The 57671-nt window shown below is 49.1% G+C and carries 53 protein-coding genes, 8 tRNA genes and 1 pseudogene (1 of these 62 only partly in view); 39 read left to right on the top strand and 23 right to left on the bottom strand.

Annotated elements, in window-relative coordinates; genetic code table 11:
* The 4 genes from fghA to pip all read right to left on the bottom strand — a co-directional run.
* On the bottom strand, window positions 1-190 hold the start of the coding sequence (fghA, locus tag HMPREF2661_RS09820) for an S-formylglutathione hydrolase (protein WP_049323422.1). The gene continues 638 nt to the left of window position 1, outside the view; only the first 190 of its 828 coding nucleotides appear in the window; the start codon lies at window positions 188-190; its stop codon lies beyond the left edge, outside the window.
* Between the two features lie 8 nt (window positions 191-198).
* Window positions 199-1308, bottom strand: a complete 1110-nt coding sequence (locus HMPREF2661_RS09815) for an S-(hydroxymethyl)glutathione dehydrogenase/class III alcohol dehydrogenase (protein WP_199900467.1) — start codon at window positions 1306-1308, stop codon at window positions 199-201.
* 127 nt (window positions 1309-1435) lie between these two features.
* Window positions 1436-1627, bottom strand: a complete 192-nt coding sequence (locus HMPREF2661_RS11325) for a hypothetical protein (RefSeq protein ID WP_084824332.1) — start codon at window positions 1625-1627, stop codon at window positions 1436-1438.
* 121 nt (window positions 1628-1748) lie between these two features.
* Window positions 1749-2678, bottom strand: coding sequence for a prolyl aminopeptidase (gene pip / locus HMPREF2661_RS09810; RefSeq protein ID WP_049359796.1), 930 nt, complete (start codon window positions 2676-2678; stop codon window positions 1749-1751).
* Window positions 2679-2803: 125 nt separating this feature from the next.
* Between pip and yciA the strand changes: the two genes are divergently transcribed.
* Both yciA and HMPREF2661_RS09800 read left to right on the top strand, forming a co-directional pair.
* Window positions 2804-3244, top strand: a complete 441-nt coding sequence (yciA, locus tag HMPREF2661_RS09805) for an acyl-CoA thioester hydrolase YciA (RefSeq protein ID WP_049359798.1) — start codon at window positions 2804-2806, stop codon at window positions 3242-3244.
* A gap of 241 nt (window positions 3245-3485) precedes the next feature.
* The gene (locus HMPREF2661_RS09800; protein ID WP_049359800.1) at window positions 3486-4277 is read left to right on the top strand and encodes a formate/nitrite transporter family protein; all 792 of its coding nucleotides are present in this window, start codon (window positions 3486-3488) and stop codon (window positions 4275-4277) included.
* A gap of 403 nt (window positions 4278-4680) precedes the next feature.
* On the opposite strand, the gene HMPREF2661_RS09795 is transcribed toward HMPREF2661_RS09800, so the two are convergent.
* The 6 genes from HMPREF2661_RS09795 to HMPREF2661_RS09770 all read right to left on the bottom strand — a co-directional run bounded on the left by HMPREF2661_RS09795 (window position 4681) and on the right by HMPREF2661_RS09770 (window position 11668).
* Window positions 4681-4757: transfer RNA gene (locus HMPREF2661_RS09795), tRNA-Pro, on the bottom strand.
* 140 nt (window positions 4758-4897) lie between these two features.
* Entirely contained in the window at window positions 4898-6523 is a 1626-nt protein-coding gene (locus HMPREF2661_RS09790; protein ID WP_049323430.1) for an FtsK/SpoIIIE domain-containing protein, read from the bottom strand.
* A gap of 11 nt (window positions 6524-6534) precedes the next feature.
* On the bottom strand, window positions 6535-8580 hold the full coding sequence (locus HMPREF2661_RS09785; protein WP_070823563.1) for an AAA family ATPase: 2046 nt from the start codon (window positions 8578-8580) through the stop codon (window positions 6535-6537).
* Window positions 8581-8582: 2 nt separating this feature from the next.
* Window positions 8583-8804, bottom strand: a complete 222-nt coding sequence (locus HMPREF2661_RS09780) for a DNA modification system-associated small protein (RefSeq protein WP_049323431.1) — start codon at window positions 8802-8804, stop codon at window positions 8583-8585.
* A 58-nt stretch (window positions 8805-8862) separates the two neighbouring features.
* Entirely contained in the window at window positions 8863-9975 is a 1113-nt protein-coding gene (gene dndC, locus HMPREF2661_RS09775; protein ID WP_049323432.1) for a DNA phosphorothioation system sulfurtransferase DndC, read from the bottom strand.
* Window positions 9976-10144: 169 nt separating this feature from the next.
* The gene (locus HMPREF2661_RS09770) at window positions 10145-11668 is read right to left on the bottom strand and encodes a fumarate hydratase (protein ID WP_049323434.1); all 1524 of its coding nucleotides are present in this window, start codon (window positions 11666-11668) and stop codon (window positions 10145-10147) included.
* An 851-nt stretch (window positions 11669-12519) separates the two neighbouring features.
* Here HMPREF2661_RS09770 and HMPREF2661_RS09760 point away from each other — a divergent pair.
* The 5 genes from HMPREF2661_RS09760 to trkA all read left to right on the top strand — a co-directional run bounded on the left by HMPREF2661_RS09760 (window position 12520) and on the right by trkA (window position 19209).
* The gene (locus HMPREF2661_RS09760; RefSeq protein ID WP_003746216.1) at window positions 12520-13158 is read left to right on the top strand and encodes a 2Fe-2S iron-sulfur cluster-binding protein; all 639 of its coding nucleotides are present in this window, start codon (window positions 12520-12522) and stop codon (window positions 13156-13158) included.
* Window positions 13158-14786 carry an FAD-binding protein gene (locus tag HMPREF2661_RS09755; protein WP_049323438.1) on the top strand — a complete coding sequence of 543 codons (1629 nt, stop codon included), beginning with the start codon at window positions 13158-13160 and terminating at the stop codon, window positions 14784-14786. Before HMPREF2661_RS09760 ends, HMPREF2661_RS09755 begins: the two co-directional genes overlap by 1 nt.
* A complete protein-coding gene (locus HMPREF2661_RS09750; RefSeq protein ID WP_036491428.1) occupies window positions 14783-16036 on the top strand; it encodes a complex I 51 kDa subunit family protein in 1254 nt (417 codons plus the stop codon). The genes HMPREF2661_RS09755 and HMPREF2661_RS09750 overlap by 4 nt, the downstream gene beginning before the upstream one ends.
* Before the next feature lie 214 nt (window positions 16037-16250).
* Entirely contained in the window at window positions 16251-17702 is a 1452-nt protein-coding gene (locus tag HMPREF2661_RS09745; RefSeq protein ID WP_036491426.1) for a DASS family sodium-coupled anion symporter, read from the top strand.
* A 94-nt stretch (window positions 17703-17796) separates the two neighbouring features.
* A complete protein-coding gene (gene trkA, locus HMPREF2661_RS09740; protein ID WP_049323440.1) occupies window positions 17797-19209 on the top strand; it encodes a Trk system potassium transporter TrkA in 1413 nt (470 codons plus the stop codon).
* A 76-nt stretch (window positions 19210-19285) separates the two neighbouring features.
* Here the strand turns inward: trkA and lgt are convergent, their stop codons facing one another.
* Together lgt and HMPREF2661_RS09730 are read right to left on the bottom strand one after the other, a co-directional pair.
* On the bottom strand, window positions 19286-20146 hold the full coding sequence (lgt, locus tag HMPREF2661_RS09735; protein ID WP_070823561.1) for a prolipoprotein diacylglyceryl transferase: 861 nt from the start codon (window positions 20144-20146) through the stop codon (window positions 19286-19288).
* Window positions 20147-20220: 74 nt separating this feature from the next.
* Window positions 20221-21351, bottom strand: a complete 1131-nt coding sequence (locus tag HMPREF2661_RS09730) for a M14 family metallopeptidase (RefSeq protein WP_003746205.1) — start codon at window positions 21349-21351, stop codon at window positions 20221-20223.
* A 174-nt stretch (window positions 21352-21525) separates the two neighbouring features.
* Between HMPREF2661_RS09730 and argB the strand changes: the two genes are divergently transcribed.
* From argB to HMPREF2661_RS09705, 5 genes are all read left to right on the top strand, one after another.
* A complete protein-coding gene (gene argB, locus HMPREF2661_RS09725) occupies window positions 21526-22413 on the top strand; it encodes an acetylglutamate kinase (RefSeq protein WP_049323441.1) in 888 nt (295 codons plus the stop codon).
* Window positions 22414-22674: 261 nt separating this feature from the next.
* On the top strand, window positions 22675-23961 hold the full coding sequence (gene eno, locus HMPREF2661_RS09720) for a phosphopyruvate hydratase (RefSeq protein ID WP_070823558.1): 1287 nt from the start codon (window positions 22675-22677) through the stop codon (window positions 23959-23961).
* A 23-nt stretch (window positions 23962-23984) separates the two neighbouring features.
* Complete coding sequence (gene ftsB / locus HMPREF2661_RS09715) at window positions 23985-24260, top strand: cell division protein FtsB (RefSeq protein WP_003679613.1); 276 nt, start codon at window positions 23985-23987, stop codon at window positions 24258-24260.
* A gap of 101 nt (window positions 24261-24361) precedes the next feature.
* Entirely contained in the window at window positions 24362-24853 is a 492-nt protein-coding gene (locus tag HMPREF2661_RS09710; protein WP_070814496.1) for a DUF1841 family protein, read from the top strand.
* 110 nt (window positions 24854-24963) lie between these two features.
* On the top strand, window positions 24964-25671 hold the full coding sequence (locus HMPREF2661_RS09705) for an SIMPL domain-containing protein (protein ID WP_070823555.1): 708 nt from the start codon (window positions 24964-24966) through the stop codon (window positions 25669-25671).
* Between the two features lie 650 nt (window positions 25672-26321).
* Here the strand turns inward: HMPREF2661_RS09705 and ssb are convergent.
* The 3 genes from ssb to HMPREF2661_RS09690 form a co-directional block, all read right to left on the bottom strand.
* On the bottom strand, window positions 26322-26849 hold the full coding sequence (gene ssb, locus HMPREF2661_RS09700; RefSeq protein WP_003746178.1) for a single-stranded DNA-binding protein: 528 nt from the start codon (window positions 26847-26849) through the stop codon (window positions 26322-26324).
* Window position 26850: 1 nt separating this feature from the next.
* A complete protein-coding gene (locus HMPREF2661_RS09695) occupies window positions 26851-28233 on the bottom strand; it encodes an MFS transporter (protein ID WP_070823553.1) in 1383 nt (460 codons plus the stop codon).
* 114 nt (window positions 28234-28347) lie between these two features.
* Window positions 28348-28971 (bottom strand): lytic transglycosylase domain-containing protein, encoded by a 624-nt coding sequence (locus HMPREF2661_RS09690; protein ID WP_049323449.1) that lies wholly within the window; start codon window positions 28969-28971, stop codon window positions 28348-28350.
* A gap of 172 nt (window positions 28972-29143) precedes the next feature.
* Between HMPREF2661_RS09690 and ppx the strand changes: the two genes are divergently transcribed.
* The 4 genes from ppx (at window position 29144) to HMPREF2661_RS09670 (ending at window position 32739) form a co-directional block, all read left to right on the top strand.
* On the top strand, window positions 29144-30652 hold the full coding sequence (gene ppx / locus HMPREF2661_RS09685; protein ID WP_070823552.1) for an exopolyphosphatase: 1509 nt from the start codon (window positions 29144-29146) through the stop codon (window positions 30650-30652).
* Between the two features lie 87 nt (window positions 30653-30739).
* On the top strand, window positions 30740-31111 hold the full coding sequence (gene rbfA / locus HMPREF2661_RS09680) for a 30S ribosome-binding factor RbfA (protein ID WP_070823549.1): 372 nt from the start codon (window positions 30740-30742) through the stop codon (window positions 31109-31111).
* A gap of 64 nt (window positions 31112-31175) precedes the next feature.
* Entirely contained in the window at window positions 31176-32090 is a 915-nt protein-coding gene (truB, locus tag HMPREF2661_RS09675) for a tRNA pseudouridine(55) synthase TruB (RefSeq protein WP_070823547.1), read from the top strand.
* 22 nt (window positions 32091-32112) lie between these two features.
* Window positions 32113-32739 (top strand): NAD(P)H-hydrate epimerase, encoded by a 627-nt coding sequence (locus HMPREF2661_RS09670; RefSeq protein WP_070823544.1) that lies wholly within the window; start codon window positions 32113-32115, stop codon window positions 32737-32739.
* Between the two features lie 49 nt (window positions 32740-32788).
* Here HMPREF2661_RS09670 and HMPREF2661_RS09665 read toward each other — a convergent pair whose 3' ends face one another.
* The gene (locus tag HMPREF2661_RS09665) at window positions 32789-33148 is read right to left on the bottom strand and encodes a CrcB family protein (RefSeq protein WP_003679592.1); all 360 of its coding nucleotides are present in this window, start codon (window positions 33146-33148) and stop codon (window positions 32789-32791) included.
* A gap of 80 nt (window positions 33149-33228) precedes the next feature.
* Window positions 33229-33906, bottom strand: a complete 678-nt coding sequence (locus HMPREF2661_RS09660) for an energy-coupling factor ABC transporter permease (RefSeq protein ID WP_070823542.1) — start codon at window positions 33904-33906, stop codon at window positions 33229-33231.
* A 164-nt stretch (window positions 33907-34070) separates the two neighbouring features.
* Here HMPREF2661_RS09660 and HMPREF2661_RS09655 point away from each other — a divergent pair, with 164 nt between their 5' ends.
* From HMPREF2661_RS09655 to HMPREF2661_RS09640, 4 genes are all read left to right on the top strand, one after another.
* The gene (locus HMPREF2661_RS09655; protein WP_070823539.1) at window positions 34071-37124 is read left to right on the top strand and encodes a DNA translocase FtsK; all 3054 of its coding nucleotides are present in this window, start codon (window positions 34071-34073) and stop codon (window positions 37122-37124) included.
* Between the two features lie 346 nt (window positions 37125-37470).
* Window positions 37471-38169, top strand: coding sequence for an aquaporin Z (gene aqpZ / locus HMPREF2661_RS09650; RefSeq protein ID WP_070823537.1), 699 nt, complete (start codon window positions 37471-37473; stop codon window positions 38167-38169).
* 150 nt (window positions 38170-38319) lie between these two features.
* Window positions 38320-38652 carry a hypothetical protein gene (locus tag HMPREF2661_RS09645; RefSeq protein ID WP_004520787.1) on the top strand — a complete coding sequence of 111 codons (333 nt, stop codon included), beginning with the start codon at window positions 38320-38322 and terminating at the stop codon, window positions 38650-38652.
* A complete protein-coding gene (locus HMPREF2661_RS09640; protein WP_049359811.1) occupies window positions 38640-38912 on the top strand; it encodes an NF038104 family lipoprotein in 273 nt (90 codons plus the stop codon). The genes HMPREF2661_RS09645 and HMPREF2661_RS09640 overlap by 13 nt, the downstream gene beginning before the upstream one ends.
* Before the next feature lie 59 nt (window positions 38913-38971).
* Here the strand turns inward: HMPREF2661_RS09640 and radC are convergent, their stop codons facing one another.
* Window positions 38972-39646 (bottom strand): RadC family protein, encoded by a 675-nt coding sequence (gene radC / locus HMPREF2661_RS09635; RefSeq protein WP_003746150.1) that lies wholly within the window; start codon window positions 39644-39646, stop codon window positions 38972-38974.
* A gap of 475 nt (window positions 39647-40121) precedes the next feature.
* Here radC and potA point away from each other — a divergent pair, with 475 nt between their 5' ends.
* The 6 genes from potA (at window position 40122) to HMPREF2661_RS09605 (ending at window position 46273) form a co-directional block, all read left to right on the top strand.
* Window positions 40122-41246 carry an ABC transporter ATP-binding protein gene (potA, locus tag HMPREF2661_RS09630; RefSeq protein ID WP_070823535.1) on the top strand — a complete coding sequence of 375 codons (1125 nt, stop codon included), beginning with the start codon at window positions 40122-40124 and terminating at the stop codon, window positions 41244-41246.
* 15 nt (window positions 41247-41261) lie between these two features.
* Window positions 41262-42227: an ABC transporter permease subunit gene (locus HMPREF2661_RS09625; protein WP_070823533.1), complete on the top strand. Its 966-nt coding sequence runs from the start codon at window positions 41262-41264 to the stop codon at window positions 42225-42227.
* Window positions 42227-43114 (top strand): ABC transporter permease subunit, encoded by an 888-nt coding sequence (locus HMPREF2661_RS09620; RefSeq protein ID WP_070823532.1) that lies wholly within the window; start codon window positions 42227-42229, stop codon window positions 43112-43114. Before HMPREF2661_RS09625 ends, HMPREF2661_RS09620 begins: the two co-directional genes overlap by 1 nt.
* Window positions 43115-43262: 148 nt before the next feature.
* Window positions 43263-44558 (top strand): NAD(P)/FAD-dependent oxidoreductase, encoded by a 1296-nt coding sequence (locus HMPREF2661_RS09615; protein ID WP_070823530.1) that lies wholly within the window; start codon window positions 43263-43265, stop codon window positions 44556-44558.
* A gap of 108 nt (window positions 44559-44666) precedes the next feature.
* Window positions 44667-45617 carry a thioredoxin-disulfide reductase gene (trxB, locus tag HMPREF2661_RS09610; protein ID WP_049329772.1) on the top strand — a complete coding sequence of 317 codons (951 nt, stop codon included), beginning with the start codon at window positions 44667-44669 and terminating at the stop codon, window positions 45615-45617.
* 170 nt (window positions 45618-45787) lie between these two features.
* A complete protein-coding gene (locus tag HMPREF2661_RS09605) occupies window positions 45788-46273 on the top strand; it encodes a DUF4189 domain-containing protein (RefSeq protein ID WP_070823529.1) in 486 nt (161 codons plus the stop codon).
* Between the two features lie 72 nt (window positions 46274-46345).
* Here HMPREF2661_RS09605 and HMPREF2661_RS09600 read toward each other — a convergent pair whose 3' ends face one another.
* The 4 genes from HMPREF2661_RS09600 to HMPREF2661_RS09585 all read right to left on the bottom strand — a co-directional run bounded on the left by HMPREF2661_RS09600 (window position 46346) and on the right by HMPREF2661_RS09585 (window position 47882).
* Window positions 46346-46786, bottom strand: a complete 441-nt coding sequence (locus tag HMPREF2661_RS09600; protein WP_070823527.1) for a hypothetical protein — start codon at window positions 46784-46786, stop codon at window positions 46346-46348.
* A gap of 70 nt (window positions 46787-46856) precedes the next feature.
* The gene (smpB, locus tag HMPREF2661_RS09595; RefSeq protein ID WP_003679566.1) at window positions 46857-47303 is read right to left on the bottom strand and encodes an SsrA-binding protein SmpB; all 447 of its coding nucleotides are present in this window, start codon (window positions 47301-47303) and stop codon (window positions 46857-46859) included.
* A gap of 84 nt (window positions 47304-47387) precedes the next feature.
* The gene (locus HMPREF2661_RS09590) at window positions 47388-47603 is read right to left on the bottom strand and encodes a branched-chain amino acid ABC transporter (protein WP_070823525.1); all 216 of its coding nucleotides are present in this window, start codon (window positions 47601-47603) and stop codon (window positions 47388-47390) included.
* Window positions 47604-47678: 75 nt separating this feature from the next.
* The gene (locus HMPREF2661_RS09585) at window positions 47679-47882 is read right to left on the bottom strand and encodes a cold-shock protein (RefSeq protein ID WP_002217533.1); all 204 of its coding nucleotides are present in this window, start codon (window positions 47880-47882) and stop codon (window positions 47679-47681) included.
* 257 nt (window positions 47883-48139) lie between these two features.
* On the opposite strand from HMPREF2661_RS09585, the gene clpS reads away from it, so the two are divergent.
* Together clpS and clpA are read left to right on the top strand one after the other, a co-directional pair.
* Window positions 48140-48451, top strand: coding sequence for an ATP-dependent Clp protease adapter ClpS (clpS, locus tag HMPREF2661_RS09580; RefSeq protein ID WP_003679561.1), 312 nt, complete (start codon window positions 48140-48142; stop codon window positions 48449-48451).
* A gap of 3 nt (window positions 48452-48454) precedes the next feature.
* Window positions 48455-50734, top strand: a complete 2280-nt coding sequence (clpA, locus tag HMPREF2661_RS09575; RefSeq protein WP_070823523.1) for an ATP-dependent Clp protease ATP-binding subunit ClpA — start codon at window positions 48455-48457, stop codon at window positions 50732-50734.
* A gap of 66 nt (window positions 50735-50800) precedes the next feature.
* Here the strand turns inward: clpA and tkt are convergent, their stop codons facing one another.
* The gene (gene tkt / locus HMPREF2661_RS09570; RefSeq protein WP_070823520.1) at window positions 50801-52780 is read right to left on the bottom strand and encodes a transketolase; all 1980 of its coding nucleotides are present in this window, start codon (window positions 52778-52780) and stop codon (window positions 50801-50803) included.
* 444 nt (window positions 52781-53224) lie between these two features.
* Here tkt and ccoG point away from each other — a divergent pair, with 444 nt between their 5' ends.
* From ccoG to HMPREF2661_RS09515, 11 genes and pseudogenes are all read left to right on the top strand, one after another.
* Window positions 53225-54709, top strand: a complete 1485-nt coding sequence (gene ccoG / locus HMPREF2661_RS09565) for a cytochrome c oxidase accessory protein CcoG (RefSeq protein ID WP_049323475.1) — start codon at window positions 53225-53227, stop codon at window positions 54707-54709.
* Between the two features lie 3 nt (window positions 54710-54712).
* Window positions 54713-55279, top strand: coding sequence for a FixH family protein (locus HMPREF2661_RS09560; protein WP_003746123.1), 567 nt, complete (start codon window positions 54713-54715; stop codon window positions 55277-55279).
* A gap of 680 nt (window positions 55280-55959) precedes the next feature.
* Window positions 55960-56520, top strand: a complete 561-nt coding sequence (gene pgsA, locus HMPREF2661_RS09550; protein ID WP_003679552.1) for a CDP-diacylglycerol--glycerol-3-phosphate 3-phosphatidyltransferase — start codon at window positions 55960-55962, stop codon at window positions 56518-56520.
* Window positions 56521-56614: 94 nt separating this feature from the next.
* A tRNA-Gly gene (locus tag HMPREF2661_RS09545) sits at window positions 56615-56690 on the top strand.
* Window positions 56691-56714: 24 nt separating this feature from the next.
* Window positions 56715-56790 (top strand) — tRNA-Gly (locus HMPREF2661_RS09540).
* A 21-nt stretch (window positions 56791-56811) separates the two neighbouring features.
* Window positions 56812-56887 (top strand) — tRNA-Gly (locus tag HMPREF2661_RS09535).
* 34 nt (window positions 56888-56921) lie between these two features.
* Window positions 56922-56997: transfer RNA gene (locus HMPREF2661_RS09530), tRNA-Gly, on the top strand.
* A gap of 31 nt (window positions 56998-57028) precedes the next feature.
* A tRNA-Cys gene (locus HMPREF2661_RS09525) sits at window positions 57029-57102 on the top strand.
* 10 nt (window positions 57103-57112) lie between these two features.
* A tRNA-Cys gene (locus HMPREF2661_RS11640) sits at window positions 57113-57190 on the top strand.
* Between the two features lie 21 nt (window positions 57191-57211).
* Window positions 57212-57301, top strand: a tRNA-Leu gene (locus tag HMPREF2661_RS09520).
* Between the two features lie 123 nt (window positions 57302-57424).
* A pseudogene (locus HMPREF2661_RS09515) lies at window positions 57425-57671 on the top strand (transposase); the annotation flags it as partial.

Genomic DNA, 57671 nt, shown 5'->3' with positions numbered 1-57671 from the left:
CTGATTTAGTAATGAAATTTTGTTCCGTACAAGTTAACCCGGAAAGCCAATAAATCACGCCAAGCGGTCGATTTTCCGGATTATTTGGCAAATAGACTGCAAATTTCATTTCGCATTGCAGCGTTTGGGCATGATGTGCCCAAACTTGTTGCGAACCGCCGAAAATTTGATGTTGTTCAATCAGTTTCATCTCGGGCCTTAGTAATGAATAACAGCGCGGATCGATTTACCTTCGTGCATTAAATCAAAGGCTTCATTGATTTGATCGAGTGTCAGTGTGTGGGTTACAAATGGTTCTAACTCGATATCGCCTTTCATTGAATCTTCGACCATTTTCGGAAGTTCAGAGCGGCCTTTCACGCCACCAAATGCCGAGCCTTTCCAAACACGACCTGTTACCAACTGGAACGGACGAGTTGAAATTTCTTGTCCTATACCTGCTACGCCGATGATAATGGATTGTCCCCAACCACGGTGTGCACTTTCTAATGCCTGACGCATTACGTTTACATTGCCGATACATTCAAAGGTGTGGTCAATACCCCATTTATTGATGTCTAACAACACATCTTTGATCGGTTTATCGTAATCGTTCGGGTTTAAACAGTCAGTTGCACCGAAGTGTTTTGCCAACTCGAATTTTGCGGGATTGGTATCAATGGCGATAATGCGACCCGCTTTGGCTTGACGCGCACCTTGCACCACAGCCAAACCAATCGCCCCCAAGCCAAACACCGCCACAGAGTCGCCTTCTTGCACTTTTGCCGTATTATGTACCGCGCCAATACCTGTGGTAACGCCGCAGCCGAGCAAACATACTTGTTCGTGGTTGGCTTCGGGGTTGATTTTCGCCAATGAAACTTCCGCAACAACAGAGTATTCACTGAAAGTCGAACAGCCCATATAGTGATAGATCGGCTGACCTTGATAAGAAAAACGCGTTGTGCCGTCCGGCATTAAGCCTTTACCTTGCGTCTCACGTACCGCAACGCATAAGTTGGTTTTACCTGAACGGCAAAACTCACATTCTCCACATTCAGCGGTGTAAAGAGGAATGACGTGATCACCCGGTTTTACACTTACCACACCTTCGCCCACTGCAACGACCACACCCGCACCTTCGTGTCCAAGCACCGCAGGGAATACGCCTTCAGGATCGCTTCCTGATAACGTAAACGCATCAGTATGGCATACGCCCGTGTGAGTATTGCGGATTAACACCTCGCCTTTACGCGGCATTTCTACATCGATTTCCACAATTTGTAAGGGTTGATTTGGCGCGAATGCTACCGCCGCACGCGATTTGATGGTTGAATTGGTTTGTTTCGTTTCCATTATTTTTGCCTTTTAATTCATTAATAAAGTTATCTAGCCTAAGAAAGATAACCACAGTTTATACTTTGGAACCCACCCTGAAGCAAGCATTTTTGCAATTTTAGCCCCGGCGGTAGCATGATCGGCTGAAGGGCTGGCAGGCAATTTTCTGTACACCAAATACCCGAGCAAACTGCGCCGCTATTTCCCCAACATTGACCAAATGGCTTTGCAAGGTTTGCCAATGTTTGTAAGGCAAGAGATTGCCGAGTTTGTCTTGGGCTGAATGGGCGTAGTAAATGAGGGATTTCATATTGAAATTCTAAAAAATTCAAATTGATATAAATGCAATGATAATATGTTATCAAATTTAATATGTAAATAGAAAAATGCCGTCTGAAACTTTTTCAGACGGCATTGTTATTGATTAACCTTTATAACTTGCTTCTAATATCCTCTACTGCTTTCACTAATGCTTCAGAAAGCGAGGGATCAAAAGAAGAGTGGCCTGCTTGGACAATTCTCAATTCTGTTTCAGGGAAGGCTTGCGAGAGTTCCCACGCGCTTTGCATCGGGGTGCACAGGTCGTAGCGGCCTTGGACGATGATGGTTGGGATATGGCGGATTTTGTCGATGTTTGCCAAGATGGCTTTATCACCCTGTAGCCAGCCTTCGTTCACGAAATAATGGTTTTCCATTCTTGCGATGGCAAGGGAGGCTTGCGGGTCTTCATCCACGTCTTTTGGTTCAAACTGAATAAGGTAGCTTTCCCAATCTGCCCATGATTTGGCTGCTTTGAGGCGCGTGGCTTCATCTTCGCTGAACAGCATTTCATGGTAGGCTTTGATTAGGGTTTTGCGTTTGTTTTCGGCTACGGGAGCAATGAATTTTTGCCATTGAGCCGGATAAATTTGGCTGACGCCGCCTGCTTCGTTCAGCCATGCCATTTCAGACGGCCTGCACAGGAAAATACCGCGCAAAACTAAGCCGCTGACGCGATCGGGATGGGTTTCGGCATAAGTCAGCGACAAGGTGCTGCCCCATGAGCCGCCGAAGACTAACCATTTTTGAATGCCAAGCATTTCGCGTACTTTTTCAATATCGGCAACCAAATCCCATGTGGTGTTGTCTTCGATACACGCATACGGTTTGGAACGTCCGCAGCCGCGTTGGTCGATGATGACGATGCGGAAATGTTCTGGATTGAAAAAGCCGCGGCAGGCCGGTGATGCGCCTGCTCCGGGGCCGCCATGCAGGAAAATCACGGGGTGGCCATCAGGATTGCCTGATTCCTCCCAGTAGATTTCGTGAATGTCGGATACGCGTAAAAGACCGCTATTTCGTGGTTCTTGAATCGGATGCATGAGCTTTCTCCTTTGTCTGATGAATATATTTAATTGTAACACTTTACCTGCTGATTTTTCAGACGGCCTACATAGGTTTAGCGCCACAAATGGCGTAAAATGCCACTTTTTGACAGGATTTTTTTATGACTGACAACAAACAAACCCATGCTGCACCCGAAGGACAACTTTTATTGCGTACGGTAGCCATGCCGCGCGATACCAATCCTAATCAGGACATCTTCGGTGGCTGGATTATGTCGCAAATGGATTTAGGCGGCGGTATTTTGGCGGCAGAAATCGCACAGGGACGAATTGTAACCGTAGCCGTTCAAGAAATGAATTTCATCAGACCGGTAAAGGTCGGCAACGTCGTATGCTGCTATGGTCATTGCGTCCGTGTCGGCAATACTTCTTTGCAACTGAAAATCGAAGTGTGGGTGAAGACTTTGATGAACGATATGGTAACGGAAGACCGCCAACTGGTTACCGAAGCCGTATTCACTTACGTCGCTATCGATGCACAAGGCAATCCGCGCCCTATTCCACGCGAAGGCAATGCAAAGCTGGCTCATTTGTCAGTTTAAGAAACCAAAACCAGGCCGTCTGAAATTTCAATGTTCAGACGGCCTTTTTTTAATATGGAGACAAAATGTAATAATATTTCTTTTGAGCTAAAGCAAGGCGAAGTATCTGTTTTTTAGGTTTAATTCAGGCTGATTGATAAGACAAAGACCGTACACCGGCTCCCTATAACACTACTCTACCGCGACAGTTTGTACCACCTTTAAAACAACGTTTCCTCCTCAACCCACTTTAAGGAACATCATGGCTTCGCGCGATTTATACCCACAGGAAATTTTACAAGTTGTTCTCGACAAAAGCTGCGCCAAAGCACAATCCAGCATCCCCACACTGGCAATTTTGAGCATTTTGGCCGGCGGATACATCGGCTTCGGTTATCTTGCCTATTTAAAAGTAGTCAGCGGCATTCCGCACGAATGGGGCGGTGTCGCGACTTTACTTGGCGCCGCCGTATTCCCCATCGCCTTGATTTGTATCCTGCTTGGCGGCGGCGAGCTGGTAACCAGCAACATGATGATTATGTCTTTAGGCAGGTTGGCCGGACGGATTTCCTCTAAAATGCTGCTGCGAAACTGGGTTATCGTCTGCATGGGCAATTTGGTAGGCACGCTGGCGATGGCATTTTTTCTCGGACACTATGTCGGCATGACCGAAGGCAGCGTGGCAGAAAAAACCATTGCTGTGGCGGAAGCAAAAGTCCATATGGATTTCGGCCGTGCTTTCGTATCGGCAGTCGCATGTAACTGGATGGTCTGCATGGGCGCGTGGCTGCACTTTGCCGCTAAAAACACAACCGGACGAATGCTGGCCATTTGGTTCCCCGTTATGATTTTCGTATTAAACGGCTTCCAACACCTTGTCGCCAATATGTTCGTTATCCCGGCCGGCATTTTGGCAGGCGCAAACATCACATGGGGGCAGTTTTTCTTCAACATGATTCCCGTATTCCTGGGCAATGTCGTCGGTGGCGCATCCTTTGTCGGCGCATCGTATCTTTATACTTATAAAGACACGCTGAAAAATAGTGCCGAATAGACCTGCTTTAGAAACAACAAAACCTGCTTTTTTAAGCAGGTTTTTCGTTATTTTTCAGACGGCCTTTACTACACAAAATCATCATACTGCTCCACAAGGTTGCAAGATTTTTTTCAGCCTAATAGCCTATACCGAAGTGAGCAATCTGAGACCTTTGCAAAAATAGTCTGTTAACGAAATTTGACGCATAAAAATGCGCCAAAAAATTTTCAATTGCCTAAAACCTTCCTAATATTGAACAAAAATTAGAAAAAATCAGAAAAGTTTTGTATTTTGAAAATGAGATTGAGCATAAAATTTTAGTAACCTATGTTATTGCAAAGGTCTCAATCTATATTGAAACTTAAAGAGTAAAAACAAAAAGGACTTAACCGGAAAAACAGGTTAAGTCCTTAAAATCTTTTGGTCGGAGTGAAAGGATTCGAACCTTCGACCCCTTGCACCCCATGCAAGTGCGCTACCAGACTGCGCCACACTCCGACTCGATAAGCCATGAATTTTAGTTTCAAATACTGATTTTGACAAGTGTTTTTTAGAAAGGGAAATTTACTCGTTTGAAAATATTTGAATTATTGTAAGCAAAAAAAGCCGTCTGAAATCGTTCAGACGGCCAGTACAAATTAAACATTGTAGCCGTGTAAAAACTGCACTTTACCATCATTCCATTTAACTAAATGATCGCCACTTCCTGCTAATTTTTCAGCACCCAATCCACTTTCTCCTAGCACTATTTCAGATGCTTTAGCATTAACTACACTAAAAGAAATACGGGTTGGGATATTTGCACGTAACCTCTGCGAGAAACTCTCACTATTTGGAGTTTGAGTAGACAACAACAGAAAAATTCCTGCAGAACGAGCTTTTTCTGCGAGTTGGCAAAGTAAATTCTCCACTTCTTTATTTTTACTCAATAGGTTGGCAACTTCGTCAACTACAACAACAACATAACGCGGCGATACTTGACCTGTCGGCAATTCTGCAATATTTTTTTTGCCCTGCGCTTGCAATAAATCGTTACGCCTTTCAACCTCATCGACCAATTCACGCAACACACTATCCATTTCATTACTGTCTGTAACGATGCTGCCACCGTAAATATTGGAATATGTTTGCATAAAATCTTGATATTCCGTCTTTTTAGGATCGAGGATGGCAACTTGTATCTGTTCCGGAGGGTTGAGTTTTAGCAAGCTGTGTAACAGACTGTGTACAAACACGGATTTGCCTGAGCCTGTTTTCCCTGCGACAAAACTGTGTACAGCAGCAGCAAGATCAGCAAATACGGGGTTGCCTGTTTCATCCACACCAATCAATACTGGTAATTTAAAAGATTTGTTTAAATTCTGATATTGGGATAAAGCCGACTGAAATTCATTTTGGGCAAATTGTTGCCAAGTATGTTCAGGACGAAGTAATTTAATCTGCCAAGCATGTGGCAAGCCTGAATGTTGTTCCGTACGAACCTCACTACTATCAGCCTTAATCCCCATTGCAGAACAAAATTTGTCGTGCAACTTATCCCAATCTACATAGTCTGCAAATTGGATAAGATAACTGTCATATCGAACGCCTGTACCCAAAAATGCAACACTCTTTACACCTTTACCAATACTCTGTAAAGCAGCAACAATTTTTCCCCCTGTTTCTTGGTTAATAGAGGGAGCATCTTCCAAATCTATACCGCTTAAATTATTATTTTTATCTTGTACGCCGTATGAATATGTTGAACTATTTCCAATACCGGCATTTTTCACAGCAAGTTCTACCAATTCGTTTAAAAATGCTTTCCGTGCTTCTAAGTCGGTTTCCTGGCATTCTTTGTTCTTACGCCACCGTTTTTCTAATTCGACCGCACCCGTATGCCAAAGTGTATGAATCAAAGTATATAAATCATCTTTGGTAACTTTTTTTTCGGGATTCAACTTAAACAGAGTTTCGCTGAGTAATACAAGCCAAAGCCTCGCGTAATCTTGAAAACAGGTTTGGAAAGACGGGATTTCCGTCCCTCCTGAAGAGCTTGGTGCGGGAATCAGTTTTTCAGGATTTTCTGTCAGCTTTTTGGCAAAGCAATAACCAATACATAACATTGCCCAATCGAAATTATTATCAAGAACTGGCAATGCGCCTGCATCACTTAATCGCTGGCGGATTTCTTTGGCTTCCTTACTTGAAATAATCCGCTTTTCACTCATCAGCGTATGGAAAAAATCAGTATCCCATTGTTCCTGATTATTTAATTGATACATTTCCCCCTCCTTTATTCAAAATAAACATCCGCACTAATCGTCGAACGCGCACCCGCACTATCCAATGATTCTGCTTTAACTAAATAAGTACGGCTGATATATGGCTCGAGACGGTTATATACTTCGGGTGTAATTTCAGTATCTTGAGATAGCAAAATGACCTGCTGTTCTAATCCGCTCCAATGCTTGAACAAGCCTTCTCGGTGTCCTTCATCCAAGCGTGCCAGTGGGGTGTCGATGATAAACGGTGCACGGTAACGGGTAACTTCTGCCATTGCGGATACTAAGGACATAATCAAAATCTGCATTTGCCCTGCTGATAAGTCAACACGTGATTCGTAACCGTCTTTGCCAAACAAACCCATTCTGCCATTGGTCTCGATACGAATTCGGTCAATACGGTCGTCATGTGCAATTTCCCGGTTTATCCGTGTTGCTGCATCACCAACTTCTTTGACTTTCTGTTTCATAAGTTCTTCAGTCAGACGGATGATAACTTTTTCAACTTCTCCAGCACGCTTAGACTTCAATAAGCGAGGATTGCTGTCACTAATTTTATCTTGCAGAGTTTTGACTTCGTTTTCTAGTCTTTGTCTGATTTTTTCCTGATTGGTGACATTACCGTTTAGATAACCTATCTGACTTTGTGCATTATCTGCTTCTTGATTGGCGATTTTCAACTGTTCGACCAGTTCGTCGTTATTAGTCCCTTTCAATAGTTCAAGTTCAGCTTGAACTTTTTTTCTTTCGTTTTCTTTTCTTTCCATTTCTTCCAACAAATTGCCGATTTGAGTTTGCGGCATACCACCCAATCTGCCAATTTCGTTTTGGATTTCGGCATGGGCGTTTACAGAAAGATAGTTATGGCGTATGGTGTCGGCACAGTTTTTCGGAAGCGGGTAGAACAGTTTTTCCCAGCAGTCTTCAACCGCTTCTTTCAATAATGGTTCACTAAAAATGGTTTTTGCTAACGGACCGATGGCTTGTTTAACTTTATCGCTTTCAACAAATGTTTCCCAAAAATCGTTTACCTTATCCTTGGTTTGATTTTTTGCCGCCTCATGATTCAAGCGGTTGTTCTCCAGTTCCAATACGACTTGTAAGGTTTTGAGCTGTTCACGCGGTAAAAAGGCAAGCGGCATGGCCTTGACGGCATCTTTGACTTTTTTATCAAACTCTGCCATCTCTTTTTCCAGTGCAGCACGTCTATCAAGCAAATCTTGAGAAGTACGAATGTCGCTGCCGCCACCTAATTGCAACATCAGACGGTCGCGCTCTGCTGCCCAATATTCCCATTTTTCTTTGACCGCAGACAATTCTTCATTCATAATGGATAGGGTATTCTCTGCCGTTTTTAATGAATTTTCGGCATTATCCAAATCCTGTCTCATTTTCAGCGAAGTATTCTCGGAAATGCAGGCATTTTTGTATTTCTTCAGGCTCTCTTGCAGGCTAACTAATAAGGTAACGCCCAGCAAACCTTTCAATGCGGAGTTCAGCCATAGACCTGTTCCACTTTGCTGCGCCGTCTGAACAATTTTTTCACCATCAAAAAAGAAAAATGGTGCGTAATCGATAGGTAAAGCGTAGGCGTTTAGATACTGCCCAATTTCTTCGCTGTCAATATGTTTACTGACTCCGTCAACAAGCAGTTCACATCGAGATTCACTGTCAGCAGGCCTTAATTTTTTCTCGTGATCAAAAGACCAATTACGTCGGATTTTAAAACCATATTGTTTCCCCTGATAATTTTGGCGGATTTCAATTTCCAAACTCATGGAATACTGCCCATATCGAGTTTCGGCTTTATGATGTAAAGCAGATTTCAAAAAATCTGCATAATTATTTTCACTACTGTTCAAACCTGCACGTTGCAAGTGTTTGACTGCATCTTTGTCGTAAAGGCACAAATATACAGCTTCTAACAATGTCGTTTTACCATGCCCGTTTTGAGCACCAACCAATACAATATTTTTGCTATCTTCAGGTTCAGGGAAACTGAAAAAAGCATTATCATACGATTTAAAATTTTTAAGTCGGATGGAGTGAATCCACATCGTTATTTCCTCCAATAACGACTGTTGTTAAATACGCTGTCGAAAGTTTCAGTCATACCAGATTTCCGCTGTTTGAATTGACTTTCACGCTCCCATGCAACCAACTCAGCCAAAGCATTGACAGAGACGCCATGTTCTTCGGCAATTCGTTCCATTAAATGAAATGCTGACTCATCGCTCCAAAGCAACAAATCACTAACCTGTTCTCGTGTTTTAGAAGACATTTTCGTTCCTTAGATAGCTTGTTTAAATTAAATATTTGTTTTTAAATAACCTTATTTTTTAACTATGAAGCGCAATTAGGTCATCGGCCCAAATTTGTTTGATCAAATCAATTTCTTCCTGAGTAATCAATTCATTGCCATATTCCACCTGAACTTCCAAAAGCCTATTTAAAATCATCCGTCGCGCTTCCACAGTAAATGGACCTGGAATATGCTTGCCGCTTTTAATAGTCAAAGTTCCATTACGGCGTTCGACTTGGCGGTATTCGGGCTTATTTCTAATGTCAACTAGCCAATCGCGAAAGTCTAAAAGAGGCTGAAACTCGGTTTTACCAACGTCAACAAATCCCTGCAAGCTTTTGTCTTTATTAACAACCGTACAGGTCCAACAGCCAAAGCGACTGGAATTAGTGCCACAACCAGGTGCTTCTTCTTGAGTGAGAACAATAGGACATTCTCCGCCTGCCGCTTCGCGGTACAATCGTATCAAATCATTGTGTGTACCACCCCAAGGTGGACTGTTGGAGGATAAAAATTCCCACACGTCGTCCGTAATAACATTCATGATCGGGCGATAAACAAAAGCATTTGCAAGGCTACTATGTGGGGTTAGATTAGAACCTGCAATATTTTGATAGCTTTCGATACTGGCTTTACGAGTGGATGATTCATCTTTACGCACACCTAAAAGGATAATTGCAGCACCGTTTTCATCAACAGTAGTTTTGATAAACCTGCTAGTAGGTTCAATTTTCAAACGATCAGTACACCAACGCATACTACGGTTAGGTGAAGGATAGCCTTTGCCAATTAGTAAAGTCCAAAAAGTTTTATCTAAATCTGGCTTGGTAACTGTACCCTCAACAGGTAATTTGAGAATCTTTGCTGCATTAAGTATTTTTTTCAGTGAACTGTGCATATGGGATGCGACAAGCGGGCTTTCAACCAAAGTGTCATTGGATACGAAATAGATTTTGCGATTGCGTAGAGAAGGCGGTAATTCCAATAATGCTTCAAACACAAGATGGGCAACCAAAGTGCTATCTTTTCCGCCGGAGAAGGTCACTATCCATGGGTAGGATTGAGACTGATTAAGGTATTCTTCAATAATATTATTCTTGATGGTCTGAAAATCTACAGACTCAACAACTATAGGAACCACAACAGACATGATTTTCTCAAATTTAACAACTGCTATTAATATGTAAATTGACAGTCTAATTTTAACCTACTATATATGCAGATATATATAGTCAATTATTTTCCCAAATATTAAATAAGAAATTAAATCAGAGGCCGTCTGAAATCGTTCAGACGGCCTTTGATTATGCAGTCAAATATCAAGCTTCAACCGGGATAATACCGATTTTGGCCTGCCATTGTTTTGGTGCAATGGCGTGAACCGATTCACCGTTGCTGTCCACTGCAACGGTTACCGGCATGTCTTTGACTTCAAATTCGTAAATCGCTTCCATGCCCAATTCTGGGAACGCCAAAACTTTAGATGCTTTAATGGCTTTGGCAACCAAATATGCCGCGCCGCCGACAGCCATCAGGTAAACGGCTTTGTTATCGGCAATGGCTTGGCAAGTTGCTGCACCGCGTTCGGATTTGCCGATCATACCCAAGAGGCCGGTTTGTTCCAGCATTTGACGGGTAAATTTATCCATACGGGTGGAAGTAGTCGGACCTGCCGGGCCAACAACTTCGTCGCGGACTGGATCAACCGGGCCAACGTAGTAAATCAGTTTGTTGGTGAAATCTACCGGCAACTCTTCGCCTTTATTGAGCATGTCAACCAGACGTTTGTGCGCGGCATCGCGGCCGGTGAGGATTTTGCCGTTCAGCAACAATACGTCGCCGGTTTTCCATGTAGCCACTTCTTCTTTGGTCAGATTGTTGACGTCGACACGTTTGCCGTTGTCAGGACTGTAAGTCAGATCCGGCCAGTCTTCCAAAGACGGGGCTTCCAGTTTGGCCGGGCCTGAGCCGTCCAATTCAAATTCGATGTGGCGGGTAGCCGCGCAGTTTGGAATCATGGCAATCGGTTTGGAAGCCGCGTGGGTTGGGTAGTCAAGGATTTTGACATCCAACACGGTGCTCAAGCCGCCCAGACCTTGTGCGCCGATGCCCAAGGCATTTACTTTTTTGTAGAGTTCCAAGCGCAGGGCTTCGGTGGTAGACAATTCTGCACCGGAATCGGCTTTTTCTTTGAGCTCCTGAATATCGATATGGCTCATCAGACTTTCTTTGGCCATCAACACTGCTTTTTCAGGCGTACCGCCGATGCCGATACCCAAGATGCCCGGAGGACACCAGCCTGCACCCATTTGAGGAACGGTTTTCAATACCCAATCAACGATACTGTCTGATGGGTTGAGCATGGCCACTTTGGTTTTATTTTCAGAACCACCGCCTTTGGCCGCGCAAGTAACCTCGACTTTGTCACCTTTCACGATTTCCATGTGTACAACGGCGGGGGTGTTGTCTTTGGTATTTTGACGTTTGCCAGCCGGGTCGGCCAATACGGAGGCGCGCAGTTTGTTGTCAGGATAGGTATATGCACGGCGTACGCCTTCGTTGACCATTTCCTGTACGCTCATCTCGGCATCCCACTGTACATCCATGCCCACTTTCAAGAATACGGTCGCAATACCGGTATCCTGACAAATCGGACGATGGCCTTCGGCACACATACGGCTATTGACCAAAATCTGCGCCATCGCATCTTTGGCGGCAGGGTTCTCTTCTTTTTGGTAAGCCTTGTATAAAGCCTGAATGTAATCTTTAGGATGGTAGTAGCTGATGAATTGGAAAGCGTCGAAAATACTTTGGATAAAGTCTTCTTGCTTGATGACGGTCATGATTGTGTTCCTTTTCGGGGGTCATGGTAGGAAGGGTTTGTTTATTTTTTAAGAGACCGATTTTTCAGACGGCCTTCAATAGCGTAATAGTGCTTTCAAATGAATAATCCAGACAATATCATTTTCATACTTCATTGATTTAATTAGAATTTAATAACATATTAAATCACTTGGTTATTGATAATCCATATCTAATGGCAATTCACTTACATAGAAATAAAACTACATTATTATTAAACGATAACCTTATTGCCAGGCCGTCTGAAATATTTGCCCTGCACATCTGATTAAAAAATTTAGTAGCCTGTATTTAAAAGAGAACCATCCCCATTTCAGACGGCCATTTTATTTTTTAATACGATACACAATTGTAAAATTTATGTCATTCCCTCCCTCAACCTTCTTGACGGATGTCAAACTTATTTAATTTTCTGAAATTTTATAACAGCCTTTTCGTTTGTTTACAAAATTAATATTATCTAATATATACAATAAGTTATATATTAAACCTTAAGATATAATAATGATTTCTACTAGCAAATATTAGATTATTTTTGCAAATATACTGAAAAGGTAATTTTCTTTTACCTTTAAAATCAAATATAAATAATTAATTTGCCTAAATAATAGGCATATTTTGTTTACAATCTTCTCCTTAAGCAATACCAATTCCTCCCTATCATCAAATTCAACAAATTCTGATACACTTCGCCTTATATAGATAAACATTGATTTTAAAAGAATTTCCGAGTAAATCACTTGGATATTTTCCTCATACGTAATAAATGTAATAAAAATACAATTAACCAAATTATCCACTATTCCAACTTCCAATTTCACAGGAACAAATCATGAGTGAAAATTTGTTAACCCTGACCATAGACGGCCACGAAGTCAAAGCTTCCGCCGATTCGTCAATCATCCAAGCCTATGCACGTTCAGGCAATGCGATTACTGCCAACGTCGGCTGCATGGGTCAAGGCGTATGCGGTTCCTGCCGCTGTATGATTCGTAAAGAAGGCGAGCGCGAAGTAACTACTGCACTGGCGTGTGAAACCAAAGTCGAAGAAGGGATGCAGGTCAGCTTCTTGGACTACTTTATTCCGGAGCATATCCAATATTACGACGTAAGCGAGATTGGCGACGGCTGGAACTGGTTGGACGATACCGCCAAAGCCTTCCCCGAAGCGCAAAACTGTCGTCATTGCGGCGGCTGCAACCGCGCCTGTCCTAAAGGTTTGCAAGTGGAAAACGGCGTAGCGCAGGTAGTTTCCGGCGATTTTGGCGCGGCTGCGCTGACCTTCGACCAATGCGTGATGTGCAACCTCTGCACCCTTTCCTGCCCAGAACACATCCGTCCGAACCACTTAGGCCTGTTCGCCCGCCGTATGAAAGCGGCGCGTACGTTGCGCCCAGTGGATTTGATGCGCCGCCTGCGCGAAATCGACAGCGGCAAAATGAAAGTCGAATTTGAAGAGGAGGCACTGTGATGGCTAAAAAAATCCAAGGCATAGACTACGAAACCGCCCTAGCCAATCTGCGTGCGTCCTCATTGGAACTGCGTGGCGATTTACCTGAAAAAAACGAATTGCTGAGCCAATTTCACCCTGACTATCAGGCCGATGCACGTGTGAAACTGCCTATCGGCCCGAACCAAGGCGATTACTGCCACCCTGACCTAGCCAAACTCTTAATCAGTCAGCCTCTGATTGACGACTATGATTTGTCGGGTGCAGAACACTTAAACACCGACGTCTTGGTGATCGGCGGCGGCGGTGCAGGTGCGGCGGCGGCATTGTCTGCGACTGAAGCCGGCGCACGCGTCATCATGGCAAACAAGCTACGTATCGGCGACAGCAATACCGTGATGGCCGAAGGCGGCATTCAGGCAGCAGTCGGCGCGGAAGACAGCCTGCAGCAACACTTTGACGACACCATCAAAGGCGGCCACAACGCAGGCAAGAAAGAATTGGTGGCGCAAATGGTTACCGACGCGCCGTCCGCCATCCGCTGGCTGATTGGCTTGGGCATGACTTTTGACCTTGCCAAAGGCGCGGACAGCAACGGCATGTTGAGCCGCAAACGTGCAGGCGGTACGACCGTGCCGCGTATTTTGAGCTACCGCGACTTTACCGGCCTCGAAATGATGCGCGTACTGCGCGAGGCGGTCGAACTCGACGAAAACATCACACAGCTCAACCGCCACCCCGCCATCGAATTATTATCAGACGAACACGGCCGCTGCGTCGGCGCGATTTTGTACGATTTGGAAAAACGCTCCTTGGTATTGGTTCACGCCAAAGCCGTGGTATTGGCAACCGGCGGCAGCGGACGGCTGCATTTGCAAGGTTTCGCCACATCCAACCACTATGGCGCGACTGCAGACGGCCTGGTGATGGCTTACCGCATCGGCGCGAAACTGCGCGATGTCGATTCTTTCCAATACCACCCGACCGGCGTCGCCCATCCGCCACACTTGGCAGGTGCGCTGATTTCCGAAGCCGTGCGCTCCGCAGGTACCAAACTGGTCAACGGTTTGGGCGAGCGTTTCGTTGACGAATTGCAGCCGCGCGACGTCGTTGCTGCCGCCATCCTGCGCGAGTGTCGCGAAGGCCGCGGCGTGGTGCGCGACGGTCAAGTCGGCGTGTTCCTCGACACCCCGCGCCTGATTGCCAACGACCCCGATGTATTGAACCGTTTGGTAACACTCGGCCACGTCGCCCACAAATGCGGCATCGACCCTGCTGTTGAGCCGATGATGATTCATCCGACCCTGCACTATCAAAACGGCGGCGTCGAAATCAACGGCGACGGCGCGACCTGTGTCGAAGGCCTCTATTGCGCCGGCGAAGTAACCGGTGGTATCCACGGCCGCAACCGCCTAATGGGCAACGCGCTTCTGGACATCATCAGCTTCGGCCGCCGTGCCGGTAAAGCCGCGGCAAATTGCGGCCTGCCGCTGAAAAAAGTACGCGGCGGTGTCGGACACGTCCACGACCTGCAACGCGAAATGACCCGTGCCGGTCTGACCAGCGACATCAAAGCCCCCGTTTTATATCCCGACTACGGCAAATTCGATTTGCGCGAACATGCCGGTTTGCAGGAGCAACAATCATGAATCAAGCCAATCAAAACTTACTGCATCCTTCTCGCCAAGTCGGCGCAGATTTAGCCGCATGGCGTAAAGTTGGCGGCGGCGAAGGCCTGTTGGCGGCGCTTGCCGATCCTCAAAGCATTGTTTCCAAACTGCAAGAAGCCAATCTTTGCGGTATGGGCGGCGCAGGTTTCCCGACCTGGCGCAAATGGGAGGCGGCCGTTGCCGCCCAAAGCAAAAATGGCGACAAATACGTCGTCTGCAATGCCAACGAAGACGAACCGGGCACATTCAAAGACCGCGTTTTGCTGGCAAAAACGCCGCACCAAGTTATCGAAGGCGTCCTGATTGCCGCTGTTGCCTGCCGCGCCAACAAAGCGATTTTGTACATCAACCCGCATCAAACCGAATCCATCGCTTCCATCACACCGGCCATCGAGCAATGGAAAAACAGCGATTTGTTTATCCGCATCGAAAACTACTTGGGCAAACCTTTGGATTTGCAGCTGGTTGAAACTTCGGGCCGTTATATCGGCGGCGAAGAAACCGCTGTCATTTCATGGTTGGAAGGCGGTTTCCCCTTCCCTCGCCGCAAACCGCCTTTCCCAGCCGAAAGCGGTGTCAACGGTGAACCGACCCTAATTAACAACACCGAAACCTTCGCCAATATTCCGCAAATCCTTGCCAAAGGTGCGGAATGGTACAAATCGCTGGGTTTAGGCGATGCCGCAGGTACGAAACTCTACTCGCTCTCCGGCGACGTATTGAATCCTGGCCTGTACGAGCTGCCGATGGGTACAACGCTGAAATCACTGATTTTCGATCACGGCGGCGGTATGCTTGAAGGCCGCACGTTTAAAGCCGTCTTCACCGGCGGTCCGTCAAACACGCTTCTGACCGCCAAAGATTTGGATGTGCCATTGGACTTCGTTTCCGTGCGCGAACGCAAATCCAGCCTCGGTACGGGTGCGATGATTGTGATTTCCGAAGGTACGAGTGTGGTGCGTAAAGTCTCTGAATATGTGGAGTTTTTTGCTGCCAACTCATGCGGACAATGCCCGCCGTGCAAAGGCGGCACGTTCCAACTTTCCCGCCTGCTCAACCGCGTGGACACCGGCATCGGCACTTCAGACGACCTGCGCGCCTTGCAAAGCCTGTGCCAACTGCTGCCCCGAAGCGGCCGTTGCGGTTTGATTGACGGCGCGGTAACGGTTCTGCAAAGCTCGCTGCGTACCTTCCCCGAAGAGTACGGCCTGCCGGCAGAACAGGAGTAAATCGGTATTGTTTTCAGACGGCCTGTTGCTGTAAAGGCCGTCTGAAAAACGATACCCGCCCCCCTTTCTCTTCTTTCCAAGATAGAAAAGAAACCCATTAAGAAAAATACCTTCCGAACCTACCAAAATACGTTCAGACGGCCTTAAAAGCAACATTCAGGCCGTCTGAAAACCGATTTCCCAATTCTTTAATCCTCAAATTAGGAGATTCAACATGGGCTTCAAGCCAATTCCTGCTGCGGTCGCACTTGTGCTGACGCTGCTTATCTGGTTCGTTATCCCCGTTCCTCAAGGCGTATCGCCTGACGCATGGCATCTTTTGGCATTGTTCGTCGGCATCATCGCCGGCATCATCGGCAAAGCCATGCCTATCGGCGCAATGGCGATTTTGGGCATTACCTTGGTTGCACTGACCGGCGTGACCAACGAAAAAGCCGCCGATGCAACCAAAGACGCTTTGAGCAGCCTCAACAACTCGCTCATCTGGATGATCGGTATCGCCATCATCATCTCGCGCGGCCTGTTGAAAACCGGCTTGGGTATGCGTATCGGCTACCTCTTGATTTCCCTCTTCGGCAAACGTACACTGGGCGTTGGTTACAGCTTGGCGCTGGCCGACTTGGTCATCGGTCCGGTAACGCCGAGTAATACTGCGCGCGGCGGTGCCATCGTGCATCCGATTATGAAATCCATTGCCTTGAGCTTCGACTCCGACCCAGAAAAAGGGACGGAAGGCAAAATCGGTAAATACCTTTCACTGGTCAACTTCCACTCCAATGTAATTACCTGTCTGATTTTTATCACCGCCACCGCACCTAATCCGCTGGTGGTCGAATTGGTTGCCAAAGCCACCAATTCGCAAATCCAACTCTCTTGGGGTACTTGGTTCTTGGCAATGGTCGTACCCGGCCTGATTGCTATGCTGCTGATGCCGCTGGTGCTGTATTTCCTGTATCCGCCTGAAATCAAACAAACCCCTAACGCCACTGCATTGGCAAAAGAGCATTTGGCTGCCATGGGGCCGATGAAGCGTGAAGAAAAAATCATGCTGGGTATTTTCTTAGTTCTGCTGCTGTTGTGGGCGGGTATTCCAGAAATGCTGTTCGGCGTGAAAGTGGACGCTACCGCCACCACCTTCCTCGGCTTGAGCTTGTGCCTGTTGACCGGCGTACTGACTTGGGACGACGCGCTGAAAGAAAAAAGCGCGTGGGATACCATCGTCTGGTTTGCGGCCTTGGTCATGATGGCTAACTTCCTCAACAAACTGGGCCTCATCAGCTGGTTGTCCGACTCCATGCAAAGCGGTATCGCCCACATGGGCTTGGGTTGGGAAGCTGGTTGCGCCCTGTTGATGTTGGCCTACCTCTACGCCCACTACGTTTTCGCCAGCGGTACGGCACACGTTACCGCTATGTTCGGTGCATTCTACGGCGCAGGCTTGGCCTTGGGCGCACCACCGATGCTGTTTGCCCTGATTATGGCAGCCGCTACCGGCATCATGATGTCGCTGACCCACTACGCCACCGGTTCCGCACCTGTCATTTACGGCTCAAACTACGTCAACATGACCGAATGGTGGAAAGCCGGCTTCATCATGAGCGTGGTCGAAATCCTGATTTTCAGCACTGTCGGCATCTTGTGGTGGAAAGCCTTAGGCTATTGGTAATCCTTTAGCCGATTGAAAAATCAGGCCGCCTGAAACTCCAATTTCAGACGGCCTTTTGTTACAATTTCACTTTTACCGAACACAATCAATTACCGTGAAAATACTCATTCTCGGCAGCGGCCAAGTCGGCTCGACCGTCGCCCAAAACCTCGCCTCCGTTCCCAGCAACGACGTCACTATTATCGACATCGACGAAAAAGCGCTCAACCGCATCAGCAGCCGCCTCGATGTCCAAACCATCGTCGGCAACGGCGCATCGCCCTTTACCCTCGAACAGGCAGGCGCGGCGGACTCCGACCTCCTGCTTGCCCTGACACGCAGCGACGAAACCAACATTGTCGCCTCCAAAATCGCCGCCGACCTATTCAACATCCCCAGCCGCATCGCACGCGTGCGCTCAAGTGAATACCTCGAATATCCGGTTGCCGGCAGCGACAACCCCGAAGAAGGCAGCCTCAACATCTTCGGCATTACCGAAACCATCAGCCCCGAACAACTGGTTACCGAACAACTCGTCGGCCTGCTCAACTACACCAGCTCATTGCAGGTACTCAGTTTTGCCAACGATAAAGTGCGCATGGTGATTGTTCAAGCCCGCAAAGGCGGTTTACTGATCGGCCGTGAAATTGCCGACATTAACCAACACCTGCTCGAAGGCGTGGACTGCCAAATCTGCGCCATCTACCGCAACAACCGCCTGATCGTCCCCACCCCGCAAACCGTCATCATCGAAGGCGATGAAGTCCTGTTTGCCGCCGACATCAACAGCGTTGAAGCCATCATGCGCGAATTGCGTCCGAAAGAAGCGCGTACCCGCCGCATCATGATCGCCGGCGGCGGCAACATCGGCTACCGCCTCGCCAAGCAGCTCGAATCCAAATACGACATCAAAATCATCGAATACAAACCCCACCGTGCCGAATGGCTGGCCGAAAATCTGGACAACACCCTCGTCCTGCAAGGTTCCGCTACTGATGAAACCCTGCTGGACGAAGAATACATCGACGAAATCGACGTCTTCTGCGCGCTGACCAACGACGACGAAAACAACATCATGTCCAGCCTGTTGGCGAAAAACCTTGGTGCCAAACGCGTAATCACCATCGTCAACCGCTCAAGTTACGTCGATTTGCTCGAAGGCAACAAAATCGATATTGTTGTTTCCCCCCATCTGATTACCATCGGCTCCATCCTCGCCCACATCCGCCGAGGCGACATCGTTGCCGTCCACCCTCTGCGCCGCGGCACGGCCGAAGCCATCGAAGTGGTGGTACATGGCGACAAAAACACTTCCGCCATCGTCGGCCGCCGCATCAGCGGCATCAAATGGCCGAGCGACTGCTACATCGCCGCCATCGTCCGCGGCGCAACCGGCGAAGTCATCATGGGACACCACACCGAAACCATCCTCCAAGACGGCGACCACATTATCTTCTTCGTCTCACGCCGCCGCGTCCTGCCGGAGTTGGAAAAACTCATTCAAGTCAAAATGGGCTTTTTCGGTTAAGCTCAAAATCCGTTTGCTTGAAGCCATAAAAAGGCCGTCTGAAAACCTTTTCAGACGGCCTTTATTCTTGTTTCATTTACGCTTTGGCAACACTGTTTTTACGGCCAAACCAAACGAAACCAATCACGCCCAATATAATCATCGGCACGCTCAACCATTGACCCATGGATAAGCCCAAAGTCAATAGGCCGAGATAGTCGTCAGGCTGACGGGCAAATTCGGCGATGAAGCGGAACAATCCGTAACCGCCCAAGAACAATGCTGCCGTTTGTCCGGCCGGACGTGGTTTTTTCGAGAAAATCCAAACAATGACAAACAGGCAAATGCCTTCAAGGGCAAACTGGTAAAGTTGAGACGGATGGCGCGGCAGCATGCCGTATTGTTGCAGCCATTCGGCCCACAAAGGATTGTGCGCCGCAGCTTCCGCATCTTCGTAACGCGCTTGCGGGAAACCCATCGCCCAGAAAGCATTGAGTTCGGTCACACGTCCCCAAAGTTCGCCGTTGATAAAGTTGCCGATACGGCCGGAAGCCAAACCCAGCGGTACGAGCGGCGCAACGGTATCCATCAGCTTCAAGATACTGATGTTGTGTTTACGGCCAAACAGCCACATGGCAACGACCACGCCCAAGAAGCCGCCGTGAAACGACATGCCGCCTTCCCACACTTTGAAAATATCCAACGGGTTGGCCAGATAGTCGGAAAATTTATAAAACAAAACGTAGCCGATACGGCCGCCCAAGATGACGCCCAAGATACCCCAAGTCAGGAAATCGTCGAGTGTTTCTTTGGTAAACACAGAATTGCCCTGTGCGATACGGCGGCGGCCCAAAATCGTAAACAGGATAAAGCCGACAATATAGCTCAAGGCATACCAACGGATGGCAAGCGGGCCGATGCTGATCAGCACCGGATCAAACTGGGGATGTATCATCATAATGTGTGTTCCTTATCTCAAAGGCCGTCTGAAAGCCTGAACTTTCAGACGGCCTGTATGCAGTGTTAGGCGGTTTAACGCAAATCGCCAACCACATTCAAAATAGCAGACAACATGGCCTCGCCCAAGCGCAGCGAGCGTTGGCCGTTCCAGCCGAAATCGTCGTCCGGCAGGTTGGCATTGTCTTTAAACGGCATTTCCAAAGTATAGGCAAGGCAGTTGAAATGATTGCCGACCCAGTTGGTCGCCAAAGTCATGTTTGCCTGACCCGGCGCATCTTTGTCATAGCCGTAATCGTCTTGGAAATCGGGGCTGGCATTGAGCAGCGCAAGTTTGAATTGGTCTTCCAAGGCTTCAATGCGCTCGTTGTAGTTCGGCACGCCTTCGGTACCGGCCACAAAGACAAACGGCAGACCTTCATCGCCGTGAATATCCAAGAACAAATCCACGCCGGTTTCCATCATTTTTTCGCGGACGGTAAAAACTTCGGGGCTTCGCTCCAAAGTCGGGTTTTCCCATTCGCGGTTGAGGTTGGCGCCGGCGGCATTGGTGCGCAGGTTGCCCAATACCGAGCCGTCCGGATTCATATTCGGCACAATGTAGAAAGTCGCACGGTCAAGCAGCATGCGCGCAGTCGGATCTTGCGGATCGAGCAGACGGCCCAGCAAACCTTCGACAAACCATTCCGCCATGGTTTCGCCCGGATGCTGACGGGCGATAATCCAGACTTTCATGTCGCTTTCGACTTGGTTGCCGATGGTCAGAAGATTGATGTCGCGGCCTTGAACGGTGCTGCCCAAGTCATCGATACGGCACAAACCGCTGCCCTGCGCATCACCCAAAAGGTTCAAATGCTGCTCGTTGGAATAAGGCTCGAAATAGGCATAGTAAACGCTGTTGGACAAAGGCGTATGGTTGATGGTCAACACGCCGTTTTCATAGCTGGTCGGCACGCGGAACCAATTTTGGCGGTCGTAAGAAGCGCAAGCCTGATAGTCCTCCCAGCCCAAAGGATACGCAGCGTCCGCCGCATTTTCAAAATGCATCACGCAGTTTTGATAGGCCGCACCCTGCAAACGGAAGTAAAACCATTGGGCAAACTCCGAAGCATTGTCGGGACGCAGGGCGAGGCGGATATCGGCAGGGTTGCTCAAATCTTTGACAACGACCGAACCGGCATCGAATTGGGTGCTGATTTTCATCATGGGTATCCTTAGTAATCGGCAAAGAGGCCGAAGCAAACCGTCATTTTACCGTTTGCATGAGGCTGGTTTCAACCATTTAACTGATTTAACAGGATTTCAAGCGCTTGGAAATATTGTTTCAGACGGCCTTTGGGATTAAGATAAAGGCCGAAATCATGAAACAAGGTTGAAACCATGACTCAGCAACAATCTGTCTCCTCTGCGATCAAAGCGCGCGTCCTTGCCGAATCTTTACCTTATATCCGCCGTTTTTCCGGCTCCATCATCGTCATCAAATACGGCGGCAACGCCATGACCGAGTCGGCCTTAAAAGAAGGCTTCGCACGCGATGTCGTCCTGCTCAAACTGATCGGCCTGCATCCCGTCATCGTTCACGGCGGCGGCCCACAAATCAATGAAATGCTGGAAAAAGTCGGCAAAAAAGGAGAATTTGTTCAAGGCATGCGCGTCACCGACAGCGAAACCATGGACATCGTAGAAATGGTTTTGGGCGGACACGTCAATAAAGAAATCGTTTCCATGATTACCTCCTTCGGTGGTCGCGCCGTCGGCATTACCGGCCGGGACAACCACTTTATCAAAGCGGAAAAACTCCTGATCGACACGCCCGAGCAAAAAGGCGTGGACATCGGCCAAGTCGGCACAGTGGCCGACATCGATACCCGTTTGGTGGAAGGCTTGGTCGAGCGCGGCTGCATTCCGGTCATCGCACCCATCGGCGTAGGCCAAAACGGCGAAGCGTTCAACATCAATGCCGACTTGGTTGCCGGCAAACTGGCGGAAAAACTTCAAGCCGAAAAACTGCTGATGATGACCAACATCCCCGGCGTACTGGATAAAGAAGGCAAATTATTGACCACCCTGACGCCAAGCCGCATTGACGAACTGATTGAAGACGGTACGCTGTACGGCGGCATGCTGCCTAAAATTGCCTCCGCCGTCGAAGCCGCCAAAAGCGGCGTCAAAGCCACGCACATCATAGACGGCCGCGTTCCCAACGCCCTGCTCTTGGAAGTGCTGACCGATGACGGCGTAGGTTCGATGATTTTGGGCGAAGGCTAATCTGGTTTTCAGACGGCCTTATGCCTGATTTAATCAGCTTTTCACCCTAAAAAGGGTAAAAAATGTTACACTATACGACTTATGTTTGTTTGAGCGATATTGACGTGAAACAAACTTACAGTCGGTTTCATACCGACTTCGATGCCATACCTGGCAAAGACGGTATAATGTCTGCATCCATCAGACTTTGGCAATCATCCTTAAGGCCGTCTGAAGCGTAACAAAGCTACTTTTCTTTTACCATCCTATTTGGAGATATTCATGAGCGCAATCGTTGATATTTTTGCACGCGAAATCTTAGACTCTCGCGGCAACCCTACTGTAGAGTGTGACGTATTGTTGGAATCCGGCGTCATGGGCCGTGCAGCCGTACCAAGCGGCGCATCAACCGGTCAAAAAGAAGCTTTGGAACTGCGTGACGGCGACAAATCCCGTTACTTGGGCAAAGGCGTATTGAAAGCCGTTGACCACGTCAACAACCAAATCGCGCAAGCCCTCATCGGTATCGATGCCAACGAACAATCTTATATCGACCAAATCATGATCGAATTGGACGGTACTGAAAACAAAGGCAACTTGGGTGCCAACGCTACTTTGGCTGTTTCTATGGCCGTAGCACGCGCGGCCGCTGAAGATGCAGGCCTGCCTCTGTATCGTTACTTGGGCGGCGCAGGCCCAATGGCTCTGCCGGTTCCGATGATGAACGTAATCAACGGCGGCGAACACGCCAACAACAGCCTGAACATCCAAGAATTCATGATCATGCCTGTCGGCGCAAAATCTTTCCGCGAAGCTCTGCGTTGCGGCGCCGAAATCTTCCACGCACTGAAAAAACTGTGTGACGGCAAAGGCTTCCCAACTACCGTTGGCGACGAAGGCGGTTTCGCACCTAACCTGAACAGCCACAAAGAAGCCCTGCAACTGATCGTCGAAGCAACTGAAGCCGCAGGCTACAAAGCAGGCGAAGACGTATTGTTCGCCCTGGACTGCGCATCCAGCGAGTTCTACAAAGACGGCAAATACCACTTGGAAGCCGAAGGCCGCTCTTACACCAGCGCAGAATTTGCCGAATACCTGGAAGGCCTGGTTAACGAATTCCCAATCATTTCCATCGAAGACGGCATGGACGAAAACGACTGGGAAGGCTGGAAACTGCTGACCGAAAAATTGGGCAAAAAAGTTCAATTGGTCGGCGACGACTTGTTCGTAACCAATCCAAAAATCTTGGCTGAAGGCATCGAAAAAGGCGTGGCAAACGCATTGCTGGTTAAAGTCAACCAAATCGGTACCTTGAGCGAAACCCTGCAAGCCGTCGACTTGGCCAAACGCAACCGCTACGCCAGCGTAATGAGCCACCGTTCCGGTGAAACCGAAGACAGCACCATTGCCGACTTGGCCGTTGCCACCAACTGCATGCAAATCAAAACCGGCTCCCTGTCCCGTTCTGACCGCATGGCGAAATATAACCAATTGTTGCGCATCGAAGAAGAATTGGCCGAAGCCGCCTACTACCCTGGCAAAGCCGCATTCTACCAATTGGGCAAATAAGCAGAATATAGGATATTGATTGTATGAAGTGGGTGACTTTTGTTTTAACCTTCGCACTTTTGTGCTGTCAGTACAGCCTTTGGTTTGGTAAAGGCAGCGTCGGGCATACGGAAGAATTGCAGGAGCAGCTCGTCCGTCAGGAGGAAAAAAACCAAACGCTCACTTTACGCAACAATTTCCTCAATGCGGAAGTTGAAGACTTGGCACACGGACAAGAGGCTATCGCCGAAATTGCCCGCGTCGAATTGGGCTATGTTCAAGACGGCGAAGTATATTACCGAATCATCGACCGCCGCTAAACCCTATCAAACAAAGGCCGTCTGAAAACACACTTTTCAGACGGCCTTTTTTATCGCAATCGCTATATAATCACATATCCCAAAATCAAATTACACCCATCATGTATGACGTAAACACCCACGATGTCCGCCGATTTTTTGCCCACGTCTGGCAACACAGGCTCGCACCGCTCCAATTGGACGGCCTGCAACAAAAAGCTTTGCGCATTATCGAAGCACATCCCGAATACGGACACTATCTCGAAGACATCGAACAATATTTAGATAAAGAATGGCTGCCCGAAGACGGCGAAAGCAACCCATTCCTGCACATGTCGCTACACCTTTCCCTGCAAGAGCAAAGCGCCATCGATCAACCGCCGGGCATCCGTGCCATCCACCAACAACTTTGCGCCCGTTACAACGGCGACTGGGTTAAAGCCGAACACGATATGATGGAAGCCTTGGCAGAAACCATCTGGGAAGCACAACGCTACGGACGGGGCCTTGATGTCAACGCCTACATGACCCGCTTGCGGAAATTGGTCGGCTTAGGCCAAGAAGAAAACGCCCGCCTCAATCCCCATGAGGTCGGCCTGATGGATACAAAGTAACTTCTTTTCAGACGGCCTCATCCCATACAAGTCCTTACGCTTGCCAAAGCCAACATTTCCATCTTTCATGCTAAATTACTTTTTTGAAATCCCCTTATAAGGAAACCAAAATGCTCCGTCCAGCCCTTATTGCCCTACTGCTAGCCGCCTCCCTGCCCGTAGCAGCAGAAAGCCTCAACTACAACATCGTTGAATTTTCCGAATCCGCCAACATGGAAGTACCGCGGGACACCATGACCGCATATTTCAGCGTCAATGCAGAAGGCAAAGACCGTCAAGCCGTCAACCAAGCCTTCATGAAGAAATTCAACCAGTTCAACAAAATTTCCCAAAACAGCAAATTTAAAGCCGAGCTGATGGAACGCAACGCCTCACCGCGCTATCAATATACCAACGGCAAACGCACCCAAACCGGCTGGGAAGAACACGCTTACTTCAAAGTAGAAAGCAAAGACTTTGAAGCACTCAACCGCCTGATTGCCGACAGCATCAATATCGCCGTTTTGGAAAACTCCTCATTTTCCGTATCCAAAGAAAAACGCGAAGAAACCGTCGATCAGCTGAGCAAAGCCGTCATCATGCGCTTCAAAGACCGCGCCCAAAACCTCGCCCATACGCTCGGCTTCTCAAGCTACAAAATCGTCAAACTCAACCTGGGCCACATCGGCAACCGCCAAGTCGGCGGAGACTTTGCACACGCCAAAATGCTGCGTGCAATCCCCGCCGCAGAAGTAGCTGCAGGAATAGAAGATGGCGTACCGGCCTCTCCGGGTTCGGAAGAAATCAGCCTGACTGTTAACGGCTCGGTACAAATGTAGGATTTTATTTAGATAATATTAAAGGCCGTCTGAAGTCTATTTTTCAGACGGCCTTTTATTATTTAGTCATTAGAACGGTCGTTTCTATATAACGAAAGAATGCAAAAATAAAACTCTAATTATTTCAAATTGTTGCGTTCAAATATTGATACTTTCCTTAAAAATACGTAAAAATAACCCCGATAACAGAGTAATTATGTCATTATATTTTACAATATTAACGTAAAATTTTTACACATTGCTTTCGAGAGCCAACCATTTATGTTCTCTGTTTTACTTTTTGAGAATAAAAACAGAGGACTTCTATACTTTGGTGTGAATAATTCTCTTGAATAAATTTCTGTTCTATAGCTATGCTCTATTTTTGAGTTTCAAATGTAGTATGGAGCTATCAAAATTGACAACTCCATAAATAATATTCTTATTCTTTGTTTAATCTAACAAGAAAATGCTTAAATTGTTCTTCGTCGTTATCCAACTTTCCGAAAAATAACTCATCAATTTGCTCAATTAACGGAACAGCTGTTTGTAATATTTCTTCTCCTTTTGAGACCTTTGCAAAATTCCCCAAAATCCCCTAAATGTCTTGGTGGGAATTTAGGGGATTTTGGGGAATTTTGCAAAGGTCTCGGCCTTTTATTATTTAGTCATTAGAACGGAATATCGTCGTCGATATCCTCAACCGGAGCGGTCGGTTGTGCCGGTGCAGGACGACGGGCCGGGGCGGCCGGGGGTTCTTGCGCCGGGGCAGATTGGTATTGCTGTTGAGGCGCTTGTTGGTAACTGCTTTGGCTTGAATGACTGCCTTGGTTGTAGCCGTCATCGTATGGTGCGCCGCCGCTGTTGTCGTTGCGGCTGCCGAGCATTTTCATCTCATTGGCGATGATGTCGTAAGCGGTGCGCTCGATGCCGTCTTTGCCTTGGTATTTACGGCTTTGGATACGGCCTTCCAGGTACACTTGGCTGCCTTTACGCAGGTATTGACCGGCGATTTCGGCAAGTTTGCGGTACATGGTGATGTTGTGCCATTCGGTACGTTCTACGCGTTGGCCGTTGCGGTCGTTCCAAGTTTCGCTGGTGGCAACGCTGAAGTTACAGACGGCCTCGCCGTTGGGCATATAGCGGACTTCCGGGTCGCGGCCGAGACGGCCGATGAGGATAACTTTATTCAATGACATTTTACACTCCTGTGATGATTTTTTCGGCGGCCTCTTGGTCGAATCCTTTTTGCAAGGCCTTGATATAAATGGTTTGTTTGTCTGCGCTGAAGCTGATGCTTTCGACGCCTTCAATTTCGGTCAGTTTTTGGTAGAGCAAATCCGGATTTTGTTGCCATTCGGCGTTAAGCGGATAGCTGAGGTTTTTGACGGGTTTCGGTGCCGGTAAGATGAGTGCCAATACCAGCCACAGCAGCATCAATACGCTACAAAAGGTAAAAACGCCTGAAAACCCATATTTTTGGAACAATAAGCCGCCGGTCGCGCCGCCGACAAACAAGCCGACTGACTGTAATGTGTTATACACGCCCATCGCCGTGCCTTTCAAATCGGACGGGGCGATTTTCGATACCATAGACGGCAGGCTGGCTTCCAATACATTGAAACCAATAAAATAAACAATCAAATAGGCGGTAATCAACCATATCGAGTGCATGCCAAACAGCAAGCCGATTTGCGCCGCTGCGATGCAGACGATACCGAGGATAAACACTTGCTTGAGTTTGTTGCGCGTTTCGCCGACGATAATCAACGGTACCATAATAATCAGGCCGGTAATGGTTGACGGCAGATAGACTTGCCAATGATGGATTTTTTCCAAACCCAGCTGCGTCATGGCAAACGGCAATGCAGTAAATAAAGCCATTTGCGCCGCATGCAAGGCAAAAATGCCGAAATCGAGATTGAGCAGCTGGCGGTTTTTCAATACTTCGCCCATACGCGAAGGCTGCGCCTGCGTGTCTTCGTGCAATTTTGACACTTCGGGATCAGGCGTCATCCACGCAACCACACCGATACTGATTACCGTCAGGATACCGGTCAGCGCAAACAGGCCGGATACGCCGATAAAGCTGGCAATCATCGGCGCAAGCACCAGGCTGACGGAGAAGGTCAAGCCGATGCTCAGGCCAATCATTGCCATCGCACGCGTCCGCACTTCGCTACGGGTCAAATCCGCCAGCAAAGCCGTTACCGCCGCGCTGACGGCACCCGCGCCTTGAATGGCACGCGCGGCAACCAACATTTGCAGGCTGTCGGCAACTGCGGCCAAGAAACTACCGGCGGCAAACACAATCAAGCCGATATAAATCACTTTTTTACGGCCGAACTTGTCGGAAGCGATGCCCAATGGCAGCTGCAACAAGGCCTGTGTCAGCCCGTAAATGCCCATTGCCATACCAACCAATGCTTTATTATCTTCCGCACCGGGCAACGAAGCGGCATACATCGCCAAAACAGGCAGCACCAAAAACATCCCCAGCATACGCAGTGCGTAAACGCCGGAGAGTGTGGTACTGGCACGCCATTCGTGCGGAAACATTTGAATGCGGTTATCTCTTGCCATAAATAATGTTTCAGACGGCCTTAAATTTGCGAAAGGCCGTCTGAAAGTGTGAATTAACAGATTTTCTGATTATACAGGATTCAAAGGAATTGCATGGGGCAAATCGCAAGCCGCTCAACCCCACTGCCATCTATTCCGCCACGCGCCCAATACGGCATTCGGATATTTGTTGCTGCCCAAGCTGCCGTTAAACCTTGCCAACGCGCGGACAATATTGCCTTTTTCGATATTGTTGTAATGGCGCAGAATGGTGCAGCCGTAGCGCAGATTGGTGCGGATGTCGAAAAGGTTGTGCGATGGATTGCCGATATAGTTTTTCCAAAACGGCATTACCTGCATCAAACCGCGCGCACCCACGCCGCTGATGGCATATTGGCGAAACGCGCTTTCCACTTCAATCAAGCCCAAAATCACTTGAGTATTGAGTCCGGCGCGGCTGCTTTCGTATTGGATATTGACCAACAAACGGCGGCGCTCGCCTTCATCGGGAATAAAGCGTGCCAATCGGGAAGACATCGCCGCCAACCAACGCTCCCCTTCCCTTGCATCGGTAAACACCAGCCGAGCAGGACTGGCACTATTGATCGAACTGCGCATCACGGAAGCCACATCATCGGCCAGCGTTTCTTCACGTTGCGCCCCCGCCCATGCGGCCGCAGGCGTCAAAAGCATGGCTCCGCCGACTTGCAACAGGCGGCGGCGTGATAAAAATAAGGAATCTTGGTTTTCCGATTTCATGTGTTTCTCTTTTTAGGCCGTCTGAAAAGTTCAGACGGCCTTTGATATATTTGCTTAAAATCAGCATTATAAAATACATCTATGAGCAGAATCAAAGAGCTGTATTCCTTTTATTGTCAAGTGATACCGCCTCAAGTAACATTTAGGTTTTTCTAATCAAGCGGTATTTTTTATGACCACCACTCCCGCCAACGTTTTAGCCTCCGTCGATTTGGGTTCCAACAGTTTCCGCCTGCAAATTTGTGAAAACAACAACGGCCAGCTGAAAGTCATCGACTCCTTCAAACAAATGGTACGCTTTGCCGCCGGCTTGGATGAACAAAAAAACCTGAGCGAAGCCTCTCAAGAACAAGCCTTGGAATGTTTGGCAAAATTCGGCGAACGCCTGCGTGGATTCCAACCTGAAAACGTGCGCGTGGTGGCCACCAACACTTTCCGCGTCGCCAAAAACATCGCCCAATTCCTACCCCGTGCCGAAGCGGCGCTGGGTTTCCCTATCGAAGTCATTGCCGGCCGTGAAGAAGCGCGTCTGATTTACACCGGCGTAGTGCATACCCTGCCGCCCAAAGGCGACAAAATGCTGGTTATCGACATTGGCGGCGGTTCGACCGAATTTGTCATCGGCTCGGATTTGCAACCGCTGACCACAGAAAGCCTGCCTTTGGGCTGCGTAACGTACAGCATGCGCTTCTTCCAAAACAAAGTGACCGCCAAAGATTTCCAAGCCGCCGTTTCCGCCGCGCGTATCGAAATCCAGCGCATCAGCAAACTGATGAAGCGTACCGGCTGGGATTTCGCTATCGGCACGTCCGGTTCGGCAAAATCCATACGCGACGTTTTGGCGGCCGAATTGCCGCAAGAAGCCGATATTACCGCCCAAGGCATGCGTTATCTTGCCGATAGGATTATCGAAGCTGGTTCGGTAAAAAAAGCCAAATTTGAAAACCTCAAACCCGAACGCGTCGAAGTTTTTGCGGGCGGGTTGGCCGTAATGATGGCCGCTTTTGAAGAACTCTCGCTGACCAAAATGACCGTTACCGAAGCCGCCCTCCGCGACGGCGTGTTCTACGACTTAATCGGCCGCAGCCTCAATGTCGATATGCGCGAGCAGACAACGGCAGAATTCCAAAAACGCTACCACGTCAGCCTCAACCAAGCCAAACGTGTTGCCGATACCGCGCAAGCCTTCATGAACAGCCTGTGCCACGCCAAAAACGTAACCGTTCAAGAACTCGCCCTGTGGAACCAATACCTCAGCCGCGCAGGCCGTCTGCATGAAATCGGTTTGGATATCGCCCATACCGGCTATCATAAACACTCCGCCTACATTCTCGAAAACGCCGATATGCCAGGCTTCTCACGCAAAGAGCAAACCATTTTGGCGCAACTGGTTATCGGCCATCGCGGCGACCTCAAGAAAATGGCGGATATTATCGGCGACAACGAAATCATGTGGTGTGCCGTATTGTCCCTGCGTCTGGCCGCCCTCTTCTGCCGCTCGCGCCTGCCGCTCGATTTGCCGCCGCAAACCCAGCTTCGCATCGATGAAAACAACCACAGCTTCATCTTGCGCATCAACGCCCAATGGCTGGAGCAACACCCCCTCATCGCCGATGCGCTGGACTACGAAAGCGCGCAATGGCAAAAAATCGATATGCCTTTCTCGGTTCAAGCACAATAAACCGCGCTCCGTTATAATAGGCAGCTGTTCAAAATCCAAACCGCAGGCCGTCTGAAAACGACAGCCTGCCATACATCAAGGAAAACCATGAAAAAACCCCAACGCGGCTACGCCCGCCAAGACCGTGTCAAAGAACAAATCATGCGCGAACTGGCCGAACTCGTCCGCACCGGCCTGAAAGATCCGCGCGCAGGCTTCATTACCATCAACGAAGTCGAAGTTACCCGCGATTACAGCCACGCGACCGTGTTCTACACCGTCCTCGACGACAGCACGCGCGACATCACCGAAGAAGCTTTGGAACACGCCAAAGGCCATTTGCGCAGCGAATTGGCCAAACGCATCAAACTCTTCAAAACGCCCGAGCTGCACTTCAAATACGACGAATCACTCGAACGCGGCATGAGCATTTCCAGCCTGATCGACCAAGTGGCGGCGGAAAAACCGGTTGAAGACTGATTGATTAAAACACACAGGCCGTCTGAATGCTTTCAGACGGCCTGAACATTACCCCCTACCCGATATGACAACTAAACCAACCAAACGACCGGTCAATGGCGTTCTTCTTCTCGACAAACCCGAAGGTCTTTCCAGCAACACCGCCCTGCAAAAAGCGCGGCGGTTGTTCCGTGCCGAAAAAGCCGGGCATACCGGCGTACTCGATCCTTTGGCCACAGGGCTTCTGCCTGTTTGTTTCGGCGAAGCGACCAAGTTTGCCCAATACCTGATTGATGCCGACAAAGCCTATACCGCTACGTTAAAACTGGGCGAAGCCAGCAGCACAGGCGATGCCGAAGGCGAAATCATCGCTACCGCACGCGCCGATATTTCATTGTCCGAATTTCAGACGGCCTGCCATGCCTTAACAGGCGATATCCGCCAAGTGCCGCCCATGTTTTCCGCCCTCAAGCACGAAGGCAAACCGCTATACGAATATGCACGCAAAGGCATCGTTATCGAACGCAAAGCGCGCGACATCACCATTTACTCCATTAATATCAATGAGTTTGATGCACCTAAAGCCGTGATAGACGTACGCTGCAGCAAGGGCACTTATATCCGCACCCTCAGCGAAGACATCGCCAAACACATCGGCACATTCGCCCACCTGACCGCCCTACGCCGTACTGAAACCGCCGGCTTTACCATTGCCCAAAGCCACACGCTCGAAGCCTTGGCAGAATTGGACGAAGCCGAACGCGATGCCCTGCTGCTGCCTTGCGATGTCTTGGTGCAACATTTCCCCAAACTTGAGCTAAACGACTACGCCGTTACCATGCTCAAACACGGCCAACGTCCCCAGTTCACCGACGACATTTCCGCCGAGCAGCCCATCCGTGTGTACAGCCGAGACGGCACATTTATCGGACTGGTGGAATATCAAAAAGAAATAGGCCGTCTGAAAGCCTTGCGCCTGATGAATACCGCCGAGCAATAACTTCCTGCAAAGAGAGCCGATCATGAAAGTTTATACCGCCGCCCAAATGCGCGAACGCGAACAAGCAGCCGTCGATAAAGGCACAAGCTTCGACCAACTGATGGAAAACGCCGGCAGCTCTGCCGCCCGAGACCTCATGAAGCGTCATCCTCAAGCCGGACGCGCCCTGATCGTTTGCGGCAAAGGCAACAACGGCGGCGACGGCCTAGTCATGGCAAGATATATGCAGGCACAAGCTTGGCACATCGATATTCTGTTTTCACTCGGAGAAAACCTCTCCCCCTTGGCTCAAACCAATCGCGAACGCCTCAACGGTTTGCCCCATATTGAATTGATAACCGTACAAGAACTGGAAGGCCGTCTGAAAAACGGTTACGACATCATTATCGAAGGCATATTCGGCACAGGCTTCAGCGGCGCGCTTCCAACCGAAATCGCCGCCCTCTGCCGCCAACTCAATCATTCAGACGGCCTGAAAGTCGCCCTCGATATTCCCACCGGCCTCAACTGCGACACCGCCGAAGCCGATCCCGACACATTCCGCGCAGACCTGACCTACACCTTTGCCGCCTACAAACCGGCGCATTTAAGCGAGTCCGGCAAAACCTATTGCCAAGAAACCGTCTGTTTACCTATTGGCATTGATTGAATACCTATAAAAAATAACAGGGTGCAATTTTGCACCCTGTGACTTTTGCTTACTTCCAAATCTGCGCCAATTTGATCCCCAGCGCCGTCAAACCAAACGAACCGAAAACATGCAGACAGGTTGCCATCAAAGCCATGCCCCAACGTTGCGCCTGCATCAAACCCACCATCTCCACTGAAAAACCTGAAAATGTGGTCAAGCTGCCGAGAAATCCGGTAATCCAAAGCAAACGCCATTGCGGATCGGTTAAGAGTTCTGCCAATACGCCGATCAGCAGCGCACCTAGCCAGTTTGCCGCCAATGTACCGATAGAAAAAGGTGCAGAAGACACCAGCACCAAGCCAAACAGCCAACGCAATACAGCCCCGACAGCGGCACCGCAAACAATGGGAAAAATATAAGCAAACATAACACGTTAAAAATTCAATTCAAAAACAGGCCATCCGGTCATGAGGCCGTCTGAAAACCAAGCAAGGATGCCTTCATATCTTATTGCCAAATCTTAGGCGCAGATTTCAAATATCTGCCGTCATCGAAAGTACAAATCCATTGCGGCTTGAGCGCGATAAAAATGGCTGTTGAAATACCGCTCAAAAATGCCTCTGCCCAAGCGATTAAGAAGAAAACAGGAAAAGCAGTTTTCCACAATACCGCCGTATCAAATACATCCGCCCAGTCCAACAAACCGACCAAAATTACGCCGGTAAACACCATGCCGACCGCCGCGGCCCAAAAACCATTCAGAAAAATAAAGATAAAGATATTGGCAGGCAAACGCGTCACCCAATGGCGGAAACCCAAGTTCACCAACAAAGGCGGAAGCAATACGGACAAGGCGTTAATGGGGAACATATGCCAATCGCCCCAAAGCCACAAATACGGGAAAAACAGCAAAACGCCGATGCAGAACGCGGCAGAGGTGCCCAGCATTAAAGCCGTCAGGTTTAAAGCAAGCAAATGATAGCTCATGCCGGCCAGTTGTCCGCTTTCAGGAGAGGCATTCAAACTCCAAGCCAGCGGCAACATCACGGCAGCCACCAAGAATGCGGAACGATGCTGCGATACCGACACCCATGCCTGCTTTGCGCACAAAGCAAAAATCACCAGCAACACAGACCATGCCGCCATCACGACACCAACGGGAAACCATCCGTTTTGAAAAATCATCTTCTCATCCGCAAAATGTTCAGACGGCCTATTATACGCGCCTCAAGCCATGGCTTTGACAATCCTGTCATTCTTTGCCGTTAAAGCTTGTTTCGGCTGGTTTTGTTTACCCGAAAAAAGCGTTAGAATAATGGACTTTGCCGTTTAATTAAGGGGATGGACGCATGCTTTGGACAATATTGGCTTTAATTCTGCTGGCTGTCATAGCCGGATTGTTCTGGTGGCGCCAGAAACAAGAGCAAAAGTGGCGCCAAGAATTGGCCCGACTCAGTGGCGATGAAGAAGAAATAAACGAAGAAGACAGCCCGGTCGGTTTTGCCAGCCAACTGGACAGCCTGAAACGTTTGTTCAGCATGAACAAGCGCACCGCCGACAACCATAAAATCGCCCGCATCCGCCTGCTTTCCGCGCTCGAACACAATAAAATGCAACACGCCGAAACAGACGAAGAGCACGCAGCAGAGCCCGTTGCCGAAGAGCCGGAACACATCGCAACGACCGAAGAAGAAATCAAAGTGGCGCCTAAAACCCGCAAATCTGCCAAGCCGGAACGTATTCCCAAAATCACGCCGTTTGCGCAAATGGAAACGCCCGAATACAGCCCGTCTTTGGTGCAAAACAGCAATTTTGAAGAAATCACATTAGAAGAAGCCACCCGTTCCCTGCACGAAGCGGCGGTTGAAGAATGGAACGAGCATTTGGCCGAAAAAAATGCGCCGATTTACAAAGACGAAGTCGAGACCCCATTGTTGCGCGCTTCATCCCTGCCGATGACCGGCATGGAAATCATCGACTACAACGATCCTGTTTTGCGCCGCACACGCGAACGTGCCTTGGCGCGCGCCAATAATGTCCGCGTGGCAGAAGCCCATGCGCCGCATATCGAAACCGTTCAGACGGCCTTAAGAACTGCCGAAAAAGAAGCCATACTCCCCTATACTTCCATGCAGGCTTTTCCTTCTGAAATCCAAGCGGAAGATATTCACGACAACCTTGCCCGCCGTACCGCCGCTCGCCATAAACTGGCCGCGGCCGTCGCCCCATTACGCGACTATTCTCCGCGCACCATCGAAAATGACGAAATTCTGGCCAACTTGGGACAAATCAGCCGTCCTGCCAGCCTGCGCCGTCAAGTTCGCCATACCGAAGCTGCCGCCGAAAGATGGGCGCGTAAACAAGCTGCCACGGAAGCTGTTGCACCGCAACCTGCCGCACCGGCAACGCCGTCCCGTCCGAAACCGGCTGCGCCTGTTAAAAAATCCCCTTATATCTCCCGACCTGCCGCGCCAAACGCAACCGTAGTCGAGCCGCCTGCCGTACCGGTCGTCCCGATGGCGAAAACCGATATCCCCGAGCCGCCCGTTTTCCAAACCTCGATTGCGCCGATTGATATCCCCGAGCCGCCTGCTTTTGAACATAAAATCCAAGTGCCGATTTTTGATGCACAAGTCAATGCGCATGTCAGCAACCAACCTGAACGCAGTATCCGCGATTATTTAATCAGCGAATCTGCGGAAGAAGAAACAGAATTCGATGGTGAGCCGGAAGCGCCGGTACAAGCGGAAACAGAAGCGATTCAAGCGGTTGAAACGATTGAACCCGTTGAACCTGCTGAAACAATCGCAAGGCCGTCTGAATATACACAGACAATCGTTGAAACGCCTGTTCGAAGCGTAGAACCCAGCGTTCAAGAAGATACACCAAGCGTAGCGATTCCAACTTCGGCAACACTGACCGATGCGCTTCTACCGACCACTGCCCTGCTCCTGCCGCCTCAGTTTGACCCGAGCGCCTCGCAAACTGAAGAACAATTACTGGAAAACAGCATCACCATCGAAGAAAAACTGGCCGAGTTCAAAGTTAAAGTCAAAGTGATGGACTCCTATTCCGGCCCGGTCATTACGCGTTATGAGATTGAGCCTGATGTCGGCGTGCGCGGCAGTGCCGTTTTGAACCTTGAAAAAGACTTGGCGCGCTCGCTTGGCGTGGCTTCCATCCGTGTGGTGGAAACTATCCCCGGCAAAACCTGCATGGGCTTGGAATTGCCTAATCCGAAACGCCAAATGATCCGCCTGAGCGAAATCTTCAATTCGCCTGCGTTTACCGAGTCCAAATCCAAACTCACCCTCGCGCTCGGCCAAGACATTACCGGCCAGCCTGTCGTCACTGACTTGGCCAAAGCGCCGCATCTGCTGGTTGCCGGTACGACCGGTTCGGGTAAATCCGTAGGCGTGAACGCCATGATTCTGTCTATGCTCTTCAAAGCAACGCCGGAAGACGTGCGCATGATTATGATTGACCCGAAAATGCTGGAACTGAGCATTTACGAAGGCATTCCGCACCTGCTCGCCCCTGTCGTAACCGATATGAAATTGGCTGCAAGCGCACTGAACTGGTGCGTCAACGAAATGGAAAAACGCTACCGCCTGATGAGCTTTATGGGCGTGCGCAACCTTGCCGGTTTCAACCAAAAAATTGCCGAAGCCGCCGCGCGTGGTGAAAAAATCGGCAGCCCGTTCAGCCTCACGCCTGAAGATCCTGAGCCATTGGAAAAACTGCCGTTTATCGTGGTCGTCGTAGATGAATTTGCCGACCTGATGATGACCGCCGGTAAGAAAATTGAAGAGCTGATTGCCCGCCTTGCCCAAAAAGCCCGCGCAGCCGGTATCCATTTGATTCTTGCCACCCAACGCCCCAGCGTGGATGTCATCACCGGCCTGATTAAAGCCAATATTCCGACACGCATTGCCTTCCAAGTATCCAGCAAAATCGACAGCCGCACGATTCTTGACCAAATGGGCGCGGAAAACCTGCTCGGCCAAGGCGATATGCTGTTCCTGCCACCCGGTACCGGCTATCCGCAACGTGTACACGGCGCGTTCGCCTCCGATAACGAAGTACACCGCGTAGTGGAATATCTGAAACAATTTGGCGCACCCGACTATATCGACGATATTTTGAGCAACGGTTCGACCGAAGACTTTACCGGTACCAGCCGCAGCAACGACAGCGACCTCGACCCCATGTATGATGAAGCCGTTTCCGTTGTCTTGAAATCGCGTAAAGCCAGCATTTCCAATATCCAACGCCAACTGCGCATCGGCTACAACCGCGCTGCCCGCCTGATTGACCAAATGGAAGCCGACGGTATTGTTTCCCCGGCGGAAAACAACGGCAACCGCACCATCTTGGCACAAAGCAGCGACCATCTGGATTAATTTATCCTTGTATAAAATTAAGGCCGTCTGAAAACTTTTCAGACGGCCTTTTTAAATCAGATATGGTTCAGCAATTCCAATCAAATAAACAAGCAAATAAGTAATCTATAAACAACATTTCTTACAAATCTAAATGCTTTTGCATTAACGGCATTTGCTTCACAAAAAACAAGGTTCAATCAACCAAACTCAACCTACAAAATACATATCTCTACCCGTTTGTCACTATTTTCAGACGGCCTTTTGTCAAGACCGGAAAAAACAGGTAAGTCCGTTTTTCGATTAGAAACAATATTATTATGATTCATGCCTTCGGCAACACCCCACCCTTTACGAGGAAAAACAAATGAAAAAATATTTTGCAGAATTTTTCGGCACTTTCTGGCTGGTATTCGGCGGCTGCGGCAGCGCAGTATTGGCAGCAGCCTACCCTGGACTCGGCATTGGCTTTGCCGGTGTCGCCTTGGCGTTCGGCTTGACCGTACTGACCATGGCTTACGCCGTCGGCCATATTTCAGGCGGCCACTTCAACCCTGCCGTTTCCGTCGGCCTCTTCATCGGCGGCCGTTTCAACGGTAAAGACTTGTTGCCTTACATCGTATCCCAAGTTATCGGTGCGATTGCCGCTGCTGGCGTTCTGTATCTGATTGCTTCCGGTAAAACCGGTTTTGATGCTGTTGCTTCCGGCTTTGCCAGCAATGGTTTCGGCGAACACTCTCCTAACGGTTACGACATGATGGCCGCGTTGCTGATCGAATTCGTCCTGACCGCATTCTTCCTGATCATCATCATGGGTTCTACCGACAAACTGGCTCCGGCCGGCTTCGCCCCTATCGCCATCGGCCTGGGTCTGACCCTGATTCACTTGATCAGCATTCCTGTGACCAATACTTCCGTCAACCCTGCACGCTCTACCGGCGTTGCCTTGTTCCAAGGCGGCTGGGCTGTTGAACAACTGTGGTTGTTCTGGTTGGCCCCTATTGCCGGCGCAGCAGTTGGCGCGGCTATTTACCGCTTTGTTTTGGCAAACAACGACGACAAATAATCTAAACGGAATGATATTTCCGGTGCGGCCGATACCCTACTAAACCGTCCGCACCCAAGTTGCCGAGATACAAACGCACCGCCTGACTCAGACGGTGCGTTTGTTTTTGCCGTGTTACAATATTTCCTTTTCCCACATTCTCAAACCATCATGCAAACCTTACCTTTTCAAACCGATATCGCTGCCAGAATGCTGGTCAATACTGAAAACGAAACCATCCATCCCGATGCCGTATTCGTACAAACGCAAAACGGCTATTGGATTGCTTGGCACGACCAACAAGCCGCCCTGCTTGCCCCCGACACACCGCCCGATATTCCCTGCTTTTGGGTAGAAGGCGCAGAAAGCTTGGAAGAGCTGGTAAGCATGGTAGAAAACGGTGAATTTGACGAAGTCGAAGAATTTGACGGCGACGATGATGCTTGGCAAGAAGCACTCGGATGCGGCCATCATCACGAAGGGCACTGCGGATGCAGCCATTGAGATGTGCAAAACGCCTGCTTCCGGCACTTGCCCTTTGCCTGACGCTTAACAGCTGCGTTGTAGGCGCGGCTGTCGATTTGGCTGCCACGACCGTCCTGACTGCCGGGAAATTGGTTGTCAAAGGAACGGGAACAGTGATTGATGCCGCCATTCCTGACGGCAAAAAAGACAAGGACAAAGAAAAAGAAAAGAGCAAAGAAAAGCCAAAATCGGAAGAAATCATCTATAAGGAAGAGTCCTCCGATGAAGTAACGCAATAATCCTTCAGACGGCCTTGGTAAGGTAACCCATCCTACTGAGGCCGTCTGAGCATTCATCCTTACATATAGCCCTGTTCACGCAAAGAGCAGGTTTCTTTTGCCGTTACGATAAAATGGTCTAAGAGCGTAATATCCACCAAACTTAAAGCCTGTTTCAAACGCTCTGTAAACTGCACATCAGATTCAGACGGCCTTGCCGAGCCGCCCGGATGATTGTGTGCCAAAATCAAACTGTCGGCATATTCATCCAATGCCAATTTGACGATTTCACGAATATAAACCGTGTTTTCCGCCACCGTACCACGCGACAATTCCCGTACCGCAATCAATTGATTTTGACGGTTGAGCAGCAACGCAACGCTGACTTCGATTTTTTCATGCCCCAGATGCAGGCGCAGATAATCCGCAACCGATTTCGGGTTTGACAAAACCATCTGCTCCTGCAAATCCTCACCCAAAATCCGCCGTCCGATTTCTTTGACCACGGCAAACTGAGTATAGCTCGCCAAACCCATGCCCTTGCAAGCAGAAAGTGTTTTGGCATCCGCACTCATCAGCTTTCCCAAGCTGCCGAACTCGCTCAACAAATAACGCGCCAAATCAACCGCGCTCATGCCGCGTGTTCCGACACGCAATAAAATCGCCAGCAACTCCGCATCACTCAACGCCGCCGCGCCGCGCTCCAACAGCTTCTCACGCGGCCGCTCCCCCTCGGGCCATTCTTTAATGCTCATGTTTTCCCTTTTTATTCATATAACGGATTTGGTTTTTATTCAGAACAAAACCATCTTGCCCGCATAAAACGCAATCCGCACGACTTTATTAAAATTAATGCAATTTGCGTATTTTATTCTATCTTAAATTATTTTTTAAGACATTTGAATATAAATTAAACCCTTTTGTGCAGAAAAACAACGTTACCCATTTTTGCTATCCTGTTCCCCTGCCTGCCTTTCCTTTCCTATTTGTTTCAAATCAGCCGCTACAAGCATTTTCATATTGCCCCTATGAGGCTTAGGCTAATATAATATTGAGTTTGCCGAAAGCAAAAGTTAGGCTTAAATTGCTTTCTATCCACGCTGCCCGTGCGCTTTACAAGAGTTTCAGACGGCCTCCGTCCGACTCCCGCCAGCAATCAAACAGCTTTTTATCACCCATTCGAAAATCCGTTTTGCCGGTACTCGTCTTTCTTTTTGGAGTATTGCCATTATGACCGCAACCACTGCGTCTTCAGCCAAACCTTATCTGCAAATCCAAGGCTTGGTGAAAAAGTTTGGTGACAATTACGCTGTCGATAACATCGACTTGGACATCTATCAACACGAAATCTTTGCCCTTTTGGGCAGCTCAGGCAGTGGCAAATCCACACTGCTGCGCATGTTGGCAGGCATGGAAAGTCCCAATCAGGGCAAAATCATTCTCGACGGCCAAGACATTACCAAGCTTGCTCCGTACGAGCGCCCAATCAACATGATGTTCCAAAGCTATGCCCTGTTCCCGCACATGAGTGTTGAACAAAACATCGCTTTCGGCCTGAAACAAGACAAAATGCCTAAAGGCGAAATCGACGCCCGCGTCGAAGAAATGCTGCGCCTGGTTCAAATGACCAAATACGCCAAACGCAAGCCGCACCAACTTTCCGGCGGTCAACAACAACGTATCGCTTTGGCGCGCAGCCTGGCAAAACGTCCGAAAATCCTGCTGCTTGACGAACCTTTGGGCGCACTCGATAAAAAACTGCGCCAACAAACCCAACTGGAATTGGTCAACACGCTGGAACAAGTCGGCGTAACCTGTATCATGGTTACCCACGACCAAGAAGAAGCGATGACGATGGCTACCCGTATCGCCATTATGTCCGACGGCCAATTGCGCCAAGTCGGCACACCTAGCGACGTGTACGATTACCCTAACAGTCGCTTTACTGCTGAATTTATCGGCGAAACCAATATTTTTGACGGCGTCGTTGTTGACGACCGCGCCGATTTCTCTATCGTCAAATGTGACGGCTTGGAAAACCACGTCCGCATCGACCACGGCCTGGGCGTTCCGAACGACCATGAAATTTGGATCAGCATTCGCCCTGAAGACATTGATTTACATAAAGAAAAACCAGAACACTTGGGCGCACACAACTGGGCTCAAGGCACAGTCAAAGAAATTGCCTACCTGGGCAGCTTCGCGATTTACCACATCAAACTCGCCAACGGCCGTGTCGTCAAAAGCCAAGTTCCCGCACCTTATTGGTATGTGCGTAACATTACGCCACCGACTTGGGACGAGACCGTCTATATCAGCTGGCCTGAAAACCAACCGACACCTCTGTACAGTTAATTTGAGGGAAATGCAATGGACCTTAAAAAACTGAAAAACAAACTGTTCCGCCGTCCTGGACAGCGTGCAGTGATTGCCGTGCCGTATATTTGGCTTTTGATTCTGTTTCTGATTCCGTTCGCCATCGTATTGAAAATCAGCTTTGCCGAACAAGAAATCGCTATTCCGCCATTTACGCCGCTGACAACGATTGATGAAGACTTAGGCCGTCTGAACATTGCCATCAGCTATCAGAACTACGCCGACATCTTCCAAAACTTTTGGAATACGCTCAATCCGTTTGGCGACAGTGAAAACAGCAATATCTATCTGATGACCTACTGGTCTTCGATTAAGACCGCGCTGACGACGACCATCATCTGCCTGTTGATTGGTTATCCGACCGCTTATGCCATTTCACGCGCCAATCCGGCTGCGCGCAACGGCCTGCTGTTGGCAATCATGCTGCCTTTCTGGACCTCTTTCCTGTTGCGTGTTTACGCATGGATGGGCTTATTGGGACACAACGGTATCATCAACAATTTCTTAATCAAATACGGAATTATCAGCGAGCCTTTAGACCTGTTCTACAATGCTTTTTCGCTGAATTTGGTGATGGTTTACGCCTATTTGCCGTTTATGATTTTGCCGCTGTACACACAATTGGTAAAACTGGATAACCGTCTGCTCGAAGCCGCTTCCGACTTGGGCGCAGGTCCGATCAAATCGTTCTTTACCATTACCCTGCCTTTATCCAAAACAGGCATCATCGCAGGCTCTATGCTGGTCTTCGTACCGGCTGTCGGCGAATTTGTGATTCCTGAATTGGTGGGCGGTTCTGAAAACCTGATGATTGGTAAAGTATTGTGGCAGGCATTCTTCGACCAAAACAACTGGCCGCTGGCTTCTGCTGTCGCCGTCGTCATGGTTGCCCTGCTGGTTGTACCGATTGCCCTGTTCCAGCACTATGAAAACCGCGAATTGGAAGAAGGAGGCAAATAATGCAGAAAACCAAATTATCCTGGTTCTTGAAACTGATGCTCCTGCTCTCGCTGGCATTCCTCTATATTCCGCTGGTGGTTTTGGTCATCTATTCTTTCAATGAATCCAAACTGGTTACCGTTTGGGGCGGTTTCTCAACCCAATGGTACGGCGCATTGATGGAAAACGACACCATCTTGGAAGCGGCCTGGCTGTCATTGCGTATCGCCATCGTTTCCTCGCTTGCCGCCGTGGCACTCGGCACATTGGCAGGCTACGCCATGGCGCGGATTAAACGCTTCCGCGGCAGCACCCTGTTTGCCGGTATGATTTCCGCGCCTATGGTGATGCCTGATGTGATTACCGGTTTGTCCATGCTGCTGCTGATTATTCAGGTGCAGATGTTCCTGCAAGGCAGTGAATTGTTGCAATCGCTCTACTTCGATCGCGGCTTCTTCACCATCTTCCTCGGCCACACCACACTTTGTATGGCGTACATTACCGTCGTTATCCGCTCGCGCTTGGTGGAATTGGATCAATCCTTGGAAGAAGCTGCTATGGACTTGGGTGCCCGTCCGCTGAAGATTTTCTTCGTGATTACCCTACCACTGATTGCCCCTGCGATTGCTTCCGGCTTCCTCTTGGGCATTACCCTGTCTTTGGACGACTTGGTGATTACCTCCTTCCTGTCAGGCCCGGGTTCATCGACATTGCCGCAAGTGATTTTCTCCAAAATCAAACTCGGCCTTGACCCTCAGATGAACGTTTTGGCAACCATCCTGATCGGTATCATCGGTACACTGGTTATTGTCGTTAACTACTGGATGATGCGTCAGGCAACCAAACGGGAACGCGAGGCTGCCGAAGCCTACCGCCAAGAAAAATTGGCAGCCGAGAAAGCCGCCTAATATGCAGACAGGCTGTCCGATAAAGTGTCGGAACAGCCTGTTTTATTAACTGCATCTTATCCTTTCAGACGGCCTGAACCCAAACCCACATTTAAGGCCGTCTGAAAACCAATTTCAATGAAGTGAAAACCAACCTAAAGCTCAAATCATGATCAATCCCAGCTTCAAAGAATACCTTCCTTCCTACTATGTCAGCACGGCCAATCCCCATCCGTCTTATCCGACGCTTGAAGGCCGTCTGAAAACTGAAACCTGCATTATCGGCGGCGGCCTGTCCGGCTTATGCACCGCCCTACCGCTTGCCGAAAGCGGCCATGAAGTCATCGTACTTGAAGCCGCCCGTATCGGTTTCGGCGCATCAGGTCGCAGCGGCGGACAAGTCATCAGCGACTTTGCCTGCGGCATGGAAGAAATCGAAAAACAAGTCGGTTTGGAACAGGCCCAATGGTTCTGGCAGCAATCTCTGCAAGCCGTTGAACTGGTTGACTCGCGCATTCAAAAACACAACATCCAATGCGATTGGCAACGCGGCTATGCGACCGTCGCCGTCCGTCCTCAGCATTGGGAAGAATTGCAACAATGGCACGAACACGCTCAAAAACATTATGGTGCAAGCCATTACCAGCTTTGGGATAAAGCCACGCTGAAGCAACAACTTGCCAGCGATATGTATCAAGGCGCGCAATTTGATCCTTTATCCGGCCACTTACACCCACTCAATTACACCCTAGGCATTGCCAAAGCGGCAGCCGATGCAGGCGCACAACTTTTTGAGCAATCCCCGATGACGCGTATCGAGCCATGCGATAACGGCTGGCTGGTACACACGCCCAATGGCAGCGTTGAGTGCAAAAACCTCGTTTATGCCGTCAATACTTATGCCGGTTTACACCCGAAATTCAAAGTATTGGAACAAAAAGCCATTGCAGTCAGCACCTTTATCATTGCCACCGAGCCTCTGGGCGAGCGTGCCAAAGACCTGATCCGCAACAATATGGCCATCTGCGACAACCGCCACGTCCTCGACTACTACCGCCTCAGCGCCGACGGTCGCCTGCTCTTTGGCGGAAAGGACAACGAGTTTATCGACGATCCAGACCGCATGACCGAACTCGTCCGCCAAGACATGCTGAAAGTTTTCCCGCAACTTACCGACGTCAGAATCGAGCATTCTTGGGGCGGCGAATGCGACATTACGCGCAACCTCGCTCCACATTTCGGCCGCCTCGCCCCTACCGTTTTCTACGCCCAAGGCTATTCCGGACACGGCATGGCGATTACCGGCATTGCCGGTTTGGCGATTGCTGAAGCCATCATGGGCGATGACGGCCGTCTGAAACCTTTTGAACAATTGCGCCACAGCAACATCATTACCCAGCCTTTCCTGCGCAAACTCGGCTCTTTCCTCGGCTCAAAATACTATCAATGGAAAGACAGCCACTAAACCCAAACAACAAACATATTTCAGACGGCGGCAGATTCAAGTAAAATTCAGGCCGTCTGAAAGCTTAGATACGACAAAATTCAATCATTCATCAGCAAGGAAACCATCATGAGCAACCATCATAAACTCATCATCCTCGGCTCCGGCCCTGCCGGCTATACTGCCGCCGTCTATGCCGCCCGTGCCAACCTCAACCCTGTAATCATTACCGGTGTTGAGCAAGGTGGACAACTGATGACCACTACCGAAGTGGACAACTGGCCTGCCGATGCAGAAGGCGTACAAGGTCCGGAACTAATGGCCCGTTTCCAAGCTCATGCCGAACGCTTCGGCACTGAAATGATTTTCGACCAAATCCACACCGTTGATTTGCAAAACCGTCCATTTACCCTCAAAGGCGATATGGGCGAATACACCTGCGATGCGCTCATCGTTGCCACCGGCGCATCCGCCAAATATTTAGGTTTGCCAAGCGAAGAAACCTTTGCCGGCAAAGGCGTTTCCGCCTGTGCAACTTGCGATGGTTTCTTCTACAAAAAACAAGATGTTGCCGTAGTCGGCGGTGGCAATACCGCTGTAGAAGAAGCACTCTACCTTGCCAATATCGCCAACACCGTTACCCTGATTCACCGCCGCGATAGCTTCCGTGCCGAAAAAATCATGGTGGACAAACTGATGCAACGCGTCGAAGAAGGCAAAATCATCCTCAAGCTCAACAGCTCGGTTGATGAAATCTTGGGCGACGAAAGCGGCGTTACCGGTGCACGCCTGAAACACAATGACGGCAGCACTGAAGAAATCGCTGTAAAAGGCGTTTTCATCGCCATCGGCCACAAACCCAACACCGATATTTTCAAAGGCCAACTCGATATGGATGAAACCGGCTACCTGAAAACCAAAGGTGGTACCGGCGACAATGTCGGCGCAACCAATATCGAAGGCGTATGGGCGGCAGGCGATGTCAAAGACCACACCTACCGTCAAGCCATCACCAGCGCAGCTTCCGGCTGCCAAGCCGCGCTTGATGCCGAACGTTGGCTCGACCGCCACGGCGTATAAGCCTCTAAGCTATGCCCTATTCTTTAAAACATAATCAAAAGGCCGTCTGAAATTTCAGACGGCCTATAATCTATCTGCCACACTAAATATTCATTTTAAAAGCAAATTTATATCAAATAAGTACTTTTGCTTTATAATAACGACAAATACCCAACAAACAGGGAACGAACATGAAAAAAACACTAACGACACTTATCCTTTGCGCACTGACTCCTGTCGCCCTGGCTGCCGATACTTACGGCTACTTGGCCATGTGGCAAAACCCAGCCGACAGCAATGAAGCGCTGCAAATCAAAACCACCAAAGAAAATGCCACCCAACTGGATGCGACAGCCGAACTCGAAACATTCTGTAAAGGCCAAGATGCCTTAGCCGGTATCGGCGCAGGCCAAGCAACAGGCTGCAAAACGGTTGTCCCTCTGCACAACACCTGTATCGCTGTTGCCTATCCTAAAGCCATGGGCAAATTGACTGCTCAAAACGTGGTGGCCATTACCTCCCCACGTTTCAAAACCGTGCATCAAATTGCCTTGAACCAGTGTATCAAAAAATACGGCTCACAAGGACAATGCGCTTTAGAAACAGTCTATTGTACTTCTGAAACCTACTATCAAGGTACGGTCAAAACCCTCTGGGAAAAAATCAAATCCATTTAAGGTCGTCTGAAAATAAAACCGGCTTGCCCGATATTCTCCATATCACGGCAAGCCGGTTTTTTATTCTGGCTTTTATTTGCTGTTTTTTTCCAACAATTTGGCCACAATGCCTTCAGCCTGTTTCACCAAATCAGGATTGGTTCGGAAGTGGTTTTCATCGTTCAAAGAGTAGCTGACCGTAGAAACCGCATACTTCGTGCTTCTCAACACAAATACGCCTTTACGCAAGATTTCGTTATTGCCTTTGGTTTTGTAACGCAGGTTATACGGGCAAGAAGAATCATACAGTTTGCCACGGTTGTCTGCGGTTACAATCGTGCTGCCAATGCCGCGTTTTGCCAAAGCTTTGGACAAAGCACGATCCAAATCATGCGGTCTTACTTTTGCATTTTGAATGATGCAGACATGTTTGATGCTGGTCAGCTCTTCAGGTTTCAATACTCTTTGTTCCGTAGTGGAACACGCACCCAGCAACAATACGGCTGAAGCCGCCGCTAAAATCATGGTTTTCATCTGTTTTCCTTTTAAAATGTTCAAACAATAAATATTCAGACGGCCTTTATACAAAGGCCGTCTGAAAAAATCAACGTACGTTTTTCATCAAACGCTGTTTCTCACGCTTCCAATCCGCTTCTTTCAGGCTTTGGCGTTTGTCATGCTGTTTCTTACCCTTGGCCAAACCGATTTCCACTTTGATTCTACCGCGGGTGTAATGCAGGTTTAAAGGCACAATCGTATAACCGGCGCGTTCGGTTTTGCCGATTAACTTATTGATTTCCGATTGTTTCAACAACAACTTACGCGGACGGACAGGGTCGGGTTTGACGTGTGTCGAGGCAGTGGGCAATGCGGTAATGTGGCAGCCCACCAAATAGAATGCGTCTTTTTTCCAGTAGATATAGCTTTCTTTTAATTGCACGCGTGCAGCGCGGATGGCTTTGACTTCCCATCCCTCCAATACTATACCGGCTTCGATTTGGTCTTCGATAAAGAAATCGTGAAAGGCTTTTTTATTATTGGCAATACTCATTGTGCTGATTCTTTACAAACTTTTCAGACGGCCTATTTTATCAGGCATGCTTAAAAAATAAAACGGCAAACGGTTTTGAAACGTTTATTCGCGTAAAACATGGCGGCGGTAAAAGCGGTCTATATCGGCAATGGCTTTTTCATCTTCAGGGCGCAAATCCAGTTTCAAATCGGCAAGGCGGATCAAGATTTGGTCTTCACGCTCGGCAACGGCGCAGCTGACCTCGCCTTCGCTGCGGAAATGACGGATAAGCTCGTCCAACTGGTTTAAAGCATTTTGATAAGATGAATTTGGATTCATAATTTTTAACTCGAACGCCCATAAAAAATGGCGGGAAACCCCGCCATGATTTTACGGCTTACGCCGCGCATTTGATTAAGCAGCTTGAATGTTAGCAGCTTGTTTGCCTTTAGGGCCGGTGGTTACGTCGAAAGACACGCGTTGGCCTTCTTTCAGGGTTTTGAAACCTTCCATGTTGATCGCTGAGAAGTGAGCGAACAAATCTTCGCCGCCTTCGTCAGGAGTGATGAAACCAAAACCTTTAGCGTCGTTAAACCATTTTACGATACCGGTTGCCATTAGAAACTTCCTATACTTAAAAATTAACAAAATCAGCAAAACAAGGCATACAGCAAACTAAAACGTTCAGCGTTTCTCCCCCGTTTTTATTACGCGGTCGAGTGCCAACTTCTGCTTAACCGTCTTTTTACATTTGTTAAGACAAAACGTCAAGCTATGTTTTCAAAAAAGTGGGAAAATAGAAAAAATTGGCCGAAATACAACAGAAAACGGTTTGCACTCTAAAACAGGCCGTCTGAAAACTGAAATCTAAGCTTATGAACCATCCGAATACCGACCACCAATCCGATACCCTGCTCAGCGATATCAACACGCAACCGCCGAAACGTTACGGCGTATTTTTATTGAACGACGATTACACCACCATGGAATTTGTCGTCGAAATCCTGACCGAAGTCTTTATGCTTGCACAGGAACAGGCCGTGGCCGTCATGCTGCTGGTGCACCACGAAGGCAAAGGCCTGTGCGGCACCTACACGCGCGATATTGCGCAAACCAAGCAGCATCAGGTCATGGAACGCGCCAAAGCTGAAGGGCATCCGCTCAAATGTATAGTCGAAGAGGTTTAAACCATGCTTTCACCCGAATTGGAACACATCCTGCAATTGCTCTACCGTGAAGCACGCAACGCGCGTTATGAGTTTATCAGCTTGGAACACCTGCTTTTGGTGCTGATAGAAGAAGATGCGGCTGTGCCAAACGTCTTGAAACTGTGTGGTGCGGATTTGAAAGTCCTGTCCGAGCAGCTGGCCGCCAGTGTTGCCGAAAATACGCCGCAAATTCCCGATCATCTTCTGGATACGGTCGAAACCCAGCCGACATTGGGCTTCCAACGCGTCATCCAACGGGCAATGGTGCATACCCAGTCTGCCGGTAAAGCCTCAGTAGAGCCTTTGGATATTTTGGTTGCCATGATGAGCGAATCCGAAAGCCATGCCGTTTATTTCCTCAAATTGCAATCCATTACGCGCTTTGAAGTCTTGCGTTGCATTGCCCATGGCTCACCCGATGACGAAGACGGCAATGATTCAGACGGCCTGGGACGCGAGGGTGAGGAAGCCGAACAAAAAACCGGCTCACTTTCCGACTACACCGTCAACCTCAACGCCGAAGTCAAAGCCGGCCGCATCGATCCTTTGATTGGTCGCAAACACGAAATGGAACGGCTGGTGCAAATCCTATGCCGCCGCCGCAAAAATAATCCGCTTTTGGTCGGCGAGGCCGGCGTTGGCAAAACCGCGCTGGCAGAAGGTTTGGCACACCAAATCGTCAACGGCGACATTCCCGACGCGCTTAAAGAAGCCGAAGTGTATGCGCTGGATATGGGTTCGCTTTTGGCGGGCACAAAATACCGCGGCGACTTTGAAGCGCGGGTCAAATCCGTCTTGAAACAGCTCGAAAAAATCCCGCATGCCATTTTGTTTATCGACGAAATCCACACCATCATCGGCGCGGGCAGTACCAGCGGCGGCACGATGGACGCGTCCAACCTGCTCAAACCCGCATTGGCGAAAGGTTCATTGCGCTGTATCGGTGCGACCACTTATGACGAATACCGCACCATTTTCGACAAAGACCACGCCTTAAGCCGCCGTTTCCAAAAAATTGACGTGGTCGAACCCACCGTTTCCGAAACCGTTCAAATTCTGCGCGGCTTGAAACCGATGTTTGAAGATTTCCACCAAGTCCGCTATACGCAAGGTGCACTTGAAGCCGCCGCCGAACTCTCCGCCCGCTACATCAACGAGCGTTTCCTACCCGACAAAGCCATCGATGTGATGGATGAAGCAGGCGCGGCGCAACGAATTCTGCCTAAATCCAAACAGAAAAAAGTCATCGGCAAAGCGCAAATCGAAACCGTCATCGCCAAAGTCGCACGGATTCCTGAAAAAACCGTGTCGCACGACGACAAACAAGTGTTGCAATTCCTCGGCCGTGATTTGAAAAACATGGTTTACGGTCAAGAAAATGCCATCGACGCACTGGTTGCCGCCGTCAAAATGTCGCGTTCCGGCCTTGCCCTGCCCGACAAACCGATAGGCAGTTTCCTCTTCTCCGGTCCGACCGGCGTCGGCAAAACCGAAGTCGCCAAACAACTTGCCTACTCGATGGGCGTACCGCTGCAACGCTTTGATATGTCCGAATACATGGAACGCCACGCCGTATCACGCCTCATCGGTGCGCCGCCGGGCTACGTCGGCTTTGAACAAGGCGGCCTTTTGACAGAAGCCGTCAACAAGCAGCCGCATTGCGTGTTGCTCTTGGACGAAATCGAAAAAGCCCACCCTGACATTTTCAACATCCTCCTGCAAGTCATGGACGCAGGCAAGCTGACCGACAACAACGGCAAGAGTGCCGATTTCCGCAACGTCATCCTGATTATGACTACCAACGCAGGCGCGGAAAGCCTCAGCCGCCCCAGCCTCGGCTTTACCGCCAAGCGTGAGCGCGGCGACGAAATGCAGGCAATCAACAAACTCTTCACGCCCGAGTTCCGCAACCGCTTGGATGCGATTATCCCGTTTGCACCCTTGTCCGAACCCATCATCGTCAAAGTCGTGGACAAATTCCTGCTCCAGCTCGAGCACCAGCTCCTCGACAAAAAAGTCGAAGCCGAATTCACACCGGCATTGCGCAAATATCTAGCGGAAAAAGGTTTCGACCCACAAATGGGTGCGCGCCCGATGAACCGCCTGATTCAGGAAAAAATCCGCAAACCGCTCGCCGACGAACTCCTGTTCGGCAAACTCGCCGAAGGCGGTTTTGTGCTGATAGACTGGGATGCAGCAAAAGAAGAAGCCGTGTTGAAGTTTAAGAAAAGCAAGGTCAAACCTGAAGCAGAAACTGTTTAACCGGTTAAAAAATAAAAGGCCGTCTGAAATTTCAGACGGCCTTTTTATCTCAATCAAAAATCTGATTTACAAAACGGATTTAACAGTGGCAACCACATTGTCTACGGTAAAGCCGAATTCTTTGAACAGCAAGTCAGCAGGTGCAGACTCGCCGAAGCGGTTGATACCGACCACGGCGCCGTTCAAACCGACGTATTTATACCAACCGTCGGCATGTCCTGCTTCTACGGCTACGCGTGGCAAGCCTTCCGGCAGAACTACGGCTTTATAGGCGGCATCTTGGCGATCGAATACATTGGTAGAAGGCATGGAAACGACGCGTACGGCAATACCTTGTTCTGCCAATACTTTTTGCGCTTCCAGAGCCAATTCAACTTCAGAACCGGTAGCAATTACAACAGCTTGCGCATTGCCTTTAGCTTCACTGATCACGTAAGCACCGCGTTTGATGTCGTTCAGCTGTTGCTCATCACGCGCTTGGAATTTCAGGTTTTGACGGCTGAAAATCAGGCTGGACGGATGATCGGCCGCTTTAACGGCTTCAGACCACGCTACCAAAGATTCAACGGTATCGCATGGACGCCATACATCCATATTCGGAATCAGGCGCAGAGTGGCAGTTTGCTCGATAGGTTGGTGGGTTGGCCCGTCTTCGCCCAAACCGATGGAATCGTGGGTGAACACAAATACAGGGTTGATTTTCATCAGTGAAGCCATGCGCAAGGCATTACGCTCGTATTCGCTGAACATCAGGAAAGTCGCGCCGAATGGTTTCACACCGCCATGCAGGGTAAGGCCGTTCATGATTGCGCCCATGCCGAACTCGCGCACGCCGTAGTGAATGTAGTTGCCGCCGTGTTCGCGGGTAACGGAGACGCTGTTTGACCAGTCAGTTAGGTTGGACGGGGTCAAGTCGGCAGAACCGCCCACCAATTCAGGCAGCTCTTTTGCCAAGATTTCAATGCTGTTTTGGCTGGCTTTACGGGTGGCGATGGTTTCGGCTTTGGCGCACACTTCTTTCAATGCGGCTTGAACGTAAGCGTCGAAGTTTTCAGGCAGTTTTTTATCCATGCGGCGCACAAATTCTGCGGCTTCGGCAGGATATTTGGCTTGATATCGAGCGAAAAGCTCGTTCCATTCGGCCTCAAGTTTTGCGCCTTTTTCTTTTGCATTCCATGCGGCATAGATTTCTTGCGGAATTTCAAACGCAGGATATGTCCAACCCAAATGTTTGCGTGTGGCTTCGATTTCGTCCGCACCCAAAGGCGCACCGTGGGTTTTGTGGCTGCCTTCTTTGTTGGCGCTGCCTTTGCCGATTAAGGTTTTGCAGCAGATGAGGGACGGTTTGCCGGTTTCGGCTTTGGCTGCTTCAATGGCCGTCTGAATGGCATCGGTATCATGACCGTTCACATTTGGAATCACATGCCAGCCGTAGCTTTCAAAGCGTTGCGGGATGTTTTCGGTAAACCAGCCGTCCACTTTACCGTCAATGGAAATATTGTTGTCATCATATAAAACAATCAGCTTGCCCAAGCCCAAAGTGCCGGCAAGCGAACAGGCTTCATGCGATACGCCTTCCATCATGCAGCCGTCGCCCATAAAGACGTAAGTGTGGTGATCAACGATGTTTAAGCCGTCTTTATTGAATTCGGCAGCCAAGATTTTTTCGGCCAAAGCCATACCCACTGCGTTGGCAATACCTTGTCCCAACGGGCCGGTCGTGGTTTCCACGCCGTCGGTGTAACCGTATTCGGGGTGGCCGGGGGTTTTACTGTGCAATTGGCGGAAGTTTTTCAAGTCTTCGATGGATACATTGTAGCCGGTCAGGTGCAACAGGCTGTACAGCAGCATGGACGCGTGGCCGTTGGAGAGGATGAAACGGTCACGGTTGTAGAATTTAGGATTGGCAGGGTTATGGTTGAGGAACTTCGTCCACAATACTTCCGCCATTTCCGCCATACCCATAGGTGCGCCGGGGTGGCCGGAGTTGGCTTTCTGTACGGCATCGACTGAGAGGAAACGGATTGCGTTTGCCAGTTGAGACATGGTTTGACCTTCCTTGGACAAGATTGGAAATATGAAAAAAGGTGTACCGATTATCGCCTGAATCAGCCGTGCTTTCAAGGATGGCTTTTGATATTCGCTTTGTCAGACGGCCTGTTTCCACTCGGTTGCCCGAAACAGACAGGATAGATGATATTAACTGTTATTTCGTTTTGAAACAGTGCTTTATATATTTTTATCGTGTAAATAGCAAATCACTATAAGTTTGTACACAAGCTGAACCGTAAACCTTTGAATACCGCCCTTTTCAGACGGCCCTACATCAAACGGCCGCAAGGAATCCGTTGTTAAGACGAAGTCCTTCTTTTGCTTTGAATAGAGTCAAATGTTATGATTTGTATGCACGCGAAAGGCCGTCTGAAAATATTCACATCCAACTACTACCATGACAACAGGCTTGTGTGCACTTCATCAAGGAACACTGAAATGTCACCAGAAAACCAAGCTGAAAACACCACACCCTCAACAGAAAAAACAGCAAAAGCCACTGCGCCCAAACCTTCCAAACCCAAATCCAGCGTGATTCAAATCCATCCTGAAGGCGAACGCATCCATCCCAAAAAGGCGGAAGGACGCTTTGCCAAACTGCGTATCGCCGCCGTATTGGCGACCCAGTTTGTATTTTACGTTATTCCATGGTTCAACTGGAGCGGCCGTCAGGCGGTTTTATTCAATATTCCTGACCGTCATTTCTTCATTTTCGGACTGTCACTGGGCATGGGCGATTTGATTTACCTTGCCTTGCTGCTGATGATTTGCGCATTCGGATTGTTTTGGTGGACAACCATTGCCGGCCGTTTGTGGTGCGGCTATTCATGCCCGCAAACGGTTTACACCGAAATTATGCTGTGGATTGACAACTTGGTCGAAGGCGATAGAAACAAACGCCTAAAACTGGAAAAATCGCCGTGGAATTTCACCAAAATCCGCATCAAAGCCACTAAATACCTGCTGATTTTCCTTGTCTGCGCATGGACAGGCATTACCTTTGCCGGCTGGTTTGTCCCGATCCGCCAGTTTGTTCCTGATTTGTTTACCGGAGCAGCAGGCGGCGGCGCGATGTTTGCCGCAGCGTTTTACGGATTCATGACGTTCTTCTTCGCCCACATCATGCGCGAAAAAGTTTGTCTGCATATGTGTCCGTATGCACGTTTCCAAAGTGCAATGTTTGACAAAGACACGCTAATTATTTCTTACGATACCGAACGCGGCGAACCGCGCGGCGCACGCAAAAAAACCGCCAACAAAGAAGACAGCGGCTTGGGCGACTGCATCAACTGCACCATGTGCGTGCAAGTCTGCCCCGTCGGTATCGACATCCGCGACGGTTTGCAATACCAATGTATCGGCTGCGCAGCGTGTATCGATGCCTGTGACGAAATCATGGACAAAATGGGCTACGAGCGCGGCTTGATCCGTTATACGACCGAAGGCGCGTTGGAACATGAATACCCTGAAAGCGACATCAAAAAACGCTTGAAACGTCCGCGCGTAGCCGGTTATGGCGCAGTACTCCTGGTGGTCATCATCGCCTTCCTGGTCGGCATTTCCACCCGAAAAATGGTCGAAGTCGATATCCTGAAAGACCGTGGCGTCATGGTTCGCGAAAACAGCCAAGGCTGGTTGGAAAATGCCTATAACCTGCGCATTATCAACAATAGTGAAAACGAACAACTGATGACTGCAACCGTCAAAGGCTTTGATGAAATCGCGCTGACCGGCCTGCCTGAAAACGGTATTAAAATTGCGCCGCGGGAAACCGTTACCATCCCAGTACAGGTATCTACCATTCCCGAATACGCCGACAAAGGCAGCCATCCGATCGAATTTACCTTTACCTATCGCGAGACCGGCTCTGCCGACTCCAAACCGACTACTTTAGAAGAAAAAGCAACCTTTATCGGAGAATAAACGGTGTCCCCACAACCCCAAATCAAACCTTGGTACAAACATATTTGGCCCTGGGTGCTGATGGCCGGCCCCATCTTCGTCGTTATCGCCAGCGTTTCCATGTTCTTCGTCGCAAAAGAACACACGACAGACTTGGTGTCTGACGATTACTACAAAGACGGCAAACACATCGAAATCCAACTTCACCGCGATGAAGAAGCCGTTAAACGGCAAATTCAGGTGCAGGTCTTAATCAGTCCGGATATGAACGCCGCCAAAGTATTCGTCAGCGGACAATTCGATACCAAACAGCCATTAAACCTATTGTTGATGCACCCGACACGCAAAGCCGATGACCAAACCGTCAAGCTGCGCGCCGTAACAGCCGAGCCACAAAACGGCCGCATGGAATACGAAGCCGTCTTTAAGCCTTTACGCCCAACCAACCATTGGTACTTGCGCGTTGAAGATGCTTCAGGCGTATGGCGTGTTGAAAACAAATGGATAGTCAGCCAAGGCAATGCAGTCAACCTGACACCCATGGACAAATTGTTCGACAACGGCAAACAAGCCGCTTCAACAGAACAATAAATCCCGACCCAGGCCGTCTGAAACCTTTCAGACGGCCTGAAATCTTCATACCCTCTTATATTTATTCTCTTCCAAATATGATTTTTTCCGATTGGCGCAGACTGACCGAAAACGAAGTCCGCATGGCAAAACAAGTTTTTTCGGACAGCATAGACTTCCACCGCATCAAAATATATCGCGGCATTCCGCTTCTACCCAACGCCAATACCGCCATTGCGCCCAATGGAAACATATACTTTCCGCGTAAACACTGCCCAGAAGATTTCACTCAAGCCGGCATAGCCTACAAAATTTGGCTGATTCATGAGCTGACACATGTCTGGCAACACCAGCGCGGTCACAAAGTTTGGCTTTCCGGCCTATTCATCATGCTCAAAGGCGGATACAGAAAACGCAAAGCTTACGCCTATCCCATCCCCTTACCCCACATTAACCAATTAAATATCGAACAGCAGGCAGACCTTATTGCCCACTATTTCGCAGCTACTTTTCTACCCAAAAACATTTACACTCCGCAACAGCCTATTTTTCAGACGGCCTTAGCAGATTTTCTTCACGACCCACACGACAAAAATCTATGCCCGAGATACTTGTCGGCAAAAAAACAACACTTCAAAAAGCAGAGTGAACAAATAAGCTATAATGAACAACCCGACACATCATCCAAAAGATCCCAAACCATGCCTTGGAACATACCTATTTTACTTACCTGGATGCGCGTCCTATTAATCCCCGTGTTCACCATCCTATTCTATTTACCGAACACATGGATTCAACCACAAACCGTCAACTGGACAGCCGCCATCATCTTTGCACTTGCCGCTATTACAGACTGGTTCGACGGCTTTTTGGCACGCCGCTGGAAACAAACTTCCGACTTTGGCGCATTCCTCGACCCCGTTGCCGACAAACTCATGGTCGCAGTTGCCCTGCTCCTGCTCGTCAGCCTTGGCAGGACATACGCCATCTTCGCCATGATTATCATCGGCCGGGAAATTACCATTTCCGCCTTGCGCGAATGGATGGCACAAATGGGCAAACGCGGCAGCGTTGCCGTGGCAACCATCGGCAAATTCAAAACCACTGCCCAAATGATCGCCATCTTCCTTTTGCTTATCGGCACAGACAAATATAACGATCCTTTCTATCTCATTGGTAACATATTGATGTTTATAGCATCTGTATTGACCATCTGGTCAATGTGCTACTACCTGAAAATGGCATGGAAAGAATTCAAATAAATTTTTTAAAAAAATAAAAACAAAACACTTGACGCACACGATTAAATCCATAATAATTGCGTCTTCTTCGATATACGAAGCAACAAATATCAGAGCGGGAATAGCTCAGTTGGTAGAGCGCAACCTTGCCAAGGTTGAGGTCGCGAGTTCGAGACTCGTTTCCCGCTCCAGTTTAATTTCAGATGCACTCAAATGCGGGAATAGCTCAGTTGGTAGAGCGCAACCTTGCCAAGGTTGAGGTCGCGAGTTCGAGACTCGTTTCCCGCTCCATTAAATCATGCATCCGAATACGCGGGAATAGCTCAGTTGGTAGAGCGCAACCTTGCCAAGGTTGAGGTCGCGAGTTCGAGACTCGTTTCCCGCTCCATTCCGATTACTTGTTGATTGTTCTTTTTCAATATGCGGGAATAGCTCAGTTGGTAGAGCGCAACCTTGCCAAGGTTGAGGTCGCGAGTTCGAGACTCGTTTCCCGCTCCAGTTTCATACTACAACACTCAAACGTAGTTTTGGCGAGATAGCAAAGTGGTTATGCAGCGGATTGCAAATCCGTCTACGCCGGTTCGATTCCGACTCTCGCCTCCATCCCTTTCATGGCGGGGTGGCAGAGTGTTTATGCTATAAGGGGTGCAACCCTTATACAGGCCGGTTCAAATCCGCGCCCCCGCCTCCAATTTCTCAATTTACTGTCTACGCCCGGGTGGTGAAATAGGTAGACACAACGGACTTAAAATCCGTCGGCCCTAAACCGGCCGTGCCGGTTCGATTCCGGCTCCGGGCACCAATAAATATCTGAATTTATTCAAAAACCTAAGATTCTAAATTTCTAATTGACAGCTTATTTGTAAGGCTGTCTTTTTTGTTTGTGCCTGATTTGTGTCAAATGTGACAAGCTCCTGCAAAGGCCTCAGACTATGACAGTGAGGGAAACTGGCAACATCTGAAAGAACATCAGTTGCTGGACGGCATTATGCGCAAAGCCCACCGCAACCGTCCGCTGACGGAAGCGCAAACCAAACGTAACCGATATTTGTCGAAGACCCGTTATGTGGTCGAACAAAGCTTCGGTACGCTGCACCGTAAATTCCGCTATGCCCGGGCAGCCTATTTCGGGCTGATTAAAGTGAGTGCGCAAAGCCATCTGAAGGCGATGT

The organism is Neisseria sp. HMSC061B04, from assembly GCF_001836705.1.
In the GTDB taxonomy this organism is placed as follows: Bacteria; Pseudomonadota; Gammaproteobacteria; order Burkholderiales; family Neisseriaceae; genus Neisseria.
Note: the sequence above shows the minus strand (reverse complement) of the source record. Positions and strands in the feature narration are given on the sequence as shown.

Excerpts from the sequence above, each read along its gene's own strand:
- HMPREF2661_RS11325 (WP_084824332.1), bottom strand. The coding sequence starts at position 1,627 with ATGAAATCCCTCATTTACTACGCCCATTCAGCCCAAGACAAACTCGGC.
- pip (WP_049359796.1), bottom strand. The coding sequence starts at position 2,678 with ATGCATCCGATTCAAGAACCACGAAATAGCGGTCTTTTACGCGTATCC.
- yciA (WP_049359798.1), top strand. The coding sequence starts at position 2,804 with ATGACTGACAACAAACAAACCCATGCTGCACCCGAAGGACAACTTTTA.
- HMPREF2661_RS09800 (WP_049359800.1), top strand. The coding sequence starts at position 3,486 with ATGGCTTCGCGCGATTTATACCCACAGGAAATTTTACAAGTTGTTCTC.
- HMPREF2661_RS09790 (WP_049323430.1), bottom strand. The coding sequence starts at position 6,523 with ATGTATCAATTAAATAATCAGGAACAATGGGATACTGATTTTTTCCAT.
- HMPREF2661_RS09785 (WP_070823563.1), bottom strand. The coding sequence starts at position 8,580 with ATGTGGATTCACTCCATCCGACTTAAAAATTTTAAATCGTATGATAAT.
- HMPREF2661_RS09780 (WP_049323431.1), bottom strand. The coding sequence starts at position 8,804 with ATGTCTTCTAAAACACGAGAACAGGTTAGTGATTTGTTGCTTTGGAGC.
- dndC (WP_049323432.1), bottom strand. The coding sequence starts at position 9,975 with ATGTCTGTTGTGGTTCCTATAGTTGTTGAGTCTGTAGATTTTCAGACC.
- HMPREF2661_RS09770 (WP_049323434.1), bottom strand. The coding sequence starts at position 11,668 with ATGACCGTCATCAAGCAAGAAGACTTTATCCAAAGTATTTTCGACGCT.
- HMPREF2661_RS09760 (WP_003746216.1), top strand. The coding sequence starts at position 12,520 with ATGAGTGAAAATTTGTTAACCCTGACCATAGACGGCCACGAAGTCAAA.
- HMPREF2661_RS09755 (WP_049323438.1), top strand. The coding sequence starts at position 13,158 with ATGGCTAAAAAAATCCAAGGCATAGACTACGAAACCGCCCTAGCCAAT.
- HMPREF2661_RS09750 (WP_036491428.1), top strand. The coding sequence starts at position 14,783 with ATGAATCAAGCCAATCAAAACTTACTGCATCCTTCTCGCCAAGTCGGC.
- HMPREF2661_RS09745 (WP_036491426.1), top strand. The coding sequence starts at position 16,251 with ATGGGCTTCAAGCCAATTCCTGCTGCGGTCGCACTTGTGCTGACGCTG.
- lgt (WP_070823561.1), bottom strand. The coding sequence starts at position 20,146 with ATGATGATACATCCCCAGTTTGATCCGGTGCTGATCAGCATCGGCCCG.
- HMPREF2661_RS09730 (WP_003746205.1), bottom strand. The coding sequence starts at position 21,351 with ATGATGAAAATCAGCACCCAATTCGATGCCGGTTCGGTCGTTGTCAAA.
- argB (WP_049323441.1), top strand. The coding sequence starts at position 21,526 with ATGACTCAGCAACAATCTGTCTCCTCTGCGATCAAAGCGCGCGTCCTT.
- eno (WP_070823558.1), top strand. The coding sequence starts at position 22,675 with ATGAGCGCAATCGTTGATATTTTTGCACGCGAAATCTTAGACTCTCGC.
- ftsB (WP_003679613.1), top strand. The coding sequence starts at position 23,985 with ATGAAGTGGGTGACTTTTGTTTTAACCTTCGCACTTTTGTGCTGTCAG.
- HMPREF2661_RS09710 (WP_070814496.1), top strand. The coding sequence starts at position 24,362 with ATGTATGACGTAAACACCCACGATGTCCGCCGATTTTTTGCCCACGTC.
- HMPREF2661_RS09705 (WP_070823555.1), top strand. The coding sequence starts at position 24,964 with ATGCTCCGTCCAGCCCTTATTGCCCTACTGCTAGCCGCCTCCCTGCCC.
- ssb (WP_003746178.1), bottom strand. The coding sequence starts at position 26,849 with ATGTCATTGAATAAAGTTATCCTCATCGGCCGTCTCGGCCGCGACCCG.
- HMPREF2661_RS09695 (WP_070823553.1), bottom strand. The coding sequence starts at position 28,233 with ATGGCAAGAGATAACCGCATTCAAATGTTTCCGCACGAATGGCGTGCC.
- HMPREF2661_RS09690 (WP_049323449.1), bottom strand. The coding sequence starts at position 28,971 with ATGAAATCGGAAAACCAAGATTCCTTATTTTTATCACGCCGCCGCCTG.
- ppx (WP_070823552.1), top strand. The coding sequence starts at position 29,144 with ATGACCACCACTCCCGCCAACGTTTTAGCCTCCGTCGATTTGGGTTCC.
- rbfA (WP_070823549.1), top strand. The coding sequence starts at position 30,740 with ATGAAAAAACCCCAACGCGGCTACGCCCGCCAAGACCGTGTCAAAGAA.
- truB (WP_070823547.1), top strand. The coding sequence starts at position 31,176 with ATGACAACTAAACCAACCAAACGACCGGTCAATGGCGTTCTTCTTCTC.
- HMPREF2661_RS09670 (WP_070823544.1), top strand. The coding sequence starts at position 32,113 with ATGAAAGTTTATACCGCCGCCCAAATGCGCGAACGCGAACAAGCAGCC.
- HMPREF2661_RS09665 (WP_003679592.1), bottom strand. The coding sequence starts at position 33,148 with ATGTTTGCTTATATTTTTCCCATTGTTTGCGGTGCCGCTGTCGGGGCT.
- HMPREF2661_RS09660 (WP_070823542.1), bottom strand. The coding sequence starts at position 33,906 with ATGATTTTTCAAAACGGATGGTTTCCCGTTGGTGTCGTGATGGCGGCA.
- HMPREF2661_RS09655 (WP_070823539.1), top strand. The coding sequence starts at position 34,071 with ATGCTTTGGACAATATTGGCTTTAATTCTGCTGGCTGTCATAGCCGGA.
- aqpZ (WP_070823537.1), top strand. The coding sequence starts at position 37,471 with ATGAAAAAATATTTTGCAGAATTTTTCGGCACTTTCTGGCTGGTATTC.
- HMPREF2661_RS09645 (WP_004520787.1), top strand. The coding sequence starts at position 38,320 with ATGCAAACCTTACCTTTTCAAACCGATATCGCTGCCAGAATGCTGGTC.
- HMPREF2661_RS09640 (WP_049359811.1), top strand. The coding sequence starts at position 38,640 with ATGCAGCCATTGAGATGTGCAAAACGCCTGCTTCCGGCACTTGCCCTT.
- radC (WP_003746150.1), bottom strand. The coding sequence starts at position 39,646 with ATGAGCATTAAAGAATGGCCCGAGGGGGAGCGGCCGCGTGAGAAGCTG.
- potA (WP_070823535.1), top strand. The coding sequence starts at position 40,122 with ATGACCGCAACCACTGCGTCTTCAGCCAAACCTTATCTGCAAATCCAA.
- HMPREF2661_RS09625 (WP_070823533.1), top strand. The coding sequence starts at position 41,262 with ATGGACCTTAAAAAACTGAAAAACAAACTGTTCCGCCGTCCTGGACAG.
- HMPREF2661_RS09620 (WP_070823532.1), top strand. The coding sequence starts at position 42,227 with ATGCAGAAAACCAAATTATCCTGGTTCTTGAAACTGATGCTCCTGCTC.
- HMPREF2661_RS09615 (WP_070823530.1), top strand. The coding sequence starts at position 43,263 with ATGATCAATCCCAGCTTCAAAGAATACCTTCCTTCCTACTATGTCAGC.
- trxB (WP_049329772.1), top strand. The coding sequence starts at position 44,667 with ATGAGCAACCATCATAAACTCATCATCCTCGGCTCCGGCCCTGCCGGC.
- HMPREF2661_RS09605 (WP_070823529.1), top strand. The coding sequence starts at position 45,788 with ATGAAAAAAACACTAACGACACTTATCCTTTGCGCACTGACTCCTGTC.
- HMPREF2661_RS09600 (WP_070823527.1), bottom strand. The coding sequence starts at position 46,786 with ATGAAAACCATGATTTTAGCGGCGGCTTCAGCCGTATTGTTGCTGGGT.
- smpB (WP_003679566.1), bottom strand. The coding sequence starts at position 47,303 with ATGAGTATTGCCAATAATAAAAAAGCCTTTCACGATTTCTTTATCGAA.
- HMPREF2661_RS09590 (WP_070823525.1), bottom strand. The coding sequence starts at position 47,603 with ATGAATCCAAATTCATCTTATCAAAATGCTTTAAACCAGTTGGACGAG.
- HMPREF2661_RS09585 (WP_002217533.1), bottom strand. The coding sequence starts at position 47,882 with ATGGCAACCGGTATCGTAAAATGGTTTAACGACGCTAAAGGTTTTGGT.
- clpS (WP_003679561.1), top strand. The coding sequence starts at position 48,140 with ATGAACCATCCGAATACCGACCACCAATCCGATACCCTGCTCAGCGAT.
- clpA (WP_070823523.1), top strand. The coding sequence starts at position 48,455 with ATGCTTTCACCCGAATTGGAACACATCCTGCAATTGCTCTACCGTGAA.
- tkt (WP_070823520.1), bottom strand. The coding sequence starts at position 52,780 with ATGTCTCAACTGGCAAACGCAATCCGTTTCCTCTCAGTCGATGCCGTA.
- ccoG (WP_049323475.1), top strand. The coding sequence starts at position 53,225 with ATGTCACCAGAAAACCAAGCTGAAAACACCACACCCTCAACAGAAAAA.
- pgsA (WP_003679552.1), top strand. The coding sequence starts at position 55,960 with ATGCCTTGGAACATACCTATTTTACTTACCTGGATGCGCGTCCTATTA.